Source organism: Kaistella chaponensis (genome assembly GCF_900156725.1).
GTDB classification, from domain to species: Bacteria; Bacteroidota; Bacteroidia; order Flavobacteriales; family Weeksellaceae; genus Kaistella; species Kaistella chaponensis.
The window spans coordinates 1-57671 of record NZ_FTOI01000017.1; the positions used below are offsets into that span (position 1 = coordinate 1).

The following is a 57671-nucleotide window of genomic DNA, read 5'->3' on the forward strand; positions in this document are numbered from 1 at the left end:
GCATTTTAAGCTGAAATCAGTCTTTGTTTTTGAAAAAATATTATTGGCTGCTTAATAATAAGGCGTCCTTAAAAGGCTTGTTTTACCTTGCAGCGTTGTAAAAATATGGCTTAAAGAGGGAGGATGTGAGTTTTTTCACAGCCTGACGTTTTGCGGCTTTGCGATGGTGCGGCTTAATATGCCAAATCTTTCTATTATTAACTAAACTTCAGAACATCTAAAATCTTTAAACTTGCGAAAATCCCGCACTATTGCAAAACCGCTGTTAGCAGAAGTTTTTTAATTCACGATAATTGACGTTGTTATTTGTGTATTTTTCTTTATGTCTATTTCTGGATGTGTTGTACTTATCCATACATAATTATTATTTTGTAATTTGAATGCTTCAAAATAATATTTTTGATTTATGTCACTTGAAATATAAGACGATAAGTCGAAATTTGCTAATCCATTTGCGTCGGAGATAACCTGTTTTTCAATTGTTGGTAAGTTACTCGAATTTGTCACTTTTGTTTTAAACATCATAACTATGATTCCTGGCTGCTTTTGGTTTTGTGAATTAACAACATTCATCTTTACACTTGTTTGTGTAGTTTGTGTAGTTGATGTTGTTGTTGAATCTGTAGAACTCTCGTCGGTTCTACTACAGTTAATTAAGGTCAATGCAAATAGTGCTAGTAGTAAAATTTTTTTCATTTTTATTATTTGTTAGTTTTTGTTACTTGATCAAATTTTAGTTCAATTTTTTTGTTTTTACCGTATTCAACGATTAGTATATTCGAATTAATTCCTATTATTTTTCCATCAGTAATTTCTCCTTTTCTCTTAAATACTACCGAATCTCCTATTTCTAGCTTAATATCTGCATTTGCTGAAGTGCTAACATTTACCATCGTATTTTGAATCCCCCAGACATCTCCAATAACTTTGATTTTTTTTCCATTGCTTTTCACAAAAATTTTACCATTTCTGATAAATTCGCCTTCATATTTTTTAGTAAGGTTATCAATTGCTTGTTCTAAAGCATCAGAATCAGAATCTGCAGTTTCTTCAACTTCTCTATTAAGTAAAACATACCTTTTACTGTCGTCGAGATTTCGATTGCTGATAGAAGTTAAATCGCCAATTCTTACCCAAGAACCGCAAGATGTTAATGTTACACATGTAAGTGCAATTAGAATTAATTTGTTGTTTTTCATTTATTTATATTAATTGTTTTGAATGTTTTATGTGCTTTTTTTAAATTTCTGCTAACTCTCAAATATACGCAAGTTTATCATTTCACAAAATTATTTCTTATCCTTGTTTATCAGCTTTTACCTACGTTCTTACATTGCCTCTTTAGAGAATATTCAAAATGCGCAACTTAAAATATCTAAAATACGCAACTTAAATTTTTAAAAAACATTCTCGTATTTGAAGTACAAACTTGGCGTGGTATTTCTAGCACAGATAAGCATTTAGTTCAAAATCACATCATTCTTGCAGTAAAGTTCTTATCTTATGCAGTAAAGTTCCGATCTCATGCAGTAAAGTTCCGATCTTATGCAAATTTCTTTAGCGCCGCATTCGAAGTGGAGATATTGAAGTACTAATGGCTCAAAACTCAGAAGATTTTGAGAACGCGTGCTTCTTTGGAAAAAAAATTCTAAATAATTGGCAAGAACAAACTGCCTGAAATAATAGCCCCGATCGTACTGGAAATCCTTTTTTGCCAGACTTCAGGCTGGTAAAAAAGATTGTAGGGAAGAGCGGGACGGGTCTTTGAAAAGAAAACGGGTGTTGAAGCTCCTTATAAAAAAAGCCACTTCAGTTGATGAAATGGCTTTTTGCTTTTGATATCTTTTTGAACTTAAATTCTTTCAATATCGGCTCCAATGGCTTTTAATCTGCCGTCGATGTTTTCGTAACCGCGGTCAATTTGCTCAATGTTGTGAATCGTAGAAGTGCCTTCCGCCGAAAGTGCGGCAATTAACAGTGCATTTCCGGCGCGGATATCTGGCGAAATCATGGTGGTTCCACGCAAAGGATATTCGTGATTCAGACCTACAACGGTGGCTCTATGCGGATCGCACAAAATAATCTGAGCACCCATATCGATGAGTTTATCCACGAAAAAGAGGCGCGATTCAAACATTTTCTGATGAATGAGTACCGTTCCTTTTGCCTGTGTTGCGACCACCAAAATAATGGAAAGAAGATCGGGTGTAAATCCTGGCCAAGGTGCATCGGAAACCGTCAGGATCGATCCGTCGATAAATTTCTGAATCTTATAATTGTCCTGCGCGGGAATATAAATATCGTCCCCTTTTTGCTCGAGTTGAATCCCTAGTTTTCTAAAGGTATTTGGGATTACGCCGAGTTGACTCCAGTTTACATTTTTGATGGTAATTTCAGATTTGGTCATGGCAGCAAGACCTATCCAAGAGCCGATTTCTACCATATCTGGAAGCATGGTATGTTCTGTACCGTGAAGGCTAGAAACTCCTTCAATCGTTAATAAATTAGAACCAATACCGGAAATATTGGCGCCCATTCTGTTGAGCATTTTGCATAATTGCTGCAAATAAGGTTCGCAAGCGGCGTTGTAAATACGGGTTTTTCCGTTTGCTAAAACTGCAGCCATGACGACATTTGCAGTTCCTGTTACCGACGCTTCTTCTAATAAAATGAATTTTCCGTGCAGTTCTTTGGCTTTTAAGGTGTAGAAAAATTCTTTTTCGTCGTAATGAAACTCGGCTCCCAATTCTACCAATCCTTGAAAGTGAGTATCTAACCTTCTTCTGCCGATTTTATCGCCTCCCGGAGTGGGCATGTACGCTTCGCCATATCTCGCGAGAATGGGTCCAAGCAGCATGATAGAACCGCGAAGTTTTGCCCCATCTTGTTTGAAATCTTCCGATTTCATGTAATCAAAATTTACAGCACCTGCCTTGAAGGAATAATCACCATTACTGTTTTTGGTAATCTTCACGCCAAAATCTCCCAAAATTTCGATGAGTCGATTGACGTCATGAATGTCGGGAATATTTTTCACACGCACTTCTTCATCGGTCAACAACACGGCACACAAAATTTGCAATGCTTCATTTTTTGCACCTTGTGGCGTAATTTCGCCTTGTAATTTTTTTCCGCCTTTAATTAGAAAAGATCCGCTCATTCTTAGTTTCGATTTTTATTGTTTTGAAAATTTCTTCTCTTGTTCTGGTTGTTTTGGTTTTGCTGATTTCTGCCGGTATTTTTATTATTGCGGTTGGTTGCGTAATAAATTTTACTTTTTTCGAGGGAATCGAGAACGGTTAAATCGAGGCGGTTTTGGGAAAGGTCTTTTAAATGGCGAAAAATCACTTCATCTTGTACATGTTCTTTGTTATAAACATTGTAAGATTTTTTCATATTGTTCGCAATCACCTGAATCAATGCATCTTTTTCGTCTCCTGGTTCAAGTTTAATCGCCATTTCGATGAGCTGTAAAATACTTTTGCCGTAAAATTTAAAATCACCTTGCAGTTTTGGGTAATCCATTTTTTTGGGTTTTTCCTGCAATTCTTCCATTGTAGGAAAGGGATACGGTGAATCCACATCTAAATCGTGACTTGCCAAAATATAAAGATGATCCCAAAGTTTGTGTTTATAATTTTCTTCATCGCGAAGTTGAGGGTTTCTTTGACCCATAAAATCCACAATCGCAATTGCCATTTCGTTTCGTTCTTCCTTAGTAGCGAGCTCTTTGCAACGTTCGACCAGTTGCTGTATAATTCTGCCATATTCTGGCATATTTAAATGTGTTCTTTCGGTATTGTATTCCATAATTGCAAATATAAGAATTTGTTTCAGGTTTAAAGTTCAGGATTTTTCTATTTTTTGGGGTGTGAAGCATCTCTTCGGCTGCCTTTTTTCGGTGCGTTTTTTCTTTTCACAGAAAGGGTTTCGAAGCTTTCGACAACAATCAATAAAACTTTCTCTGAATGATTCACTCCTGATTGCGACCGATTTTCTGCGGCGACTTTACGCCAATTTCGGTGTTGATGATGTGGTCATCTTCTAGCAAAAATGAGTTTCCTTACAAAAACAGATTGCTGTATACTTGTGAAGATTTCGGGCAAAATAAAGATGAAAACAAGCCAATTTCTATTCAATTTTCCTTTAAAAATAGTGTTCTTGAGCAGAAAATTATTGCACAAACTTTGCCCGTTCTTTTTCGTTTGGGAGAAAACATTTCTGTGAGGCGAGTTTGGTTCTGTTTTTAGCAATTTGATCGTAAACAAAATCGGACAGCAAGACCGGGAAAAAATTGAAGTTTCCAATGATTGCAAATTTACCGCCTAAAATTCGAGCAATTTTCAGCGCTGCCTGCAATTTTTTCAGATAAAACACATTCGGTTTCCATAGATATAAGGTGCTGAAAATTTTGTTTTCTAAACCTCTTTCATTAAGAAATTTTTGTCCGAATTCAGATTGTAAAGAGGCAAATAAAAATTGATCTTTTCCATCATTTTTCAAAATCCACTGAACCCAATGATTGCAAAAACCGCAGTCACCATCGTAAAAAACATAAAATTTGGTAGAATCAACCATTGTGTTTTGCGCTAAAATTCTTTAATTTAAAGGGGAAAAATTGGACCCTTTATTTTTAGATGTTCTATTTTTTCACTTCATCCGGAAGTTGATGTTCCCGACGAATATCACTTTCAACCAATTTAAGATATTGAATGACCTCTTGTTTTTGAGCTTCTGAAAATTTCGCTTCTGAATGGGCAATAATATAGGAATCTAAAGGCATTTCACCTTTCTCAATCTGTTCTATCGCTTCTGCCAATTTATGCGCTTGTCTTTTCGGTTCATAGGTTGCGAAAGTAGAAAAATTAAGTTCCTTTCTACCCTCTTCAATATGATCTTGCAAAAACCACGCAATAGGTTGCACATTCGAATACCACAAATATTTTGTTTCATTGCTGTGACAATCATAACACCCATTTCTAATTAAATTAGCCGTACTTTCTGGCGCATTTTTAATGGTCAAAAAATCCATTTGAGGAGTGGGTGCAGGATTATTTTTGTCGATCGGGAAAAACTGGATCAGAATAAAAGCAACCAAAAGAATAACACTAATTTTTTTCATGGAGCGTAATTTAATCAGGTGAATTTACTACTAATTTTTGACATATTCACGCTTCTCAATCCCTAGAAATCGGAGCGTCGGCTGAAAGTTAAAAAAACTTTTCCCCTTCCAATATAACAAAAGAGTCTATCAAATCTTTTTAAGTTATAGATTTTATAAATCATAAACCATTTTATAATTGATAAAAACAGCGTACTTTTGCACCATCAATTTTTAAACATTATAATATGTCACTAGTAGGAAAAAAATTCCCCAATATTCAAATCGACGCGATGAGCGAAATGGGAGATGATTTGAAAATCAACATTTTTGAAGAAGCCACTCAAAACGAACAGAAAGTACTTTTATTCTGGTATCCAAAGGATTTCACCTTTGTTTGTCCAACAGAACTTCATGCTTTTCAGGAAGCTTTAGGTGAATTCGAAAAAAGAAATACGAAAGTAATCGGCGCTTCTTGCGACACGAATGAGGTTCATTTTGCGTGGTTAAATACTCCAAAAGAAAATGGCGGAATCGAAGGTGTGACGTATCCAATTCTTGCAGATACTCACAGACAATTGGCAAATATCCTCGGAATTGTAGATCAAGATTTCGAGTATGATGACGAAGGAAATGAAATTTTCACCGGTTCTAATGTAACTTATAGAGCAACTTATTTAATTGACGAGACTGGAAAAATCTTCCACGAAGCCGTAAATGATATGCCTTTAGGAAGAAATGTAAAAGAATTCTTAAGATTGATCGATGCGTACACGCACGTTCAGAAACATGGTGAAGTTTGCCCGGCAAATTGGGAAGAAGGGAAAGATGCAATGAAAGCAGACCGAAAATCGACTGCCGAATATTTGGCAACTCATAATAATTAATTTAACAATGTAGCAATTTATCAATGTAAAAATGTAACAATTTTAAGTATTTTAAATACTAGATTGATTCATTGATAAATTGTTTCATTATTAATTTTTTAATTAAAAATTTAATTTATGTACACAGAATTAGCAGAAGATACTTTGCAGCAAATTGTTGCAGATCATGATAAAGTAGTGGTTCAATACGGTGCAACATGGTGCGGAAATTGTCGGATTATGAAGCCAAAATTCAAAAAGTTAGCGGCGGAGAATGACGAAATTCCTTTTCTATATGTTGATGCGGAAAAATTACCAGAAAGTAGAAAATTAGCGAAAGTGGATAATTTACCAACGTTTGCAATTTTCAAAAACGGCGAATTGGTGAATCAAGTTCAGTCGAATCAGGCTGAAAGTCTAATTAATTTATTTAATGAATTAAACTAATGAAATTACCCGTAATCAGACAATTTTATCAAACTCAAACGGTTGAAAATCTGGAAAAAACGTTGGAAGTTTTAGAAGCTTTTTCAGAATTCAGAGGAACCACCGAAGAAGACTTAAATGTAGCAGGTGAATTGATCACCAATATTTGTGGTGCGCTGGAAGTTCATGCAAATGTAGCGGCCGGAATGCCAGAAAAAGATGCCCTAAACACTTTTGCACAAAAAGTTTTAGGCTCCATCGACCGATAAGATCTACAATTAGATAAAAAAAGGCGGGAAAATTTTCCCGCCTTTTTTTGTTATTAATCATCATGACCATTTCGCCCTTCGTTTCTGGATTTAAATTTCTTTTTATTTCCCTTATCGTTTTTGCTTTCATCCTTGCGATCGTCGTCTTTTTTATAGTTTCTGGCTCCATCGTTGATTGATCGGTTCGCATTGTTTTCCCAATTGCTGTTTCGTTTTTTAACCTGTCCCGTTGCATAATCTTTAGCATTTCCGCCGTATATTTTTTTTGCTTGTCCCGGCGGAAGTCTTTTTTGATTGGAATTAGGATAATAAACCTGATTATTGTTGCCGTTTCTTCCTAAAATTCCGGGTTGTCCACTCACCTCGCCTGTTCTGATGATTCTACCATTTTGGTAAACGTTTCCGTTGCGGTCGCGGTAAATATCATTTTGACCATAAACCGTTCCGTCTGGAGTTCTATAAACACCATTATTGGAGGGGAAATTGTTTGGCGAGCTATTCCCGTAAACATCATTTGCTGTACCACATGAAGACAGTACAAAAGCAAAACCCGAAAGTGCAATTATTTTAAGTAAATTTTTCATTTTATTAAATTTTAAAGGTTATTGCCTATGTTTCCATTTTGATGCCAAACTCTAAAATAAAAAAAAAAGAACATTACAGAACTACCTATTCAATACCGATATTTTATTGATTTTTAGGCATCAACAAGTATTTTCCCGAATACAGTTACCATAGTTTTATCCAGAATACCAATATCAGTATATTTTATGATTTTGGTAATCATAATAGAATATTATTTAATGGTTCATGAAAATGTTGATAAAAGTTTACTTCAAACTTTCCGCTACTTTCAAAGCACATTTTTCACCATCGATGGCTGCAGAAATAATTCCACCTGCATAACCTGCACCTTCACCACAAGGATATAACCCTTTAATTTGAAGATGTTCCAAAGAAAAATCATCTCTCGGAATTCTCACTGGAGATGAAGTTCTACTTTCTGGTGCATGTAAAATTGCATCATTCGTCAGATAACCTTTCATTGATTTTTCAAACTGTAGAAAACCTTCGCGCATGATTTGCGTTAAAAATCCAGGGAAAACCTGCCCCATTTCAATCGAAGTTGTTCCGGGAACATAAGAGGTTTTTGGAATATTTGTGGAGATTTTATTTTGAGTAAAATCTACCATTCTTTGCGCCGGAACTTTCTGTGTTTCTCCAGCTAATTGCCAAGCTTTTTGCTCAATCGCTTTCTGAAACTCCATTCCAGCTAAAGGTCCGTATTGTTGGTAAGGTTTGAAATCTTCTAATTTTAATTCAACTACAATTCCAGAATTTGCGGTAGCTTGATCTCTTTTGGAAGGCGACCAACCATTCGTCACCACTTCACCCGGACTGGTTGCACATGGCGCAATAACTCCACCTGGACACATACAAAATGAATAAATTCCACGTCCGTTGACTTGTTTCACCATAGAATACGGTGCAGGTGGTAAAAACTCACCGCGATAATCGCACGAGTACTGAATTTTATCAATTAAAGATTGCGGATGTTCCGCGCGAACTCCTAAAGCAAAAGGTTTCGCTTCGATGAGAATATTTTTTTTATACAATAATTCGAAAATATCCCGTGCGGAATGTCCCGTTGCTAAAATCACTTTCTGCGCAGTTATAATAGTTCCATTTTGAAGAACCACGCCTTCAATTTGATTATTTTTAAGGACAAAATCAGTGACACGCGTTCCAAATAAAACGATGCCGCCACAAGCGATAATTTTTTCGCGGATATCCTGAATAATTTGGGGCAATTTATTGGTTCCAATGTGTGGATGCGCTTCAACCATAATATCTGGAGTGGCGCCAAAACCCACAAAAAGTTCTAAAATCCGGTCGATGTCGCCACGTTTTTTGGAACGCGTATATAATTTTCCGTCGGAATAAGTTCCTGCTCCACCTTCACCAAAACAATAATTAGAATCTTCGTTGACAATTCCATCAACATTGATGGCTTTCAAATCCCGACGACGACCACGAACTTCTTTTCCACGTTCTAAAACGATAGGTTTTAAACCCAATTCGATTAATTGCAATGCTGCAAATAATCCTGCAGGACCCGCTCCAACAACGATGACTTCTTGTTTGTTTTCAACATTGGGATAATCAGGCAGTTCAATTTTTGAATCGGTGTACTCTTCGCCAACTAAAAAAGCCTTCCCTTTAAGATTGATCTTAATGGATTTTTGTCGCGCATCAATGGAACGTTTTAAAACAACTACTTTCTGGATATCTGAAGCACCTATTTTACAAAACTGCGCAACTTTTTTAACGAGCAAATCTTCATTTGCAGCGGCTTCTGGCGATACTTGAAACTGAAATTCTTTTGGCATGGCGCAAAAATAAGGGAAATAATAGAAAAATTCTGTAAAGATTGTTCCGTTTTTAGGTTCAGGACTAAGATTTTCCCGGTTTTTAAGCAGAAATTCGTCGCTGAAGACCGGGATTTCGGGGTTCAAAACCGAGTACTTGCGGTTCAGAACCGGGAGTTTTCGGTTCAGAACCGGGAGTTCGGGGTTCAGGACCGGGAATTTGCGGTTCAGGACCGGGAGTTCGGGGTTCAGAACCGGGAATTTGTGGTTCAGGACCGGGAGTTCGGGGTTCAGAACCGGGAATTTGCGGTTCAGGACCGGGAACTTGCGGTTCAGGACCGGGAGTTCGTAGTTTTGCACCCCAATTTATAGGTTCGAAACGTCGTCAATGCAGCAATTAATGTCATCATCGCAATTTCAGATTTAATTAGCAGAAATTCCCACAATTTTGCTTCGTCTTTCCAACAAAATAATGTCCCGCCAAACTCCATTCATCTGTCCCAGTTTCTCCCGTCTCCCAACTTCCCGGAAACCTAATTTTTTGTGAATTATGATACTGGGTTCATTTTCCGGAAAAATACCGGATTGCAAGGTCCAGAATTGATGCTCTTCACTGTCTAAAACTAATTTTTTCAGAAGCATAGAACCGAAACCTTTTCCCTGTGCAGCATTTTTCATGTAGATGCTTATTTCTGCAACGCCTTTGAAACAATCCCGGTTACTGACAGGTTGCAACGCTGCCCAGCCAAGAATTTCATGATCCTCCGTTTCCAAAACAAACCGACAAACATTGAAAAATTTCTGGTCCCAAACTTCCCAACTTGGCGCACTTTGATCAAAGGTTGCATTTCCACCTGCGATTCCTTCTTCAAAAATTTCTATAACTTTTTCGCCGTCTTCCGGCTGCATTGGTCGAATTTGGTAATTCATTGGATTCTAATTAAATGCTTAATATTTATGGCTCTTTCGCGGATATTTTCTTTTGTGTCTGGAAAAATTTGTCCTGGACTTTTCTTTATCCATAGAGATCACACTGATGTTCCCATCAACTTCCAGAACTGCTAATCTCACTTCTTCTATTTTTTCTACGCCGTGTTCCCGAACGGCTTCTTCCAATTCATCGAAACTTACTTCCTGCTCTTTCATTTTAATATTATCCACGATGCCGTCTTTAATTAAGATCACCGGATCAGATTCTACTAATGATTTGATTTTTGGATTTTTAAAGATAATTTTTTTTACGATAAAATTTGCACCAAACAAAACCAATGCTGCAACCAAACCGCCTTCCAAACTCACATTAGATCCAACCATAGCATTTTGCACCGCATTTGAAATAAGCAAAAGCAGCACAATATCTCCTGCGTTAAGTTGTGATAATTGGTTTTTTCCAAAAACGCGAATCGCCGCAAACATGAAAAAATAAACTGCCAGACTGCGTAAAGCGACATCAAGAAAAGGATTCATTTCTTATTTTTTAATAGTCAAAATTAACCATTCTGCTCTATTTCTTTGTTTTTATTAGGAAGAATGTTTTTGGCTGAAATTTTAGAAACTACTTTTTTGCCTGTTTTTTCTTCTATTTCTTTTCGAGTATTTCCTGCGATAGTTCCGCCTTGTTTGGCAATGATTTTATTTTCCTGAAAATTTTTTGGTTTCTTTTCTTTACTAATTTCTGTGGTAGCAGCTTCTGCAAGCATATTGAGAACCAACTCAAGATTGGTCATATTATCTCGAAGATTTTCTTTCTTTAGATCTTTGAATTTTTTATAATCTTTCACCGAAAATCCGCTCCAAGCTTTGGAAATTTCATCAGTCAAAATAGCATATTCCTGTCCTTTTTTTACACCACGATTGTCCCATTCATCTGTAAGTTCTTTTCTTACTTCAATGCTTTTCAGACGTTGATTGATCCATTCATTGCTGTAACCTTTTTTCTGATATGTTTCCATTAAACGTTCTATACCAATTTCTGGATCTTCTATTTCGTCTATTCTTTCTCTGGCAACTTTGGCAATCCAAAGTTTAAAAGGTTCTGCTTTTGGAGACGGGATAGATTGAATTAATCGGAAAAGTTGTTCAGTATCTGCAACATCAGTTAATCTCATTTTTCCATCGGCTGCAAGCATTTTCAAACCGTGAAGATTTGTCACGGTTTCATTTCCTTCTTCTTTTAATCTTTGTTTAAATTTCCTCCAATAGGACTGTACATCAACACTTTCTGTGAGAATACCAATTACATCAACTACAGAAAAATACCACTTTTCTTCGGTATCATTCCAGGAAGTTCTTACTTTTTTGTCTTCAAAAACTTTTAATGCAACTTTTTCAGTCATGATGATGTTTTTTTGATTACCGTTTATTTTTAATACTCAAAATTAACCATTCTACTTCATTTTTGGTGCGCGTTTCTTTGCAGATCATTCCTGATTTTTCTAAAATTTTTTAGGAAACTTAAATATTAGAACCCTTAATTATTCTTTGTGTTTCTATTTCTTCAAGAATAAATTTGGTTTCTTCCTCTGAAATATATTTGTTTTCATAAAGCCATTGAATCCTAAATTTTTGCGTATCTAATGGTAATAAATCATCAATTTTATAATATTGTTTTACTAAAAAATTTTTCTTTGCTTCGTATATTTTTGAAATAAAATCATCAACATTTTTTTCATCTTTTTTTCGATAAAAAAATGATAATGGTTTATTTGCTGAAACAGTTTTTAGATTTTCTTTTTTAAATTCACTTCCATAAATACCTCCTATTATAAAAACTGGCACAAGTGCCACAAAAAAAAATATTATTCCAGTTTTGATAGATAAATTGTAAGTATCTCCTATTAGTGCAGTGATTAATATCGCATTGAAGACCATTGAAATCATTAAAAAAATTAACACAACATCTTTTTTACTTTTTGAAATTATTTCGTCATTACCAATATCAGAATAGGAAATTTTATATTCTTGAGTTTCATGGGCATTGGAATAATTAACTAAGATTCCATCATCAAGAATTTTAAATGTTTTTGCTCGTCTATTTATTTTTTGAACTAGTTCTGTCATTCCATCTCCTTTTTCAAATATTTCGCCGTCAAAGATTTTTTGGACTTAATGATTTCTTCCGGCGTTCCTTTGGCGATAATTTCACCGCCATGTTTCCCTCCTTCCGGACCAACATCAATAATATGATCTGCGAGTTTGATGACATCCATATTGTGTTCGATGATAATGAACGAATTTCCTAAATCGACAAGTCGAGTGATTGCGTCCATCAAAACTTTTACATCTTCAAAATGAAGTCCTGTTGTAGGCTCATCGAGAATATATAACGTGTTTCCGGTTTGTCTTTTTGCCAATTCAGTGGCGAGTTTGATTCTTTGTGCTTCACCGCCACTCAAGGTTGTCGATTGTTGACCCATCGTAATGTAACCTAAACCTACATCCTGCATGGTTTTTACCCTCGAATAAATTTTGGGAATCGGCTGGAAAAATTCTGTGGCTTCGTCAATGGTCATTTCTAAAACATCAGAAATTGATTTTCCTTTGTACCGAACTTCCAAGGTTTCGCGGTTAAATCTTTTTCCGTTGCAGGTTTCACAATGCACATAAACATCGGGTAAGAAATTCATTTCAATGACTTTCAAACCGCCTCCTTGACAAGTTTCGCATCTTCCGCCTTTTACATTAAAGGAAAAACGACCTGCTTTGTAACCCCGAATTTTAGATTCTGGAAGTTCGGCAAAAAGGTTTCTGATGTCGGTAAACATTCCAGTGTAGGTTGCCGGATTCGAACGTGGTGTTCTGCCAATTGGCGACTGATCCACATCTACAATTTTGTCAACATGGTCAATTCCCTCAATTTTTTTGTACGGCAACGGTTCCTGAACACTGCGATAAAAATGTCGGTTCAAAATGGGATACAAAGTTCCATTAATTAAAGAAGATTTTCCACTTCCCGAAATTCCTGTTACCACAACCAATTTCCCTAAAGGAATTTCGAGATTTACATTTTTAAGGTTATTTCCCGTCGCTCCTTTCAGAACAATTGATTTTCCATTGCCTTCTCTTCGGGTTTCAGGAATTTCTATTTTGCGTTTGCCGGTGATATAATCGGCGGTGATCGTGTCGGCTTTCAGTAAATCTTTCGGTTTTCCCTGCCACAAAATCTCACCTCCAAATTTTCCGGCTCTTGGACCAATATCTAAAACCTCATCGGCTTCCATAATCATGTCTTTGTCGTGTTCTACTACGATTACAGAATTGCCGATGTCTCTTAAATTTTTGAGTGAAGCAATCAGCCTTTCATTATCTCTTTGATGCAGACCAATGGAAGGTTCATCTAAAATATAAAGCACATTCACGAGTTGCGATCCAATCTGTGTGGCGAGACGAATCCGCTGCGATTCCCCACCGGAAAGCGTTCTGGAACTTCGGCTTAAACTCAGATACTCCAAACCAACATCGAGGAGAAACTGAAGCCTGGTTTTTATTTCCTTTAAAATTTCGTGGCCGATGATTTTATGTTTTGGCGTAAAAGTATCTTCTACTTCATTCAGCCAGATTTTCAGATCAGAAAGAGAAAGGGCATTGATTTCCGCAATGTTTTTCCCATCAATTTTAAAACTAAGACTCGAAGGTTGCAATCTTGTTCCTTTACATTCGGGACAGGTTTCTTCGTTGGTGAAATGCCTTTCCAACAAAATCGCGTCGTAGCTTTCTTTGTCCTCAATCATTTCAGTGATGATGGGAACCAAACCATCGAAATTGACTTTTATTTTTTTGGTAATTCCGGCGTATTTTAAATCCTTGTTAAATTCTTTGTGACAACCGTGATACATATATTCCAGCGCTTCTTTCGGGATGTCTTTGAAAGGCGTCGCTAAACTCAAACCGAAAATCTCTAAAATATTTTTGATCTGAGCCGAAATCCATTTGTTGGATTTCATATCTTCCAACGGCAACAATGCACCTTGATTGATGGAAAGTTTTGGATTTTCTACAAAATAATCGGTGTTGACTCTTTTCACTTCGCCCAAACCTTTGCAATACGGGCAACTTCCTTTCGGAGAATTGAAGGAAAAAGTGTTCGGTTCCGGTAAAGCCAGAGATTGCCCCGATTCATCATCCATCAAATTTCTGGAGAAATAATCAATATCAATGCTTCCTAATTTTTGTATTCCAATCACTCCTTCACCCATCTGCAAAGCAGTTTTCAGGGATTTTTCCATGCGATTTTCAGAGGCACTTTCCCCGATAATCCAGCGGTCGATCACGATGTCGATGTCGTGCGTTTTGTAGCGATCGAGTTTTAAATCGTATTCAATATCTTGTAAATCTCCATCAATTCTCGCTTGTCCGTATCCTTTTTTTGCCATCTGGATAAAAAGCTCGTGGTAATGTCCTTTTCTGGAACGCACAACCGGCGCCATTAACATTACTTTTTCGCCTTTGTAATTTTTGTTGATGGCTTCTAAGATCTGATCTTCCGTATAACTCACCAGTTTTTTTCCGGAATGTAAGGAGTACGCATCAGAAACTCTCGCAAAAAGCAAACGCAAATAATCGTACAATTCTGTTACGGTTCCGACCGTTGAGCGCGGATTTTTGTTCGTCGTTTTCTGTTCGATGGCGATAACTGGAGAAAGTCCATCGATTTTATCAACATCTGGACGTTCCAAACCACCGAGAAATTGTCTTGCATAAGCAGAAAAAGTTTCGATATATCTTCTTTGACCTTCTGCAAAAATGGTATCAAAAGCCAGAGAAGATTTTCCACTTCCGGAAAGTCCGGTGATCACAACGAGTTCGTTGCGGGGAATTTTGACGTCGATGTTTTTTAAATTGTGTTCACGGGCACCGTAAACTTCGATATATTCTTTCTGATCTTTCATTGTAGTGTTCCAAAATTTGAATTTTCGGAATTTAGCAAAAATACGGAAATTTTATAGCATTCTAAAGCCTGACTTTCTTTTTTATAAAAGAGTTAATGTTCTTAAAATGACCAATAACATCTTCTTAAATTTTATTTAAAAAACGATTTATCTTAAATTTGATTGAATTAAAACCACTTGCAAATGAGTTTTCCAACCGATTTAGAAATTGCAGAATCCGCGAACATTTTACCCATCAAAAAAATAGCCGAAAAGTTAGGAATTATTGAAGACGATTTGGAATATTACGGAAAATACAAAGCCAAAATCCCGCTGCAATATATCGACGAAGAAAAGAGTAAAAAAGCAAAATTAATTTTGGTCACTGCCATTAATCCAACTCCAGCCGGAGAAGGAAAAACGACGGTATCTGTAGGTTTGAATGATGGTTTAAAAAAAATTGGTAAAAAATCGATTGCTGTATTGCGGGAACCTTCACTCGGTCCGGTTTTCGGTGTAAAAGGAGGTGCTGCAGGAGGAGGTTATGCGCAGTTGATTCCGATGGTTGATATTAATTTGCATTTTACTGGAGATTTTTCAGCCATTGAAAAAGCCAATAATTTGCTTTCTGCGATGATTGATAATAATTTGCAAAACAAAAAATTCAGCTTAAATATTGATCCCAGAACGATTGTTTGGAAACGTGTGATGGATATGAATGACCGTTCGTTGCGAAATATCGTGATTGGTTTAGGCGGTTTAAATAACGGAATCACGCGAGAAGAAGGCTTCAATATTACGCCTGCAAGTGAAGTGATGGCGATTTTGTGTTTAAGCAAAGATTTTGAAGATTTAAAAAACCGGTTGGGAAATATTTTCGTCGGCTATACCTTCGATAAAAAACCCATTTTTGCGCGAGATTTAAAAGCAGAAAATGCGATGGCTATTTTATTAAAAGACGCCATCAAACCCAACTTAGTACAAACTTTAGAAGGAAATCCGGCGATTCTTCATGGTGGTCCATTTGCCAATATTGCACAAGGAACGAATACCATTATCGCCACAAAAATGGGACTTTCTCTGGCTGATTATGTAGTTACAGAGGCGGGATTTGGGGCAGATTTAGGGGCAGAAAAATTTTTACATATCAAATGTCATTACGGAAAAATGAAACCTGATGCATATGTAATTGTCGCTACGATTCGTGCATTAAGATATCAAGGAGGTGCAAAAAAAGGCGAATATGAAAATCCGAATTTACCTTTCCTTAAAAATGGTTTTGGAAACTTGGCGAAACACATTGAAAACGGTTTTAAATTCGGTTTTAAACCCATTGTTGCGATTAACCATTTTGCAACCGATTCTCTAGAAGAAATTAATTATATCATTGATGAATGTGAAAAACTGGGTGTGAAAGCGATTCTTGCAGATGAATTCACAAAAGGTGGCGCTGGAATGACAGAACTTGCAGAAGAAGTCGTTCGTTGCGCAGAATTTTATGGTAATGATTTCAAGCCTTTATACCAAGTTGAAGACTCTGTGGAACACAAAATTGACACGATTGCAAAAGAAGTTTATGGTGCAGAAAGTGTGGTATATTCGCAAAAAGCAAAAAATCAATTGAAGACAATTTACGATTTGGGCTTTGATAAAGTTCCGATTTGTATGGCGAAAACCCAAAAATCTTTAACCGATGATGAAACAAAACTCGGACGACCAACCAATTTCAAAATTACGGTTCGTGAATTTGAATTTGCCGCCGGAGCCGGATTTATTATTCCCATTTTGGGAGACATCATGAGAATGCCTGGTTTGCCAAATATTCCTGCTGCAGAAGGAATGTTCATCGATAAAGATGGAAAAATTACGGGATTAAGCTAGGATTATTTTTATAAAAAAAAGTTGCAGATTTTGCAACTTTTTTATTTGGTGGAGGATATCGCCCTACTTTTGTGGTATTTAATGAAATTTAACGAAATATAAAATAATTATATTGCTGATTATCAGTTTTTTAAAGAATCTGTATTTTTAACACTTTCATACTATTTCAATTAATTATACATTTACAAGACAAATTTTTACAACTTGTCTTGCGATGTCAACACTCCATTATAAATACAGATCTACAAAAAATAAAGGCTACTTAACCGCGCGGTTTCAGTATAGGATTGACTTTGGCGAAAAACCAAAAGATATCTACTTTGACGCACTTTTGGAAGATAAAAGATTTTTTGTTGACAAAGAGTACTTTTGCAAGACATATAAAGACCCAATTTTAAGAGAAAAGGAAAAAAACTCTAAAAATTTAGATAAAAGAAAGGTAGCTTCAGATTTAGATGCCGAAGAAAATACCATCAGAAACTTAGTGATAGATCAATTTAGAGCGATTGAGAACCCAGAAACTTTAACCAAAGAATGGTTTAAGGATATTATCAGCGAATATTTACATCCAGGCTTCAAAAAGAAGAAATATCAGGTAAAAATTGTAGAGAACGATCTGATTGCAGTTCTTGATCATTATAAAAATTACAAATCTAACTTGGCTCCGAATACCATAAAGAAAATGGGCGTTGTTAAAAGTAAATTGGAGCGATATGAGAGCGATCTCAACATCAAATTAAAACTCACGGATATCAATACCAATTTTCGAGACGAGTTTATAAAATGGTCCAACGAGAAACAATACGCTTCTGGGACAATATCAAGAGATCTTACTTTTTTAAGAACAATCTGTTACTACGCATCAAACGAACTTGATTTAGAGATTTATAACAAACTTGAACGTGTAAATGCTAAAATAGAAAAAATTAAAAATCCTTTCACAGACAATCGGGACAATCCTGAGGAAATTTTAGAGGCTTATCTAACGCCAAATGAAATAGAAGAGATTGAAAAGAAAAATGATTTACCAGAATATTTAGATAATGCCAGAGATCTATTCCTAATTGGTTACGAAACAGGTCAAAGAATTTCTGATTATTTGCGGTTCGATAAGGAAATGCTTAAAATCATTAAGGGTGTTACTCTTATCAATTTTATTCAAAAGAAAACGAAGAAACAAATGCTTTTACCTTTAAGTAGTAGAGTTCTGCGAATCCTCGAAAAAAGAAATGGTGAGTTTCCTCGAAGAATATCAGATCAAAAATTCAACGATTATATAAAACTTGTGTGCGAAGAAGCGAAAATTACTGAAACTGTTTTAGGAGTAAAGAGAGTAAAAGTATTAACAGATCCAAAAGATGAAGAAAGTGGAATTTGGAGAGGAGTTCCAGGTTACTATCCAAAGTTTGAATTAATTGCAGGACATACGGCTCGTAGAAGTTTTTGCACCAATCATTATGGAATTTGGCCAACGTCCGATATTATGTATTTCAGCGGACACAGCACCGAAGCAATGTTGCTACAATATATCAAAGCGAAACCTATAGAAAGAGCTATGCAAATATTTAAAAACCTTAAATAAATATGAATCCGTTTGAAGGTTTTAATGATGAAATCAAGGAGCTAATTACAACATTGAATAAAGCAGAAATTAATAGTATTAAAAGTTATTTATTTGACAGAAATCTGTCCGAAAAATATATTTCAACTTTAATAACTGAATGCAATAAGATGGCGCCTGCTGAAGCACTTTTCTATCTTTTAGAAATAACAGAAAATCAACTTTTCATTATTAAAAAAGTTAAAGGAATAATTGGATTAGCTACCCTTCTTAACGTAAGTGTAAAAACAGCACAGAAATTAAAAAACTCGGGAATTATTGATGAAGCAATTATTTATGAAAAATCGAAACTATATTTTGATGAAGCGGAAATTTTGAAAATTTGTTTGCCGAAAATCCTTTGTTGGAAATCTTTCAAATTGAGGGAAAGCGTAGATGAAGAATTTTTCAAATTGTGGGCGAATTTTTCAAAGTAATTTGTCAGTTTTGCACTGTGTTCTTTAATAATTTTAACTTTCACAAAACCATTTGAATTTATATTTACATCTAAAAAAGTACCTATCGGGTATAAAATTGCTAAATTGTATAATTTTATACCCTTTTGGGTACAATATCAAAAATTTTCTTATATTTATACCCGTAAAGGTATATTATGAAATCGCTTTTATAATTTTTGTACACAAATACTCATCAAGTTAAGCGATTGCATAAGACATTAAAAAATGAATAAATACTTATGAATAATTTAAGTGATTTTGTGAAACAGAAAAGAAAATCAACCGGACTTACACAGGAAGATTTATCCTTAAAAGCTGGAGTTGGTTTGCGATTTATTCGTGAACTAGAACAAGGCAAACCAACTTTGAGAATGGATAAAGTGAACCAGGTTTTGTCTTTGTTCGGACATGAGTTAACACCAACCAAAATAGTAAATAATGAAGAGCGGTAAAGTTTTTATGCACAATCAACTTGCAGGAATAATAACGGAAGACAGTGAAGGTTATCATTTTCAGTACGACTGTGATTATTTTAATTCTGAAAATCCGGAACCAATTAGTCTTACCCTTCCAATTCAGCAAGAAATATACACTGATCTTAACTTATTTCCATTTTTTGACGGCTTAATTCCCGAAGGTTGGTTGCTGGATATTGCACAAAAAAATTGGAAATTAAATCCACGTGATCGAATGGAAATCCTTTTAAAAACCTGCCAAGATTGTATCGGTGCGGTTTCAATTCAAGAAATAGCACGAGATGAAAAATAGATGTTTATACTGTTATAAAATCATTGACGAAACTGAACGGAAAACTCCTGCAGGAAAATCAGACTATCACCCGAAATGCAGCAGAAAGTTCTTTGGAACTTTAGAACCACCCATATTGGATCTTACCGATGACAAAATAAAAGAATTTGCAGAACAAATCATCAAAACACAGCGATCTGTAACAGGAGTACAGCCAAAACTTTCTCTTGAAATTAGTTTGGATGAAAACAATTCACGAAGATTTACCATTGTAGGTGTTTTGGGAGACTATATTTTAAAACCTCAAACTAAACAGTTCTCGAATCTTCCAGAAAACGAGGATTTAACGATGAATTTGGCTGAAATTTCAAAGATTAAAACGGTTGAACATTCTTTGATAAGATTAAAGTCTGGTCAATTAGCCTATATCACCAAAAGAGTTGACCGAAACAAAAACGAAAAACTACACATGGAAGACATGTGTCAGTTAACAGAACGGCTTACCGAGCAGAAATATAAAGGATCTTATGAACAAATTGCAAAAAAAATAAAGCAATATTCAGTAAATTATGGTCTTGATATTATTGATTTCTACGAACTGGTATTGTTCAGTTTTCTAACAGGAAACAACGATATGCACCTTAAAAATTTTTCACTTTTAAAAGTAAATAAGGAATATTCCCTTTGCCCTGCTTATGATCTTGTTTCCTCCCAATTGGCAAATGAAGATGATGATGAAGAACTCGCTTTAACGCTAAATGGAAAAAAGAAAAAAATTAGTAAAAAGGATTTTGAACTTTCAATGACCAAATCTGGAATAGAAACGAAAGTGATTGAAAATATATTTGAAAAATTTGAAAAATTGCTTCCAAAGTGGTTAAAATTTATCGAGCATAGTTTTTTGCCTGATGAAGAAAAAACAAAATATACTGATCTTGTGATAGCAAAATTTAGGGTTATTTATCATTAAAATTTTGATTGTCTTTAAATTGTTTGAAAAAATAGATTTAAGACTAATAGATTTTACTCAACATACCAGATAAACCATGACAGTTAAATTGTACAAAGTTAATTCGGAGGTATGTATTTTCTCAACTACAGAACCTTTTTAAATGATGTGTCGGAATTTCCGAAATGTTGCTTCTTGAACCAGCTCGTTTTCCGAAAACACATTTTGAAATATTCTGTATAAAAAAGCGAACCCCCTCTTCGCTTTTCTATTTTTTTTAGATGGTACAATTTTCTACTAAAGAATTATTTTTTAAGAAAACTTATCCCAGCCTAAGGAATTAATTTCCAATTTCAACTTTTCCAAAGTTTTAATAATTTCAGAAAAATCTGGACGATATTCACTATATAGCATTTCGGACTTCATTGTTTCATAATCACGTTCCCATTGTTTGATAATTTCATCTGGAGGAATGGGATTGATCGTTTTAGGGGTGTGAAGACTATAATCAACACCTGCTATTTTGGTGAACTCAATTCTATGCTGAACAATAGTTTGATAAAGCTCTTTATCTTGTAGTGCCTTATCTTTAAATTCCGAATGATATAATGAATAAATATCGTAGAGATGTCTGCTCAGTCGATTAACTCTTATTTTTTCAAAAGGTTTTTGAAACTCTTCATGAAGTAGAAAAATTTTCTCTAGAAATGTTCTTTCAGGATTAACTGATGGAACATTAAAAGCTAATTCAGAAAAATCCAAATTTTTATATTCCTCATCAATAAATGATGAAACTAAACAGTTTGAATATGGGTCTTTCAATGACCTACAACCAACTTCTATCTGGACTCTAGGATTCATGTATCCTATCGCAACTATTAAAGTTGGATAGTAAATATTAATGATTCTTGGATCTTGATCTGATGACTGTGCTTCTTCTAAAGTAAAACGAACATCCTCACCAATACCCTTTTCATTAAAGCGTTTTTGCAACTTTGGATAAAACTCTTCTGAAACGAATTTTCCGGACTTTTTTCGGAGATTAGTTTTTCTTTTTGGAATTTCAGAGAACCCTAAAAATTCTCGGTCTATTGCTAAATCTATATCCTCCGAAAACCGTTGAATTAAATTCCATGACTTACTTAATGAAGTCCCTCCCTTAAAAACTAAAAAAGGTGCTTCCTCCATTTCAAATATTATAGATAAACTTTGTGTAACCCACCAATCCTTTTCAACTGCAAATGGCGAAATTCCTTTTTTTTCAGCAATTTGGTTAAATGCATTGATTCTAGTTTGTTCTGGTAGGCTTAGAAATTTATTTTTCATTTGTCTCATTTAAAGCTTTACGCATAATAATTCTAATCCATTCAGGAGCCAATTTAATATCATGTTCTAAACGATAAGATTCCTCTTTTTCTAAATGATTTAATATCGTTTGAATTTCAATTTCTGTTACATTTTCTTTTCCAATTTCTTTCAATGCTTGAATAACAATTCCACTTATAGAACCAATTGCCGAAAGGTTTTTAGGACTTGCTTTTTTAAAAACTATTGTTCTGTTTCCGACTTTTATTGTTCTTGCTGACCCATCAGTTAAATAAACTAAATTCGTTGGAATTTGAGTTGATAACCCTAAAGCATTCAGCGCTAAAGTACCAGTAGGAATAATCCGGGCTTTATCTCTTTTCCTGATAGATTCAGCAATCTTTTCTGCAGTTGGAAACACTTCACCCAAATGAGGATCTTTCTCTAAAATAGCGAAAATACCACGAGAAACTCTAGAAAGTTGTTCCTCATTCACTAAACGTTCTAATGCTTTAGAAACGGCTTTATAGTTCCCAAAAGACAGAAAATCTTCGGTATAAAAAAGCGAACCCCTCTTCGCTTTTTTAATTTTTTCAAGTATTTTAATATCAATGCTTTCCACTACAATATTTAAATTATCCTGTCGCAAATTTAGGAAATATTTGCGACAAATTTTATAGATTCCTTTTCATGTTAAATGGAAACACTAAATTTGCATAAATTTAGTGTTTCCAGCATATTGTTGCAATCCGCTTTATTGATAAATTGATTCAAAGGTTTCACCCAGAAAAGTATTCATAATGAATTTTATGCTCATTTAGAAAATCTGCAAACAAATTAAAACCATTATTTTTATTATCCATCAAAACTTAAATGTGATCTCGAAGATAGAGATTCGCATTCATAGCTTTGCAAAGTCCAGAAGCATCATTAGCTGTCGCACTTCTTTCATACTCGAAATCTGGACCTAAATCTTGTAAATCCATTCTAATTTATTCTTGTTTGATGCTCAACCAAATGCATCGACCGAATTCTTCTTCGTAGGTTTTCATAGGGATTTTTACTTATTTCAGTTGTATTTTAATGTATGAAATATAACGAAATAAATAGTAATATTGATTCTAACGCGTTATTTATCATTCACAATTTCACCACTTCAGTTTCTTAAATCTTCTTGATATTCATAGTTGCACCATCATCTAAAGCAAAGATGATTAAACTGAAAAACCTTTTTCAAAATTATTAAAAATCTAATTTTCAAAAAAAAAATTATAACCCTAACCAATCGTTTTATTTAAATGAAAAATTCAGTTAAAATAAATTCTGATTCAATATTGTCAATGACTTTTAAAGGAATTTTCTGTTCTTCTGAATAATTACTGAATAATTTTGTGGTTTCCAAAACTTCAACGATAATTCCACATCCATAATAAAATATTAAAAAACAATAATTAGATTATTGTTTTAATTATTATTAATATAATTTCTCATCAAATCAGTGGATTCAATTAATTGTTCAAAAGTAAATCTAGGATTATGAAAATTCTCTGGATGATGAATTTGGTGCCTAATATATTGCGTTAAAATATGCTGCTCTGGGTTAACTGTACCGTTGGGCTTTAATCTATTATACAACATTGTTGGTTTTCCAGCTGTAAAATCCAGTAAATTACCTTCACCTTCAATAAATCCAAAAAGCTCATTGTGATATTCTTCTGTTAAATCATTAAAAGCAATGTAGTTTATTTCATTTAACGACGGATATGGTAATTGATTTGGTTCAACAGTTTTAACAGTTTTGCAGTCATTACCATCTAAACAAACAAATCTCAAATCACTGAAATTTAAACCTTTTACAACTACTGAACTATGAGTGGTAAGCAAAACTTGCGTTTTTGAAGAGAGTGCTAATTCTTTAAATGCTTTGATTAAAATTTTTTGATGATCTGTATGTTGAGATGTTTCAGGTTCTTCAATTGCATAGATAATTGATTGTTGATTCCCTGAACGAAGTCTTCTTTCTGCTTCTGCGCGGAAAAAATTTAAGAGTATTAATCTTTTCACTCCACTACCTCTTTTATTTATTGGAATACTATCATCTCCTGTTATGGAAACACTTTTGAATACATCTGCCCACTTTAACGAAGAAGAATTTGGTATTATAGGATTAAGTGATGAAGCAATATCTGGATTCATTTCTCTCAATTTCTCTAAAGTATTATTTGAAACTTCTGCCAACCGAGTTGAAACCTTTTGAGATATTGTTTCAAACATTGCCGTTATATCTTCATCCGCCAAAATTTCTTTTACTGCTTCTTTTAAGGGATCTTGAACTTCGCTGTCATTATCACTATTTTTTCTGTCTGATTGAAATAAAGAATATTGAGGAAGATAATTTTGAATTTTTTCCCAGATATTTTTAGCATCTTCTTTAGAAGTATCAATGGTTATTTCTTGCAACTGTAAATCATCAGAAAAAAATTGCCAAATTGATTTCCTCATTGTAGCATTTAGATTTTGGTTTTCACATTCTATATTATGTTGTTGAATTATTTTCCTGTAGTCTGTATTTTTCTTAATTAATAAATCTGCACAATTAGAATTTAAGGGATGGTATGCATTAATAAAAACTTTCGATGAACCTCCATTCGGATATTTTTTAATTATTTCAAGAAAGCCATCTGAATTTAATAAATATTCGTCTTGAAAAGTAGTTTCATTTGTTGAATCTATAATAATTCTTGCAGGTAAATCATCAAAAATGACCGAAATAAAAATATCATTATCTCCCTCTAACAATGCACTTTTATTAACATCATCTTTATCTATTTTGATTGTTCCTTTTCCATCATTAAAAAATATGTCTAATGCTTCTAAAACTGTTGATTTTCCAATATCATTTTTACCTACAAAAACAGTTAAATCCTCAATATCTATTGACAATTCATCTTTATAACTTCTAAAGTTTTTTAATTTAATTGATTTTAATTTCATTATGCTGTTTTTTTTAATTATTCTGATGTATTAATACTCTTTCAGCAAATAACTTTTCAATATTTTTTACCTTAAAATATTTAAAAAATAATTTCTTCACAATACTTTATTGCTTCTGGACAATTTAAAACTATACCGTCTTCAATATTCTCATCAGTTAACCAAAGAAAACGATGCTCTTGTTGATGTTCATATTTTTTATATTTCATAAACATTTCCAAACCTCTTGAAAGTAAAGCAACTTGCTCTTGAATATTTTGGGTGTTTGTAAAATCAATGTTTTGAAAAAGTAAGTTTTCTTTAGATTCATCTTTCAACAATTGTAGTTTTGAATCTCCATAGATGCAATCACCTTCTAATCCATAAGTAACATTACTTAATTTTTTTGCTATTTCGATTCCAAACATTTCAGAATTTTTAATTTTTATTGCACCTTCCCCAGAAAAATCATTTTTAACTTTTGGTGTTATTACATTGGTGCCACATAGCACATAAGCATTCATCCCTGTTTCAAAAAATATATGATTAGTTCCGCCCTCTTTATTAAATCCTCCAATTAAGGATTGACCTTCACTAATGTCGCCTTGCATTTCGTCCTTATTTAATTTGAATTTATTAAAGCAAGAGAGATAAATATTACCATTTACAAAAAAATCCTCTATTTGCTCTCTTTTACGCAAAATGCGATATATTGGATTTAATTTTCTTGTCCAAATTACCGGAGGGTATCCTGAAAAATTTTCTGCAAATTCTAACATAATTTCACTTTTTTATAATTTTTTTCAGATTTTGAGTTACTTCCTTTTAAACTATGGCAAAGTTTTTCACTCCTCCCCATCATATTCCTCCCACCTTCTGCATCTACGGTTTTGTAACAATCAGCAACCACAGTATATTTAGGGGTAAAGAAGAAAGTTCGCTGATCATATAAAATTTCAAAAGTGATGAATTAAACTACAATCTGATTTATCAGTCATATCTGTTTTCATATTAAACCCCAAACTTTTTTAAAATTAGTCAATATCTCTGTCAGGGAATTATCACCAAAACTTTTTGCAAGTATTAACCTATCATCTATTGTTCTGAAACATTTGCCATTCATTTTTCGGAAATTCCTTTCAACAAAATCCCTATGCTCATCTTCCGGCAAAGTACATTCATAAAATTCAAAGGAGCATTGATTCTTGTCATTGAAAAATGCAAGAAAATTCTGTCTGAATCTTACTTTAATCTGTGTTCTGAATTTTTCAATCTCTGCATTGTTAAAAGCTGTATAAGACTTCAAGACATAGAGAAAATTTATTTTATACTGGTGAACAAAAAGGGTGTCGCGGTCGAAAAGTCTGTCGGGGAAGTGAAATGATGAAACTGGATTGCCTCTTCGTTCTACCTTATCATTATCATAATCAGAAATATCATCGATATATCCATAAATGAAGAAGTTTGGTGAAATATTATATCCTTCTGTCAATTTATCTCTATAACGCAAAGGTGTCAACTTCTGCTCTCCATCTCTGTTCAATAAATCAATATTAAACTGTATCACATTTTTTGCATAGGTAAACTGTTTATATTTCGAAACTTTACCTGCTTCGCTATTGGATTTATAATATTTGGAATCTCCAATGTAGAAAATATCACTGGTGTCAATAAGCGATTGGTAATCGTAAATGTGATCTATTATCTTACCATCATCATTATGTTTCAGCTTATCAATTGTAATGCCTTCTACTTCGTAGGTTTTAAGTTCATCTGAGAATAATTTATCCACCATATCTTCAAATACAAGATTGTAATTGGAGATTGCCATGAAATCTTCTCTTTTTCTTTTAATGCTGCTAGTATCAAACTGTGAAAAATACATTTCGCATAAACCATACATCCTTTTTAACACATCACTGAAATAGCGGTATTTTATTTTTCTAAGACGTGATAATCCATTTGTACAAAGTAATTCAAAAGTTTTACCGGTTATAATACGGTAAGATTTATCTATTTTAAGATTCAGGTGATGTTCTGTGTTCAGGTGATTCAAAATACTGAAGAAATAAGTAAGTAACTCCTCTTCTGTATTAATCACTTTTTTCCTATTTGAAATTTCGATATAAACCGGTGAATTACCGTTTACAATGATGGGCAGGGATTTCCTTACGGTTTTTTCCCATTTTGGTTTTCTTGCCTGACTTGAAACAAACTGAATGTGTTTAAATAATATTTGCTGTTTATTCTTCTTATAAAAGTTGACGAAACTCAAGAAAATATCCAAATAAGAATAGTCTTTCGTACCGATGTTGGTATTAAGTTCAAAGGTCTCAGATTTGTGGATTATGGAAGTGTTCGAACATCTTTTTCTGTATTCTAAAAGACTGTTATAGAAATAGACAGACAATTGCCGCACCCAGTTATATTCTGTTCTGTGCTTTACCGATTCTGCTTTTATTAAATCTATTAATTCATCTTTAGTTGTTCCCAACACCGTCTGTTCCCCATCCATCATAAAAACTTTTGGCAACATAAATACCAATCTGTTTTTTTCAAAAGAATGATAATAACCTACGGACGTAAGCGTAGCTTCCAAGCCGTTTACTTTGTAAAACTTGGGATCATCAAACAAACTCTGCAGTACTTCTTCCTGGTAATTTTCACCTTCTATAAGGATATGCATCGCTTAGTTTTCAACGGTTTGATTTTCTTCTGCAACCTGCCCCAATTGATATTCTTCATCTCTTTCAGCATACACAGAAATCGGAGACAGCTCAATTCTCTCAAATAATTCTTTCACTTTAGTAACTCCTGCAGAAGCTATTGGAAAGAAATCTTCATAGGATCCGTTTGATTCAAATACTTTATTGTCCTCATCCTTAAAAACATCATTCCACAAATAAAAGATTACTTTGCTGATAAATGGTTTTAGTGAAATAAAATTACCGCTATCAGGCTTTATAAAATAATTACCAATACATTTATCCATTCCTAAGGACGGATTATTTTTAATGTGGTTATTATTTATTTTAGAAATGAAATCGATCCACCTATATTTTGTGCCGTCGGGTAATTCTATCTCGTAACCGAATGACAGGTTGTCTCTATCTTCCTCAGTTTTCGGATCGTAGCAAATCAGTACATACTCCCACTCCCATCTCCTTTTAAAGGCAGAATCCATTGGAAACAAAGACTGGTCCGAAGTATTCATCGTGGCCAATATATGAAGGTTAGAAGGTAGTTTTAGTCCTTTTCTGATTCCTTCATGTTCAGGATTGTCAGAAAAATCTTTTAGAAGATGTTCCCGAAGTTCCCTTGAAGGCGTTACTGTATATTCTGAATTTCTGTCTAACAACTGAAATATTTCACCGAAAATTTCCGCACAGTTCCCCCTGTTTATCTCTTCGATCACCAAATAATACTGATGGGTTGGATCCTGCCATGCGCGGCTGTATATTGTTGAAAAAGCCTGTGGAACAAATCTATATCCTATTTCTTCATCTCCCTTCTCATTCTTCTGTGATACCGGTTTATAACCACCAACAAAAGAAGCGTTGTCGTAGTCCGGATGGAAGGTTACCCGTTCAAAATACTTTGGATCTAAATCTTTTATGATCTGATCGACTCTGTAAGATTTGCCTGTTCCTGGGGCACCATAGTAAATGGTGTTTTTCGGCTGAAAATTATGATTTCTTTTATATTTAAATTCTTTTAAAAATGCCTGATAGTTATCTTTATTAAGAATTGCTCTTGGCTGATGATTGGAAGCTGCTTCACTATATCTCCAAAAATCGGTTGATTGATCCCAAATGTTGGTATTTATTTTTTCAATAAAATTATCAAGATCATCAAAGTCGACATCAAAAATATCTTTACTATATATCTCTGAATATTTTTCTTGTAATTTGGTAAGGAAAGAAACAGTTTTTATATAATCGTTATCAAAATAATTATTCTTTGGTTTGGCATTTAACCACTTTGCAAACGAGGAAATTATTTGACTTGTTGATATATTTTCAGTATTATCTTCAGGTGATATTGTAGAAAATTTTAATAAAAGCTCAACAAGTAGATTACTATAATCTATTTCAGTTAATTCAAGTATTGAAGTACCGCTGTCAAAATTTATAAATTTTTCTTTAAACAGTTCAAGATTTTTAACTGCTGATAAATTATAACCTTCAGTTCCTGTGATTTCAAGAATACAAAAAGTACCAGGGTTACTATAAGCAACGATTATATCACCAATTTGAATTTGTATCTGAGGTGAAAAATTTTCCGCCGAAAACCTAAATTCATTACCTGCTGGAAAATTAGAAAATGTGTTTACTCCGGAATAAACTTTGTATAAATATTTTTTTGACATCTTATCTTTCAAATTTGTTAAACTCCCATGATTTTTCAACACTTATATAAAATTTTGATCCTCTTTTAAGAATTTCAACAAATGAATCTCTGTCAATCTCTGTTAAAAGTTCATCAGGAACATTTAAAATTTCATAAAAATCAGTATCAGTTGGAGAATCTTCCCTTTTCTTTCTTCTTTGTGTAAAAATAATTTTACTGTCAAAGTCATTACCATTATAATTTATAACGACATCTTTGTCTAATAATGTAATATTGTTTCCTTCTAACAAATTTAAGATTTCAAAACTACTTGATTTTTTATGAAACTTCATGGAAAGTTTATTCAATTTCTTCATTGAAACTTCGTAATGAAAATGTGAACCATCTGTTATTTTTTCGATAACTACAAAATCACCTGGATAGGGATTATACGCTTCATAGATTTCAGTCATACTGACAATCCTATACTCTTTATTAGAAGGATAATATTGAAACCGTAACCATTTATCTGCAGAAATTTCTTTATTAGTTCCTTTATTAATAACAGAAACCTGCTTTGAGTCTAAAAATTTAAAAAAATCGGCTGGTACGAAGTCCTGAATTTCTTTAGATAGACGAATATATGAATCGTTAGTACTTTGTGAGTTTAATTCGGTGTTGTTCAGCTTTCTGATGAACTGTTCAATTACAATAGACATAGTTTTTCAAGAATTTTGTGTTTAATTAAAATAAAAAAGTTAATTTACTTATAATCTCCGATATTTTGTAGTAAATCCCTAAATTTCTATAAATATTTTATAATGTTTTCAGCGATTACCTTCGCCATTAATGGAGGTACAGCATTACCAATTTGCATATATGTTTTTAAATAGGCACCAAGAAAAACATAATCATCAGGAAATGACTGTATACGAGCTGCTTCTCTGGGAGTAATGCTACGCACCTGAAAAGGATGAATGTGAGAATGGCAATCCATACGCAAGTGTGCTGTGATAGTTCTACTAGGCCGATCTGCAATTAATTTATAATATTTGTCCTTAAAAACATTGTTTCTATGAGCATAAGGCATCAAATGAACAATTTTTTCATTTGTAGCATCGTCACCTTGATTTAGAAGTCTATATATATCAAAATTCAAATCACTCACAAATCTAGCCTTATGATTGAATATAATGGGCATTGTTCTATTTTCATTTATTGATAATAAATAACTATTTTCCGTGCCAGTATACGAATTAACCTCAACCTTTTTACCTGAAACTTCAGAATCTAATTCGTTTGTATTTTTTTTCCGATTAGCTTCAAGTTCTTTTATGAAATTAAGAGCATCAGAAAGATGAAACTGTTCATTATTATCTTTAGTTGATACAATATTATTCAGAATGTCCGAAGGACTAACATTAAATTGTAAACCAATGTCTTTTCGTATTGCAATAAAAATTAATCTGTGCCTTTTTTGAGCAACACCATAATCATTAGAAGTCAATACTCTACAATCAATTTCATAAGTATAATTCTTATTATCTTTAAATGATTTTATATTTTGATAATCTTCTTTTATTTGATTCGCATAGGGAAGCATTCCTCGAACATTCTCCATCACCACAAACTTCGGAGAAAGTTTTTCTACTGCTTTAATGAAATACTTATATAATTCATTCCGAGGGTCATCAATAATTCGTTGCTGGTTAGCTGAACTAAATCCTTGGCAAGGAGGACCGCCAACAACAATGTCAGCGTCTTTATTAATAAAATCTTCTAAATTATTGACTATATCTTTAATATCACCATTTACTATAGATGTATTTTTGACTTCAGGGTGGTTATAAGAATAGGTATCGATACAGACGTCTTCGTGATCATTTGCAAAAATAACTTTATATCCTGCTTTGACGAATCCCAAACTTAAGCCTCCCGCACCACAAAAAAAATCTACAACTGTTGGCTTACTAGTACGCGCTTCCTTTTTTTGATATTCTAATCTTATTTTATTGTTAAGTTTATCCAAATGGGAACCTATCAATTTTGGATACAAAAGTGAGAAATTTACACTTTTAATAAAATCAATGAATAAGGGATTAATTAATTTTTGTAAAACAATAATATCGTCTTCATTTGAAATGATACCTATATCCTTAATTTTCGAAATAGTGTTTAATTTAACATCTGACGAAACTTTATCGAAAACAATTTTATGAATTTCAGAAAGACATTGAACAATTCGAATATGTAACTGAATTTTTTCTATCAGTTTACTTTTGTCTTTCTTATCAGTTATTTGATCTATATTTTTAAATACCATATTTATCTAAAACTTTTTTACAACCCTTTGCGATTGCTTGTGCAAATAAAACAGGAACTGCATTACCAATTTGTTTATAAATTTCCGTCCGTGATCCTTCAAATATAAAGTCATCTGGAAACGATTGTAGTCGGGCTGCTTCCCTTGGGGTGATTGATCGACCTTGTTTAAAATCTGGATGGATAAACTGATTACCATCTTTATACAAATGTGCAATAATAGTACGTGCTGGTTTATCCCAGAATTGAACACAATAGCTATTATTAAAAACTCGTTGTTTTGGATGTTGTAAGTCTGGTCGATTCATCAAAAGTTCAGTAAACGTCCAATGATTTTTACTCATTTCCGAATATCTTTCGACATCTAAACTGTTAAGATTACGTGAAATATGATGTCTTAAGACGTTAGATTTCTTGTTAATTATTCCATCTAGAAAACTATTGTTCCCTTTTGACTTAAATTCAGTCACATCAGCCCCTTCTCCAGATTTTAAAAATGGCAGATCAGCAATTGCTTCTTTTACAGTTACATATTTCTCTACATTATCTTCTGACGATTTTAAATCACTGTGTGTTTTTATTATTGATGAGTAAATTTCATTTGCATTAAAAGGAAGATCTTTGCGAACTCCAACAATAATTATTCGTTTTCTAATCTGTGGAACACCGTAATCTGCGGAGTTCAAAACCATGTCTTTAGGATTATCTATAAGAGTATATTTTTCTCCAAGTTTCTCCAAAATTGTATTAACTATTTTATGACCATTTATTTTTGCAGAAAGTAAACCGGTCACATTTTCAAATACAAAAATCTTAGGATTTAAATGATGTAAAACATGGATATAACTTTCAAATAAATAGTTTCTGGGATCATCCTTCATTGCATTGTCATCCTGGGCACGGCCAAGAGAAGAATAAGCTTGGCAAGGCGGACCGCCAACTATCAAATCAACTTCACGTCCTTTAACTGCATTATCAATTAAATCATTTATTTTTGAATATGTTATATCAACATTCAAAACTTCATCATCAAAATTAGAATAACCATAAAACTTCATTCTTGACTTGAGTGTATCACATGCAGTTTTATTAATTTCAACATGAGCCAATGCCTTAAAATTTTCTCTGTAAAAACCTTCGCTCAATCCACCACAACCAGCAAATAGATCAACAAAATTATACATTATAGCTTTCCATTAATTTATTTAACGTTTTCTGAGTAAATGAACTTGATTCTTTAGAAAAAATATTCAAGATTTTTTCAGAATAAAAACATATTTTTAAATCATCATAATTAACCTCCATAAAAGCAGCAATTTTCTCTAACTTATCTAAACTGATTTTCTTTTCATTTTTTTCAACTTTACACAAAAAAGAATAATCTACTTCGATTTGAGTTGCCAAATCTTTCTGCGAAATTCCTTTTTCTATTCTATACTGTCTTAAAATATCACCGAGTAACTTCATATTATTTTTAGTTTGACCAAAAGAGGTCAAAAATAATTAAAAATACCGTAAGTTTCAATAAGAAAAGATTAAATAAATTTACTATTTTAAATACTTAAACAATGAGTGACCGTCACACGCATGAACAGAGGAGATATAATATGCAGCAGATAAAAGGGAAAGACACCAAACCAGAGATTTCGCTCAGAAAATTACTTTTTGGAGATGGTTTCAGATATAGAATCAACGACCGTAAGTTGCCTGGAAAACCAGATATAGTTCTGAAAAAATACAATACGGTAATTTTTGTAAACGGATGTTTTTGGCATGGCCATCAGAATTGTCGGTATTTTGTAGTTCCTAAAACCAGAACGGAATTCTGGACTGATAAAATTAAGGGGAACAAGGAACGAGACCACCGCAATATTTTACTGTTAAAAGAAGCAGGATGGAATGTGGTAACGGTATGGGAGTGTGAACTCAAAAAAATTATGATCGATGATACTTTGAATAAAGTAAAAGAAAAAATAAAAGAATCTATTGACCTTCCTTCAAAATAATTTCAAAATTCAGAAAATCTGCAAAGCGCGAAAGATAATCAATACTGAAATTAAACTTGCCACTTTCTATTTTGGAAATTGTAGAACGGCTTATACTCATTCGTTCAGCCAGCTGTTCTTGAGTTAATCCTCTGCCTTCACGTATCTGTTTGATAGACAACCCTATTTCTAAGCGAAAAACATGGGGATTATTTTCAGTTGAGCTATCAGATAACTGAATATTAGTTTTACTCATTCCTTAACCCTGAATGATCTGCTTGGTAATAATCTCAATCGCTAATTCTTTACTGACCGTATTTCCAAACTCCTGCAAGGAATCTTCGTCTCGGTACACACCATTTCTGTCATTCCAACAGAGCCATTCTATTAAATCAAGTCTTGACCAGGAATTTAATTCATTTTCCAAATCAGCACCTTGCAATTCCATGAGTTTATAGTATGGATGTTTGAGTTTTTCTTCTTCGTTTAAATAGATATTCATGATGATTTATTTTAAGATTACAGGTAGATGAATTACTAGGGAGTAACATATAATGTCCCCATATGCTCGTTCCCTTTATCATCAAGAATAGTAAGCCACACATTGGTTTCTACGCCATGTATCCCTTTTGAAAGATCAAGATTTATTTTCTGTTCGCTCACCTTTATAACCTTTCCCACAACCTGAGAGAAGTCTGATTTATTAATGGTTACTATATGTCCGGTCAAATCAGAAGTATCTACTTCAATGACTTCCAAATCTGAAAGCAATACTGTATTAACAGGAGGGAAAGATAAGCCAGTGTTTAAAGCCTTAATGTCAACACGCGATCTTTCGCCATCCTCTTTTATCTCTAAAACAACATATTGCTGATCTGGATTTTCATCTGCGAGTGGAGAATGAAATTTTACAATCTGTCCTTCCTTTGTGGGTACCATAATTTAGATTTTTTAATAAAGTAAAGTTAGTCAATTTTTACGAGTGTGCAATATAATGAACAAATATTTATCAACCTATCTATAAAAATAATCATAGGTAAAAACATAATATTTTTAAAATTGTTAAAATTATGTCCAATATAGCACTGGTTATCAGTGAAGAATTAAAAAACAAACATAAGTAAAATGTCCAGTTTATTATTTAAAAAACTGGACATCAATATATAATTATTAATCAATTTAGCAATCAAAACTGTATACGGAACGATCATTTTACTTCAACCTTCGCCTCATACCCATCTTTAAATCGCAGAAAATCTTCTGCTTTTTTAGGATTATTCTTAATCCATAATTGCATCAATTTAGTATTTTCACTCAAAGCTTTCACCTCATTTTCATTATATATTTTTTTCCCTTCATCAGCAATTTCATTTAAAATATCTGCTCTAATTTCACTTTTTGATCGAATACTTTCTTTATACCAATTCGTAGTAAAGTTGATAGTAATAACTAATATTAAAATTCCTAAAATCATCGTTCCTATTCCGCACCATGTTAAGCTTTTCATTTCTTTTATTTTTGAATCTATCTTTTCCAAATGTTCCACCGTTTCTGGCGCAAGAAATGCTTCGATTTTGGTCGGAATATTTTTTAAGAATTCAGTTCTTTTTACAGATTCTAATTCATGAAATTTCATTGCATCTTCATATGTCTCGCCAACCGCTTCAAAATCTAATTGAGTCTGACCCATGATAGTTAAGTGATCTTCCAATGCAAATGCTAATTTTGAATAAATTTCAATTCTATTATTATTTGATTTTATATTGTCTTCGTTCGACCTGATCACCTTTTCTAAAAGTTCAAATCCATCAGATTTTGATTCTTCAATTTGATCATCGTTTTCCATTTTATATTTTTTTATCGTTTAAATTTTTTCTTCTTTTTCCACCATTCATCTTCCGCTTGTGAAACGTAATTTGGCTTTAGGAGTTCTTCAACTGTTTCCAAAGCAATTTCTAATACATTTTCATTCTTGCTACTGGCAGGAAAAACTGATGATTGTGCGGTAGCATTTATTAATTTTTCAATGTTTTGAAAATTACCATCAATTGCAGAAAGAGAAAATCCCTCGTATTTCTTGTAAAAGAAACCATCTTTCTGCTGATTGGAAGTTGTGGTCGCAACTCTTTTGATCCAGATATCATGAACTTGATTAATTTGATTGGGTCGGAATCCGTTTTTATACTGAACTTTCATCGCCCATCCTTGCCGATGCAGATTTTCCCGAAATTCTTTTAAACTGGGTTGAGTTTTTAATTCCTGAATTAATAAATTTTTTAACTCAAATATATTCTTGATCTCCGCTATTTTGAGATTTGATGTTATCTCCGAAAGTTTATAACCCGGCTTGTATTGTCGTTCGGTTTGATGATTGATGTCGCTTTCCAGAATAATTCGCATTCCCGAAATTCCAATCTTTTCATTTTTAGAAAGTTCAGTTAAAAAGCCTCTTTTCCTCATTTCTGAAATTAATTCATCAAAATTATTGGAGCACTTCAAACTCTGAATTAGATTTTTTAGCATTTCTGCTTTCTTTTCAATTCCAATTTCTACATCGGTTTTCAGATTTCGTTCCTGACAAATTTGGCGGACTGCTTCACCGAATCTTTCACCAATTTTACGCGATTTTACCGTACATTTTCCATGAATATTCATTCTATTGACCACAAAATGAATGTGTTTTTGTTTAGTGCTGTTGTGGATATCCAAGCGGTATTGATTTCTATCTGTAACTCCAATCTTCTGCAATGCTTCAATTGAAATTTCAGTTAATTCTTCATCTGATAATTGCTTTGTGTTTTCAGTAGGTGGGGAAATATATCCAGTTAAAGCCCACTTTTTCACTTTTGAATTTCTGTCTGCTACCGTTTTCATTTCCTGGTATTGTTGTTCCGGATTGCTGCTCAAAAGAAAATTAGATGCAGCAGCGATTGCCGTTCCTTTATCGTTCCCATTATATTCCAGCGCAATTTTAGAGATCATTCTAGTTGTTGCTGAATTATTCATCCGCTATTTTTTGCTTGTTTTTAGAATATAAATACTGACGAATGAGTTCGATTATTTCTTCGATTTCAACAATAATTTTCTTTTTATTTGAGAAAATATTCCATTCTCTATGGCGCAATAAATTTTTAATCCTTTTAAAATTATTTCCGTACTCCAACAAAATTTCATCAGTTTTAAATTCATCAATTTTCAGCACTTTTCCCTGGTAAACCATTCGGGCAAAAGTTGATAATTTCAACTTTACTTTCTCGGCTTTTTCAAACTCAACCTGATATTCACTTTCAGTCATCCTAAAGGAAATTATTCTCGTTAATTGTGGATCAGATTTCTTTTTCAAACCACCTCTTCTACCTAAATCTTTGAAGTGATTTTTTCTTTTTTCAGCAGTTAATTTTTGCTCATTTTCCTCGGTTGCCCTTTGCACAAATTTTTTAAAAAAATCTTCTTTCATGTTTTAATTTTTATTTTATTATTTACAGTAAATTGTATTTCTGACGATAGGAAGAAATCAAAAATCCCAGTTTTATAAAAAGCGTGAAACGCTTATTGTAAACAATGGGTACTTTTTGCACTACCATCTAACCATATTCTACCTGAATCTATTTTACACAGGTTGGTTTAGGTTGCACCTGCGTAAAAAGAACACAGGCTGAAATCTTCCATAATTTTTATATCTCATTTTACCTGTGTTCATTTTCCTCACCTTCTTTTGTATTTCAACTGTCTTTCATTTGATGGATTTTCTTGAATCAACCAATCATTTAAGTCCTTAAAATCGGAATACAAAATCCGACAATCTTCGGCATTTTCGTTTTCACTTTTTATCATTTCAACGGCTCGATTTCCAGCTTCGTCATTATCGAAATAGAGTTCTAATTTTTCATAATTTTTAATTGTATTTTTAATTTTAGCAATCATAGAAACTGAATTCAAAATGAGGTAATCCGAAGCTTCTTTTTCCAGATAATTCTCAACATTCTTAAAGGAAAGAAAATCAAAAAAGCCCTCGAAAATCCTGATAGAATTTGAGTCAATATTTATGATTGAAATATCTTTTTTACCCAAACAAATTTTAGAATATGCATTTCGAATTTCATAACCATCAGAATCATTTTTAAAACCTATTCCGAAATAATTTTTACCATTCATTTGATAATGGATTTCTTTAATATATTCAGTTTGATTTTCTACTTTTCGACTATTCAAATATTCTAACAAAGCATGATGCCCAATTTCTTTTACTTCAGTTATTTCGTATGTTTTTAATGGGTTTTCAAATTTTCTGTTCGGAGTTTTTTGATTTTGAAAAGAAGAAAAATTTTGATTTTCTGCCCAATTTAAAACCTCGCTTATCGAAGTATTTAAATATCTCTTCATAAAATCGATATTGTTTCCGCCAATTCCTTCTGAAAATAAATACCATATATTGAGGCGTTTATTGAGTTTAAAAGATGCGTGGTTTTCTGTTGCAAATGGATTAAGATACCAAGCTTCTTTTTCATTTTGTTTTGTTGGAAGGTGTCCGATAGCAAGTAGGACTTCTTCCAATGGGATTGTATTAAATTGGTTGCAATTCATTGTTGTATATTTTCCGGGGTTTCGGTGAGAGATTTTTTGTTGAATTGTTGAGGAAACCGTGTAACTTATTGATTATATTATATTTACTCCCTCAACAAACACTCAACAATTCAACAAACTTGAGTATTATTGCTCAACAAACCCTCAACAAAATTGAGGATATAAAAGTTTGTTGAGAACTTTGTTGAGACTTAACTATTTGATTTTCTTTTCATTATCAATCAATTCAACAATTCAACATATTTATTAAGGATAAAATCCTTTTTTATGGTGAAATAGCGACCAACTGAATTAGTTTGATAGAATATTCCTGCAAAATCGATGTCGTATCTGATGTAGGTTAAGCCATTTTTTTGCGGCTCCAGTTTCCAGGTTTCTTTTAGTAGATTTCGAATATCGCTTCTCGTCCAATAAGTTGGGCGAAACATTTTGTTCATCATGTTGAGTAAGTCTTGCGGAACTACACTAATTTCTTCATCCTCATTACTTTCAAAGAACTCGTATAGTAATTCTAAGGTTTTCGATTCTAATTTGTTATTGTTCTTGAAAACCAACTTCTGTAGTGCTTTTGTTCTTATTTCATCCGCAGAAAACCACATTCTTGTTTTCTTTTCAGTTGAGAATTTTCTTTCAATTAAAAACTGAAGAAAATCTGGAATTTCTGAAATGAGATTCTTTAGAAATTCTGTGTTTTCAGTCTTGATTGTATTGATCTTTAAAATCCAAAACCGGATTTCATTTTCATCGATTTGAATAAAATTTTCTTCATTATTGGAACACAAAATAAACTTGGCGAAAAAATCGACTTCTTCTCGGTCTTTTCCTTTGGCTTCTAGTTTATCTTTGTTGGTTGTCGATAGATATTTTAATCGTTCTGTAATTTCTTTTTTATCAAAGAATACTTCGTCAATTGCTACAACCAACATTGCTGCCCAATCGGAATTGAATTGGCTGCCGAAAGAATCTCCTTTGATATAAGTCATATTCAAGCCAAAAATTTCTTTTAACCACTTAATAAAAGTTGTTTTTCCAGTAACTCTTTCTTTAGAGACCAAGCATAAAATCGGTAGAATTTGTGTTGGAAATTGCAGTAGAATCTTTAAATAATCCAATCCCATTTCCAGTTGTTCACCGAAAATATGCTCCACAAAATTCATTGAAAATGGAATGCTATCTATAAAATTTTCCTTGCCAGATGAAGGTAAAAATGGAATTTCATTGTAAATATTATAGAAACCTTGAACGATTTGCGTGTATTCTAAATGCTCTGGAATACAGCAAAATCCATCATATTTCGGTACTTTAGAAACGTAGGTTTTTCCGTGATCGCTAATTATAGTTTCTCGATTCCATCGAACTAATATGGAAATTTTATCACCAGAAATCAATGGTTTTTCTATGGTTTTGTAGTAGGTCGTTCCTACTCGTAAATAGGGAGTTTTATTGCTCATTTTTCGGGAGTTTTAATGGTAATACGGAATCGTTAAAAGAAACTTTAAACATTTGATGAAATTTCACATCATCAATTTCTTTTTAATGGATGGGCAGATTTATTTACGCTTCAGACTTTCTAATTCTTCCACGTTGTAAAAATGTTTGCCACCAAAACCGTATGTGGTAATTCGTCCTTCATTTTTCAGTTGGGCAAAACGTGCTTCAGATAATCTTTTTCCATGCGTTCCGAGAATTCTTCGTGCTTCTAATCTATCAACAACTTTCCCTTCGTTGTCTTTAGAATTATTTTTATCAATATCCGTTTTTAAACTTCTTACCTCTTTGATGAGGATTTCAATTGCCATTGGTAATGTTTCGAAAGTAATTTGCATAATAGTATAATTTTGTATTTTGTGATTAATTGAAAAGTTGAAAATTCAACTATTTATTCGATTTGAACACGACAAAATTAGACTGGAAACTCCAGAATTTCATGCTTTGGAATTCATTCTGCAACCACTTTAACTATTCCATTGTACTTGTGGATTAAATACTATTAAAAAAGAGTTAGCTGGTTTCAAGGAAGTGTTAAAGGATGTTAAGAAAATACAATCCTATAAAATGGATAAATATTTAAAAAAATAATTATTTAAATTTGAGGCAGTAAATAAAGAATTTGAAATCGAAAATTGCTAATTTGAAAGCTGTTTGATTTTACTAATTGTTAGTAAAATCTAAAATGGAAATTTGTGGAATTTTTAGGAGAATTTATCTTTTGCAAGACAAATACAAGACAAATAATTTTTACAAAAACAAAAAACCACTGAAAATCAGTGGTTTAAAAATGTAAAAAGTGGAGGATATCGGGATCGAACCGACCACCTCAACACTGCCAGTGTTGCGCTCTAGCCAGATGAGCTAATCCCCCTTTTTCTTCAATTTAGATTGTATGGTCTGAATTTTAGATTTGCAATGATACAAATTTTTGTGATTTAAAAGCAATTTTCGACCTGCTTTATTTTTTTTCTGCGACGAGAGAAAAAACAAGAGGTATTTTATTTCCAAATTTTGAAATTTGAAATTTGCCTTTCTCTGTTTCCTCAATGTGTTGAAAACAAGGATATGGCGACCAATTGTATTCCCGAAAAGACTGTAGCTGCAGGTTTTCTTGGAGTAAACTGGTCAAAACATCTGAGGTGGGATGATTCCAGCTGACTTCCTGATCCGCGAGATTTGCCGTTCTGTCTGCATAAGTGCCTTCATTAGTTTCGACAATCACCTCTTCGTTAAAATAATTGTATTTCACGAAAGTGAAGTCATTATCGAATATCCAAACGATTGGATGAAATTCTACGAAGATTAATTTTCCGCCAGGTTTTAAAAAATGTGAGACAACTTTTGCCCACTTTTCTAAATCGGGAAGCCAACCAATGGTGCCATAAGTTGTGTAAACGATGTCGAATTTCTGATCTAAAACATGGGGCAATCCATAGACATCAGAAATGATGAATTGGGTATCTGTTCCACATTTTTGCGCCAGATCTTTTGCCGCTTCGATGGCTTTATCTGATAAATCCACTCCCGTAACTTTTGCGCCCATTCGGGAGAGCGAAATAGAATCCTGACCAAAGTGACATTGCAAATGCAGGATTTCTTTGCCTTTGATTTCTTTTAAAAGTTCCAATTCGATTGAATTTAAAGAAGTTCGTCCTTTTATAAATTCATCGACGAAATAAAAATCAGATTTCAAATGTGAATCTACTTTCGCATTCCATAATTTTCGATTGATGTCTAGATAATTTTCCATTATTTCGAGATTACAAATAAAGTTCTTGTTATAAATAAACTGTCACTAATTGCTGTTTTATAGTTTAATTTTTCACTGCTCGTTCTTCTTCAAATTTAGCAACAATTCTCCCAAATGAAACAACCCAAAGTCTTATCTCCTCAAAAGCCCCTTGTAAATCTCCAGTTCCTTTTCTAGGTTGGCCATTTTTTCATTGGTTTTTACCGGGAAATCCGGCGGATAGGTGCTGATAAGATCCGACAGAAAATCATAATTCAGCACAATCGACAATTTTTCCAGATGATCCCAAACTGCAGCGAAGGTTGTTTGTAATAAGCCCGTACCGTACTGGAATTCACCCCAATTCTTCTTGCTGCTTCAGACGACGAAACGTGTAACTCACGAAGTTTTTTCTGAATCAACTGCCCAATATGCGGATAAGGTTGGGTACCAGGTTTCAAATAAGTATGTGTTTTAACCATTATTTAACGATTTTATGAGATTAAAATTAATAAATATAAATCTAATACCACCAAATTAAGGTCTAAAACATCTTCGTCATTATCTTAAACTACAATTACAATGTTTAATACATCAATTTCAATGTTTAACACTTCAATTTTAATGCCTAATACATCAATTGTAATGTTTTAGACCTCTTTTTAGTAGTCTTAAACGTAAATTATAGTCAAAAAAGGTATTTTTACTTTTGGGGTTTATCCCTTTAGTTGGATGAAGGAATAATCTGCGCTTACTTCGAGATTAAAAATAAAGTTCCAGCTATAATTAAAACGGTTCCCATTGAGGTTTTCCAGGTTAATGTTTCGCCTAAAAATAATATTGCCAAATCGCGCCGTTCCGAAGTGGTTTTTGCTAAATGCAAGAAATCAGCATTAAGCTCAGAAAACACATATCCTGATTTTTCCCTTTCATCATTAACCTCGACAATAAAACCGGATCGGTAAGCAGTTGGCAAAGGTAGATTTCTTGATAGAGACCAACCTTTCAGCCATTTTCCGACGAGATCATTAGAAATTTCTTTTTCCACTTCTAAGCGTTCAGAAATTCTTCTAAGGTAACGGTGGCTTGTTCTCCAGTTTTAATATTTTTAAAAGTAATCGTGTTGTTTTTCAATTCTTCTTCCCCTAAAAAAACCAGATTTAAAATTCCCTTTTTCTCGGCGTAGGTAAACTGCTTTTTCAGTTTTGCTGATTCGGGGTAAAGTTCTGCTGAAATTCCTTTTTCACGCAGTAAAGCGATCACTTTCATCGCTCCTAGAGATTCATTTTCGCCATAATTCGCAAAAAGATACTGCACGGTTTTCATAGAATCTTCAGGGAATAAACCGAGTTCTTCCATCACCAAATAAATTCGATCGAGACCAAAAGAAATTCCAATTCCGGGGATATTTTTCAAGCCGAAAACTTCGGTTAAATTATCATATCTTCCGCCACCGCCGATAGAACCCATGGCTACGTTGTTGGCTTTCACTTCAAAAATGGCACCGGTATAATAGTCGAGTCCTCTCGCTAAAGTGATGTCGAATTTTATATTTTCTTCAGAAACACCCAATTCCAGACAGGTTTTCAAAACAAATTCTAATTCTTCTACTCCATTTGTTCCTGCTTCATTTCCTTGGAATTTTTCTTTCAGCTGCAACACATTTTCAAGCGCATTATTGCTTTGAGAAAAAAGAAAATCTAGTTTTTCAATGGATTCCAACGGGATGTTTTTTTCTATCAATTCCTTCACAACACCCTCTTTACCGATTTTATCGAGTTTGTCTAAAGCTACGGTGAAATCGATTAGTTGCTCAGAAATTCCCGCAAAATCTGCTAAACCAGAAAGTATTTTGCGATTATTCAAATGAATAGTCACCGGGATTTTTAATTCTGAAAAAGATTTTAAATACAGTTGCACCAACTCTACTTCCTGCCATAAACTTTCGCTCCCCACAACATCTGCATCACACTGATAAAATTCACGGAAACGCCCTTTTTGTGGACGGTCGGCTCGCCAAACTGGTTGAATTTGATAGCGTTTAAAAGGAAAAGTAATTTTTCCGTGATTCATGGCGACAAATCTTGCGAAAGGAACGGTTAGATCATAACGCAAAGCTTTTTCTGAGATTTGAGCAATCAGTTTCTGAGAATTTTTGGAATTCCAATCTTCGTCTTTTGTTTTTGAGGCGTAATCACCAGAATTCAAAATTTTGAAAATTAAGCGATCACCTTCTTCACCGTATTTTCCGGTTAAAGTAGAAAGGTTTTCAAAACTTGGTGTTTCTAAAGGTTGAAACCCAAACAATTCGAAATTTTTCTGTAAAACATTGGTAATAAATCTTCTTCCTGCAATTTCTGGAGCGGAAAAATCTCGGGTTCCTTTGGCTAAACTGGGCTTCATAGATATTGGTAATGAATAATAAGTAATGGTAATTTTGCTGTCAAAATGCTTGTAGCAGTCCGCAAAAATACAAAATTATTCATCTAAAATTACTAAAGATGCTTGATCATCCAAAGGTTGCAACCACAATGTCCGGAATTTCCCAGTGGTTTTTCCAAATAAGTAAATCCCTGTTTTTCATAAATAGAAACTGCGGTAGAAAATTCGGGTAAACTTTCGATATAAATTGATTTGAACCCCTGATTTTTTGCAAATGCAATACTTTCTTCCATTAACATTTTCCCCAAACCTTTCCCTCGAGAATCTTTAGCGATATAAAATTTAACGAGTTCTGCACAATGTTCCGGTAAACCATCTGTGGGGAAAATTCCGCAACAACCGCACAATTCACCATCTACTTCTGATACAAAAAGCACTGCATTTTCTGCCTCAAATAATTCGCATAAATGATCTGTTGTGGGATCTTCATAAACTGTTCCTTTTGTAGAAACATTAAAATCGTGGAAGCAGCTGCGAATGATTTTCGCTAAGAATTGATTATCTGATTTTTGGATTTTTCTAATGATCGTTTTCATTTTATAAATTTAAAAAAACTAATCCGTTAAAAACCTAAAAATAACTCCGATCGCTTACCTTTCAAATCAGAAAAGAGTGAAGAAAATTACTTTGCTTCTTTAAAATATAGAATTCTGAGCTTTAAACTGTTTCTAAAATCTGAATAATTTCCCCGCCATAATTTTCAATTTTAAATTTACCGAAACCTTTGATATCCAGAAGTTCTTCTTTTTTAATAGGTTTGTATTTTGCGATTGAGAGTAGTTCTTTGTTGGTGGCAATGAAATAAACGGGCAGACTTTTTTCTTTCGCTTTCTCGCTGCGCCACAATTTAAGGGAATCGAGAATTTTAATTTCATCGGAATTCAGCTGTTCCTGTTCTGCCCTGTATTTTTCGTTTTTTGGTTCGTTGAACTGCACTTTCAATTCTTCATAATACAAAATAACCGACCAATAATTCTCTTCCTCTTTCACGAAAGCGGTTTCATATTTCAAGATATTATTTTCTTGTAAAAAATGATCGAGTCTTTTTTGATCATCGTAAATAAACTCTTCAGAGAGGCGTATTTTAAAAATTTTTGTTTTCATGATTTTGTGTTTTCTTTAAAAAATGTAAAAAAGAGAAGCAAGCCGAATTCGATGGGAAAAACAAATCCGGCTTTGCTGCTCCAAACCCACTTATTTCCCTCCTAGAAGCACAAGTTCCTCCACACGGATTTCTGTGATATAGCGTTTCACTCCATCTTTATCATCATACGTTCTGTAAATAACTTTACCTTCCACGGCGATTTCTTTGCCTTTTTCCACATATTTCTCCATAATGTCTGCTAATTTTCCACCGGCAGATAAACTGTGCCATTGTGTTTCCTCTACTTTTTCTCCCAAAGCATTGGTGTAATGATCGGTGGTTGCTAAACTGACTTTCGCCAATTTTCCGTTTTCGAATTTTACGATTTCTACGTCTTTTCCTGTTCTACCGATTAAGGTAACTTTGTTTCTTAGTGACATGGCTTTAAATTTTATAATTAAACATTAGAAACGAGTCTCACTGATTTTCCTCGAATCTCTGTTGCAAAGGTTCATCGGTTGTGAAAAAATAGTCGGTAGAGAATTGCTTATTGTCGTTTGTAGTCGTTTGCACAGAATATATATCTGATTTTCAGTAATTTAAAATTCCATTTTTTTGGTGAAAAATGATTTTATATTCTATTCAAAGATTGAAAAAAGCGTCGAAAATCTAAAATATCATTTGATCATTGATCGCAAATTTTCACTATTTTAGCGATGCAATATTATATGGTGATTGCGAAATTAACACAACCAACTTTGGCTGGTTAATATGATTTTGTGATACATATATAAGTTAGCAGAAAGTTTAAACAAAAAGCTCGCATAAAATGAAATTTGTGTTTTTTATAATAATTTTTGCGTTAATTCTACTTTTAATTAGTTTTGCGTTGGCAAAGATTTTAGGTTTTATTTTTTCAAAATTATGTAATGAAAAACCTAAAAAATTGAGAGTTTTAAATGCAACATCAACAATTATTATTTTCCTCTCTTTTATTTTCTACATCTTTTTTTATAATCCTGCTAAAAATTATAAAACTGCATTTATTGAAAAAAATAATAATCAATATGTAATAACAACGATAGGCAGGAGAAATTTAATGCTTCACGACCCAATTTCTGCAATTAAAAAAGGAACCTACATTGACAGTGCTAAATTCACAGTTTTAAAATCAAATGGAATTATCAAAGGAAAAGAACTACCAACTGATCTTGGATCTTATCCAACCATTAATAACGACGCTATTATCATAAAAGGGAATTCACTTAAAATTAATTTAATCTATTATAATTTTGACGACAAAGTAAACAAACCAAATGTATGGAACGGAAAATATAAATTAGTGAAAAGAAATTTCTAAAAAACCTCCTGCTAACATCTTATTGGAAATAGTGCGAAAGAATCGCAAGTTTAACCATTTTAGATCATCCGAAGTTTAATTATTACAAGACGGTTTCCAAATTTAATACGCACCATCGCCAATACCCGATAAGTTTGTGGCAACACTACCTCACTGCGGACAAAAAGACTAAATGACATGAAAATCAATCAGAAAATAAAGCAAATACAATTATAACCTATTAACAAACTCTAATATGAAAAGTACTTTATTAATCTTATTAACTACATTTTTATCAACAATTTCTTCATATGGTCAATCATTCGAAGGGAAAATTATTTATTCAAATACGTACAAAAGCAAAATGCCAAATGTTGCCGACGAACAATTTACTGCAATGATGGGTTCGATACAAGAATATTACATCAAAAATGGTGACTATAAATCTGTTGCGAATGGTTCTCTTTTGCAGTCGCAGAACTACGTAAATAAAGAAAATAAACTTTATACAAAAATGGCTAATTCAGAAGCTTTTTTGTGGGATGATTGCGCAACAAACCCAGACGAAGTTTTAAAAGCTGAACTCAACAAAGAGGTTACTGTAATACTTGGTTACAAATGTGACGAGTTAATACTGACTTGTAAAAGTGGAATTCAAAAATATTATTTCAATTCCAAATTTTCAGTAGACCCAAAACTTTTTGAAAATCACAAATTTGGTAATTGGTATGACTTTGTTTCAAAAGCCAATGCTTTACCTTTGAAATCGTTGATAGAAAATGCACAATTTAGTTTGGAAAGCAATGCAACAAACATAACAGAAATGAAACTTGATAATTCGTTTTTTGCATTACCTCCGAATTCAAAATCTATGAAAAGTCCGTACTAATAAAAAAAGTCCAACCTCTAATAGCCGTATCTCGCAATAGCGAAATTTAAACTAAATGTACGTTCCGCAAGAAATTTTTTCTTTAGCAGAAAATAACTCGTTCCGACATTCGCAACTTTCGAGAAGCGGCAAAACGTTTATTAATCTTTCCTAAATGAAGCGATTCTACATCCTTTTTATTATACTTTCAATATTTTCAACTTGTTTTTCACAAAGCAAGGAACTCCTTGGAAAATGGGTTTTGGTGCGATCAACCTTGGTTGGAAATATCAATTTAGACCTCAATAATCCTGATTATTCAACCAAACTTATTTATTTTATTACTCCAAAAGCATTGCAGTTTTCTAGGTATAAACTTCCTGCAACCTTTACGGATACACAAATAAAAACAGAATTTCGAACGATTAATTATGTTTTAAAAGACAAATATTTAATCCTTCAAGATCAATATGACAACAAAATTAGTTACTTTCTTAAAGCAGATGATTTTGTTAGAAAAAATTCAGAATTTGCGTTGAAACCTCTCGTGAGAAATACAGATTCGTTGTATGTCGCAAATAATTTGAACGATTATGAACTTTCGGACAACCAAGATTATGAAGAATTAATTAGTTTAAATAGTAAAGAAGCGGGAAGATCATCAAAAACATTTACTGATTTATATTTTCAAATAGAATTTGTTTTAACAAAAAACAATAAGATTGAAAATATAAAAATTCTCCATTCAATTGACGAAAATTATGACCAAGATTATATTCGAGCTTTAAAAAAATCAGAAAAATTTCTCAAGAATATCTCCGGAAAAAACCTTTTGATTACAAAAGAAGTCAATCATTTAAAATGGGCAAATGATTTAAAAGATAAAAATGAGCGGCAACTTTATGATCTTCTCGACAAAGGTTTTAAAAATTACACCGAAAATAATTTCGAAAAAGCAATTGAAGCTTATTCCCAAATTGAAAATTTACCTATTGCAAATAATCGTTTTAATTCTTTAATAAAAGACTCTCAAGTAAAATTGGGCGTTTCATATTTAGTAACTGGAATGAGAGAAGAAGCATGCAAAACATTCAATAAAATAGGAGATAAAACAGATTTTGACATCCGAAATTATCTCCTCGATTTTTGCACTCGATAAAACTTACCTTTATTTTAAAGAAATAATAAATACCATAACCATTGGAAATCAGGACAATTTTCTATTGAATTACCCCGTAAAATTTATGGAAGCACCAACGAAAGAATAAAGATCAACTTTTCAATTCGCTTATTACGCAGAAGTTCATTTTACCCTTTCAACACCTTAATATAAAAAAACGTAAGCAATTTCTGCCACAAAAACATGCAGAACATCTCGCTAAAAACAGCTGTGGAAATAAATAAAATGAAGCGATTACAATTGAAACCGCTTCATTTTTTATAGGGAATTTGAAAATCTATTTATTGTTCTCCGCCAAATAATTCGACAACACTTTATCTACCAATTCCTCTTTCGTCAAATGATGAAAAATGGTTTTTACCTGTTGTTTCACTTCTTCCGGAATCTCGCGATTGGGTTTTGTTTTGAAAACTTTTTTCGCCCAAACCAAAGTATTATTCCATTCAATAGCTTCTGCATTGGCTTTTTTGATGGGTTTAAAATGAATACCCAATTCTTTTTCAAAATCCGCAATTTCCTTCACTTCTTCCTGTTGAATAATCGTCATCGAAAGTCCTTTTGCTCCCGCTCTTCCTGTTCTACCACTGCGGTGAACGTAAGCTTCGTGCGTATCTGGTAAATGATAATTCACCACATAAGCCAATTCTTTTACATCGATTCCTCTTGCTACCAAATCAGTCGCAACGAGAATATCAATATAACCTTCCCGAAATTGCTCCATAATCCGATCCCGAATTCCTTGTGTTAAACTTCCGTGCAATGCACCCGAGGAAATTTTTCGAATCGCCAGATTTTTTGCCAGTTTATTGACGGCAGCTTTGGTTTTACAAAAAATAATTCCGCGACCACCTTCCTGGGAATTTAAAAAATGCAAAAGCACATCTAATTTTTCAATCGGATCTACGACAATATATTGATGATCAATGCTTTCATTTCCAATAACTTCCATGTCAGAATGAAGGGAAACTGCACTTTTCGACATATAATTATGTACGATATCTTTCAGTTCTCCCGGCATTGTCGCGCTGAACAAATACGTGCGGCGATTTTTCGGCAAAGATTTCAGAATTGGCATTAAATCTTCTTTCAATGCTTGAAACATTTCATCGGCTTCGTCTAAAACTAAATTTTTCAGAGATTTGATTTCCAGCGCCCCTTTCTCCATTAAATCTAAAAAACGACCCGGAGTTGCGACAACAATATGCGTCGGAGATTTTAATTCTTCGATTTGGGATTTCACAGAATTGCCGCCCGAAAGCAAAACAATAGAAACTTCTGGCAAATATTTCCCAAACTCTTTCAGATTATTATAAATCTGTTGACTCAATTCGCGCGTTGGTGATAAAATTAAAGTCTGAATATTTGAATTTTCAACATCGACCAATTGCAAAAGCGGCAAACCAAAAGCGGCAGTTTTACCCGTTCCTGTTTTCGCCAATGCGACCAAATCTTCCGTTTCATCGAGAATAATGGGAATTACTTGTTCCTGAATATCGGTCGCTACCGAAATTTCTAAATCGGTTAAAGCATTCTGAAGTTTTTTAATAATTCCTAAATCGGAGATCAGTCTGGACATTGTAAATTGTTTTTGCAAAGATAACCACAGTTTTCGTGAATCACCTGTTCAATGAATTTAAATAGAAATTTTTTAAACATTTTTATTGATGTACTTATTTTAAAACTTTTTTTAGAAAATAATCCCCTTCTATTTTTTAAATTTACAAAAAATCGCAACAGGAGATTTTAATTTTTTTCCAATTTAAAATAGAACTTCAATAAAAAAATGTCCGATATCAATATGCAAGATCAGATTTTCGATAAGATAGACTGTACTCAAAATCCTTTAGCAAAAGGGGAATACGAAAACTGCAACTTCAAAAATTGTAATTTTAGCGAAAACAATCTTTCCGATTTCAAATTTATAGATTGCGAATTTATTGCATGTAATTTAAGTTTAGCCCAACTTAATGGAACAGCTTTCCGCAATGTTTCCTTTAAAGATTGCAAAATGCTCGGACTTGAATTTGACCATTGCAATCCTTTTGGACTCGCATTTTCTTTTGAAAATTGTCAACTCAATCATTCTACATTTTTTCAACTTCACCTTCGAAAAACGGTTTTCAAAGAGTGTCAGTTACGGGAAATTGATTTTTCGGAAGCCGATTTAAGCAACGCAAACTTTTTCGATTGTGACTTATCTCAAGCAATATTTCAAAATACGAATCTGGAAAAAGCAGATTTTCTAAGTTCTTTTAATTATGGAATTGATCCAGAAAATAACCGTTTGAAAGGAGCGCGATTTTCTGCTGCAGGAATAAGTGGACTTTTAGAGAAATATCAAATTATAATTGAGCAGTAAAAAGCAGAAACTACAAAAAAATAAAGGCTATCATTAAAAAAAACGACAGCCTTTACAGTGAAAATATAAGGTTAGAATTATTAAAAATTCTTAAAACCTACAAAAAAAGTTTCCCTTTTGAGTAAAAAAGAATCAAAAATTATTTTTTAGATTCTTCGATCGAAACTTTTCTAAACTCTTTTAATAATTTTTCTAGTTCCAAAGTTGCTTTTCTTGCTCTTGCTCCTGCAGCTTTTACTCCTTTTTCTGCTAATGAAGTTGATTCAGTAGTGAATGTTTCAAATTCTGCGTTGATCTTTCCGATAAGGTCTTTCATAATAGTTTGTTATAAATTAGGTTTCAAAATTACAATTTTATACGGATATACAAAGGTTTGGCGAAATAATTATCAAAATAATTGAGCGTCGGAAAAGCATGAGGATTTCTCCCATTCATTTATTTCCCAATTTTTAAATGCATTTTTTAGAAAATCACCATCAGCAAATCATTAATTTTATAAATATATTTGTTGAAAATTTAAAGAATGCAACTGGTAAAAGTGGGACTTTGTGCCTTTGGAATGAGTGGAAAAGTTTTCCACGCGCCGTTTTTAAAAGAACATCCGGGATTTTTTATGTTGGCTGTTGTAGAAAGATCGAAAGATGAATCCCAATTAAAATATCCCGAAACCACCATTTACAGATCGGTTGAAGAAATGCTTGCAAACGCAGATATCGAATTAGTGGTTGTCAATACTCCGGTTCAAACCCATTTTGAATATGTGAAAAAAGCTTTGGAAGCCGGGAAAAATGTCATTGTCGAAAAACCTTTTACCGTCGATATTTCCGAAGCCGAAGAACTGGTAAAACTGGCAAAAGAAAAAAAACTTTTCCTCAGTGTTTATCAAAACCGCAGATTTGACCGCGATTATCATCAGGTTCAAAAAATTTTAGAAGAAGGAAAATTAGGAACTTTAAAGGAAGTTGAAATCCGTTTCGACCGTTTCCGAACCGAACCCAGCCAAAAAGAACACAAAGAAAATCCTGAACTTCCAGGTTCGGGTGCGCTTCATGATTTGGGTTCTCATTTGATCGATCAAGCAACGCAACTTTTTGGTTTCCCTGAAAAACTCTTCGCTGATGTTTTTTCGATGAAAGGACCAGAATTCGCAAATGATTATTTTGAAATTTTATGCTTTTATAAAAATGATTTTCGCGTTCGGTTGAAATCTTCCGTTTTCAGCAAAGAAGCACATTGCGCCTATATTTTGCACGGCGAAAAAGGGAGCTTTTTGCAGGAAAGAACCGATGCTCAGGAAAGCGAATTGGTTTCCGGCGCCGTTCCAACTTACCATGAAGACTGGACAAAACCTTTAACAAAACCCGATGGAATAATTAACTATTTAAAAGAAAATTCCGAGACCGAAAGAATTCTCACTTCCAGCGAACCCGGAAATTACATGGATTATTATCAGCAAATTTATGAGCATATCTTTTTCGGCGCCGAGTTACCTTCACCTGGAGCAGAAATTATTCAAAACATGGAAATCATTGAAGCCGCTTTGAAAAGTTCGACAGAGGGAAAGGTGATATTTTTTAAATAAAAAACATGAAGGATTCGTAGTAAACCCATTGATCATCAAGATGATGCACCGCAATTACCTAAAGGATATCCCAAAATTCTGATCTTAGCACTTTTCCTACCCACTTGGTTTTACGTGATGAACCGTAAAGTGAAAAATTTAGGAAAAAATTCCGCTTAATTTTTGGCAAGGAGTATTCTTTAAAATGATATCTTTAGTGCGAAAAAGTTGAATAATCCATCTACAATACCTATTTTTCATTTATGCTCTCTGTTTATTATATCTTATCGGCTTTCTGTATTGCAGGAAGCATTTTACCTTTGATTCCTCATCCACACTGGACTTTTCGAGTTTGGGAATTCGGGCGAATTCAAATTATGACCATTCAACTCGCGGTTCTTCTTTTAGGATTCATTTTTATTGAAGAAAAAAGCTTGGTTTTTTGGAGCATTTCGGGTATCAATTTGGTGCTTATTATCAATCATGCCATCATTTTAGCTCCTTATACCGTGATCTACCGCAGAAATCCTTCAAACAAAATCGATAAAGATTCTGCTTCTATTTCTGTTGTATCTGTTAATGTTTATCAATTTAATAATGAGTATGAAAAATTGATAACCTTAATTAATGAGGTGCAACCTGATATTTTATTGACCTTGGAAACTAACCAAGCTTGGGAAAACGCCTTAACCAAGATTGAATCCGACTATCCTAATTTTAAAAAAGTACCCTTAGAAAACACGTATGGAATTCATTTTTATACAAAATTAAAAGTAAAATCCATTAAAGTGAATTATCACATTGCAGACGATTTACCCAGTATACAAGCCGCTTTGTTTACAAAAGAGGGAATTCCGTTTACATTTTTCGGCGTTCATCCACCTCCACCAAGTCCTACTGAAGAAGATAACGCAAAAGAAAGAGATGGCGAATTATTGGCAGTGGGGAAAAAAATTAAGGAAACAAAAGGTTCTGTGATCGTTGCGGGCGATTTTAATAACGTAGCTTGGGCACGATCATCCCTCCTTTTTAGAAAAACTTCTGAATTAATTGATCCCAGGATCGGACGTGGATTTGTTTCCACTTTTCACGCAAAATATAGATTGCTTCGGTTCCCAATTGATCTTTTTTTTCATTCTCCAGATATTTTTGTAGAAGATTTTAAAACTTTAAGACCTATTGGAAGTGACCATTTACCTTTGTTCTGTAGTTTTTTCATCAATAAGGAAGAAGAAATTCAAGAAGAGGAAACAGAATCTTTAAAGGAAGAAGAAAAAAAGGAAGTAGATAAAATCATCCAAGATGGCATTAATGAAGAAGGGAATCAGGATGCAATTGCCACCGAGTAGTCTTCAACTCTAAAAACAACCAATTCACAAATTAGTTCTAATTGTTGATGTTGACCTAAAAAAAGAGGCGGTAAAATAGACTTTACCTATGATTGAATTTGTGCAATAAATTTGGTCATAAAAAGCCGTTTGGGTACCTTTCAGCAAAGAATTGACGCAAAAAAAACGCCCTGAAATGAATGAAAAGAATGTTTAAAAACTTCTTTTTTTGAATTCAGTTTTATAGAACCTCATCAATTTTAGTGGTATGATTTTCCATGGAATGGTCGGAGGTAAAACTCGCGCACCGATAATTTTGTAGGAATATTAATTAAGTTCAATGACTACAAATTTTCGCAGGAAAATTAGTTTAGGATTTTAAAAAAAGCTCTAATTTTTGAGCGAAACAATTCATTAAAAAACAGAAATCGTACGGATGAACAGAAAAGAAAGACAGACCAATTTCAACAAAGGTTTTACCTTCACCAAACATACTCCCGAAGAAATTTCCCATTTCGACCGGGTTTTTGATGTTTTTAAAGATCTTTTGACCCACACTTCCGGAGACATCGAAGAAGCCTTCGAATGGCTGGAAATGCTCGATAAAGAATACAACATTTTTACCGATGAATACTCGCTTCAGGATTTTGAAGACGATCTAAAAAAACGCGGGTACATCAAAGAAGAAATCGACGAAAAAGACGGAAATACCGGAACAGGAAAAGGCAAAAATATTTTAACGGCAAAACTGGAAGCAGCTTTGCGCGAATTTGCCTTAGATCAGATTTTTGGAAAACTCAAAAAAAGCGGAATCGGAAATCACAACACGAAAAAAGTGGGTGTTGGTGATGAAAGAGACGGCGAAAACCGCGCTTTTCAATACGGTGATGATTTGTCTACGATGAACATGACCGAAAGTTTAAAAAATGCGCAAATCAACAACGGAATATCGGATCTGCGTTTGACAGAAGACGACCTCATCGTAGAAGAAACCAAGCACAAAGCGCAAATGAGCACGGTTTTGATGATTGATATTTCGCACTCCATGATTCTTTACGGAGAAGATCGAATCACCCCTGCAAAAAAAGTGGCGATGGCTTTAGTGGAATTAATCAACCGAAAATATCCCAAAGATTCCATCGATATTATCGTTTTTGGAAATGAAGCTTGGCCCATAAAAGTAAAAGATTTACCCTATTTAAAAGTTGGTCCTTATCACACGAATACCGTTGCAGGATTGGAATTAGCCATGGATATTCTTCGCAGAAAAAGAAATACCAACAAACAGATTTTCATGATCACAGACGGAAAACCAAGCTGTATTCAACTTCCAACCGGAGAGTTTTATATGAACAGCAATGGTTTAGATGAAATGATTGTGGGGCAATGTCTGAACAAAGCTGCTCAAGCCAGAAAACTAAAAATTCCAATAACAACATTTATGATTGCTCAAGATCCTTACTTAAGAAAATTCGTGGAAGCATTTACAGCTCAGAATAAAGGAAAAGCGTTCTTAACAGGACTTTCCGGCTTAGGCGAAATGATCTTCGAAGATTACGAGAAAAATAGAATAAAAAGAATTTAGGAGTGTACAAAGTATAATGTATAATGTATAATGCATCAGGTAATTTTTACATTGTACATAGTACATAGTACAAAAAATAAAAAATAAAAAATATGAAAAACGATATTACATTTAAAGAATTAAAAGATTCCGGTTACCTTCATAAAACCATAAACCAGGAAATTCAGCAGAATTTAATTGCGAAAATTAAAGCCAAAGAACCCGTGTTCGAAGGACTTTGGGGTTATGAAGACACCGTAGTTCCGCAATTGAAAAAAGCAATTTTGGCAGGACATCACATTAATTTATTAGGACTTCGTGGACAAGCAAAAACCAAGATCGCAAGAAGCATGGTGAATCTTTTGGATGAATTGATGCCGATTGTAAAAGGTTCCGAAATTAACGACAGTCCTTTCGAACCCATTTCAAAATACGCCCGAGATTTAATCGCAGAAAACGGCGACGAAACCATAATTTCTTGGGTGCATCGTTCCGATCGGTTCTTCGAAAAACTTGCAACTCCAGATGTGAATGTGGCCGATTTAATTGGAGATATTGATCCTATAAAAGCCGCGACTTTAAAACTCCCCTATTCCGATGAACGCGTTCTGCATTACGGAATGATTCCCCGCGCAAACCGCTGTATTTTTGTCTTGAATGAATTGCCCGATTTACAGGCGAGAATTCAGGTTTCCTTGTTTAATATTTTGCAAGAAGGCGATATTCAAATCCGCGGATTTCAGTTGAGAATGCCTTTGGATATTCAGTTTGTCTTCACCGCGAATCCCGAAGATTACACCAATCGTGGAAGTATTGTGACGCCTTTGAAAGACAGAATTGGATCCCAGATTTTTACACATTATCCAAAAACCATCGCTCTTGCAAGACAAATCACCGAACAGGAAGCCTTGATTTCAGACGAAGACAAAGCCCAAATTCAGATTCCAAGTTTAGCAAAAGATTTATTAGAAGAAGTTGCTTTCGCAGCACGCGACAGCGAATATGTAGATGCAAAAAGTGGCGTAAGTGCTCGATTAACAATCAGCGCCATGGAAAATTTAATCGCAGCGGCAAAACTGCGTTTGATCGAATCTGATTCAGATAAAACCACGGTTCGTTTGTTGGATTTCATGTCGATTATTCCCTCGATTACCGGGAAAATTGAATTGGTTTATGAAGGGGAACAAGAAGGTGCAGATCATGTGGCGAAAATCCTCATCGACAACGCAGTGATGACTCAGTTTGAAATGATTTTCCCACGAATTCCGAAACTCGAAAAAGACGGCATCAAAACGCCATATACCGACATTACTGCGTGGTTCAATAAAAATTCTTTAGAACTCAATTACGATGATTCCGACCAAGAATTCTACACCAAACTCAACCGTGTAAAACCACTTTCGGACATGATCGAGGAATATACCGCTGAACTCAATCCAGAAGATCAAAACTTTTGCAAAGAACTCGTTTTATGGGCTTTAACGATCAACAATAAATTAGACAAGTCAGAAAACGAAAAGGCATTTACTTTCGATTCTACCGGTATTGGAAAATATTACAGCAATTAAAATTGAAGTGAAAACCACCTTCTAAACCCACAAAAGTCTCATTTAAACTCGATTTTAAATGAGACTTTTTGCAACAATAAATCAATTTATTTGGGCGCCATTCCCGATCCCGAAAGCTTTCGGGATTATCGGGACCGCCCTCCACTCCCACTTTTTTTATGGGCAACTTCGGCTGTGCTCAGTTGCCCATAAAAAAGAGTTCCGTTCAGGTCGGGGCGCAGATTTTTGTGTAAAATAAGGGTTCGTCTTATTTAAGACCAATTATTTTTTAACCAAATAATTCTCATTCCGTATATTTGACGGCATAAGAAAATGGAAAAAGAAAAATTCAATTTTACGGCTTGTCCGGAATGTAAAGGTAGCGGCAAACAAAAACGCAGAATCAAAAAAAAAATCCAGCTTCACTATCAAGCTCAATTAGCAGCTTTCGAAGCATCTAATTTCGAGGGAACGGCACCGATTCGTCCGGAGGGAACTTTTATGATTTGCCCGGATTGTTCAGGTTCCGGCATCATTCCTGCCGAAAACTTTCCAGTTCCCGATGAAAATTTTCCGCACGTTGCGATCATTGGAGCCGGAATTGGAGGCATCGCTTTAGCGATTGGCTGTTTGCATCGTGGCATTCCTTTTACCATTTTTGAAAAAGACGGCAGTTTTAATGAGCGTTCACAAGGTTATGGTTTAACCTTACAACAAGCCAGAAAAACCTTAGAAAATTTCGGAATTTTTCATTTAGAAAACGGCATTATCTCCAATCATCACGTGGTTCATGCGCCGGATGGAAAAATTGTGGGACAATGGGGAATGCGAAAATGGCTGGGAAAAGTTGATAAATTCACCACCCAAAACAATATTCAAAAAAGCAATATCCATATTGCCCGCCAAAATCTGCGTCTGCAATTGCTGCAACAATTGGGCGGAGAAAATAAAGTACAGTGGAATCATCAATTCACCGGGTACGAAAAAGATTCTGACGGCAAATTGCAGCTTCATTTTTTAGAAAATAAAGTGAGTAAAATGTATCCTGCAAATCTTTTGATTGGTGCAGATGGAATCCGAAGTGCTGTTCGAAAAGCGATCATTCCCGAGGAAAAATCTCCTTTGCGGTATTTGGGTTGCATGGTGAT

At 33.6% G+C, this 57671-nt stretch carries 61 protein-coding genes and 1 tRNA gene (1 of these 62 running past the window's edge); 20 read left to right on the forward strand and 42 right to left on the reverse strand.

Annotation, left to right across the window (positions count from 1 at the left end):
* Positions 1–279 precede the first annotated feature (279 nt).
* The 6 genes from BW932_RS13235 to BW932_RS13260 form a co-directional block, all read right to left on the reverse strand.
* Positions 280–696 (reverse strand): hypothetical protein, encoded by a 417-nt coding sequence (locus BW932_RS13235; protein ID WP_076388381.1) that lies wholly within the window; start codon positions 694–696, stop codon positions 280–282.
* A gap of 5 nt (positions 697–701) precedes the next feature.
* The gene (locus tag BW932_RS13240) at positions 702–1199 is read right to left on the reverse strand and encodes a hypothetical protein (RefSeq protein WP_076388383.1); all 498 of its coding nucleotides are present in this window, start codon (positions 1197–1199) and stop codon (positions 702–704) included.
* A gap of 653 nt (positions 1200–1852) precedes the next feature.
* Positions 1853–3160: a UDP-N-acetylglucosamine 1-carboxyvinyltransferase gene (gene murA, locus BW932_RS13245; protein ID WP_076388385.1), complete on the reverse strand. Its 1308-nt coding sequence runs from the start codon at positions 3158–3160 to the stop codon at positions 1853–1855.
* 2 nt (positions 3161–3162) lie between these two features.
* Entirely contained in the window at positions 3163–3810 is a 648-nt protein-coding gene (locus tag BW932_RS13250; protein WP_076388387.1) for a DUF4290 domain-containing protein, read from the reverse strand.
* 363 nt (positions 3811–4173) lie between these two features.
* Positions 4174–4578 (reverse strand): thiol-disulfide oxidoreductase DCC family protein, encoded by a 405-nt coding sequence (locus BW932_RS13255; protein ID WP_076388389.1) that lies wholly within the window; start codon positions 4576–4578, stop codon positions 4174–4176.
* 64 nt (positions 4579–4642) lie between these two features.
* Complete coding sequence (locus tag BW932_RS13260) at positions 4643–5122, reverse strand: heme-binding domain-containing protein (RefSeq protein WP_076388391.1); 480 nt, start codon at positions 5120–5122, stop codon at positions 4643–4645.
* Between the two features lie 227 nt (positions 5123–5349).
* Between BW932_RS13260 and BW932_RS13265 the strand changes: the two genes are divergently transcribed.
* The 3 genes from BW932_RS13265 to BW932_RS13275 all read left to right on the forward strand — a co-directional run bounded on the left by BW932_RS13265 (position 5350) and on the right by BW932_RS13275 (position 6662).
* Entirely contained in the window at positions 5350–5988 is a 639-nt protein-coding gene (locus BW932_RS13265) for a peroxiredoxin (RefSeq protein WP_076388393.1), read from the forward strand.
* Between the two features lie 117 nt (positions 5989–6105).
* The gene (locus tag BW932_RS13270; RefSeq protein ID WP_076388395.1) at positions 6106–6414 is read left to right on the forward strand and encodes a thioredoxin family protein; all 309 of its coding nucleotides are present in this window, start codon (positions 6106–6108) and stop codon (positions 6412–6414) included.
* Positions 6414–6662, forward strand: a complete 249-nt coding sequence (locus tag BW932_RS13275; RefSeq protein WP_076388396.1) for a DUF6952 family protein — start codon at positions 6414–6416, stop codon at positions 6660–6662. Before BW932_RS13270 ends, BW932_RS13275 begins: the two co-directional genes overlap by 1 nt.
* A gap of 53 nt (positions 6663–6715) precedes the next feature.
* Here BW932_RS13275 and BW932_RS14430 read toward each other — a convergent pair whose 3' ends face one another.
* Positions 6716–7246: a hypothetical protein gene (locus BW932_RS14430; RefSeq protein ID WP_076388398.1), complete on the reverse strand. Its 531-nt coding sequence runs from the start codon at positions 7244–7246 to the stop codon at positions 6716–6718.
* Between the two features lie 246 nt (positions 7247–7492).
* Positions 7493–9052: an NAD(P)/FAD-dependent oxidoreductase gene (locus tag BW932_RS13285; protein WP_076388498.1), complete on the reverse strand. Its 1560-nt coding sequence runs from the start codon at positions 9050–9052 to the stop codon at positions 7493–7495.
* Here BW932_RS13285 and BW932_RS14270 point away from each other — a divergent pair.
* Positions 9029–9403 (forward strand): hypothetical protein, encoded by a 375-nt coding sequence (locus BW932_RS14270; RefSeq protein ID WP_143745569.1) that lies wholly within the window; start codon positions 9029–9031, stop codon positions 9401–9403. The genes BW932_RS13285 and BW932_RS14270 overlap by 24 nt on opposite strands.
* A 51-nt stretch (positions 9404–9454) precedes the next feature.
* Here the strand turns inward: BW932_RS14270 and BW932_RS13295 are convergent, their stop codons facing one another.
* From BW932_RS13295 to uvrA, 5 genes are all read right to left on the reverse strand, one after another.
* Positions 9455–9961, reverse strand: a complete 507-nt coding sequence (locus BW932_RS13295; RefSeq protein WP_076388400.1) for a GNAT family N-acetyltransferase — start codon at positions 9959–9961, stop codon at positions 9455–9457.
* Positions 9962–9979: 18 nt separating this feature from the next.
* The gene (locus tag BW932_RS13300) at positions 9980–10498 is read right to left on the reverse strand and encodes a DUF421 domain-containing protein (protein WP_076388402.1); all 519 of its coding nucleotides are present in this window, start codon (positions 10496–10498) and stop codon (positions 9980–9982) included.
* Positions 10499–10521: 23 nt separating this feature from the next.
* On the reverse strand, positions 10522–11367 hold the full coding sequence (locus tag BW932_RS13305) for a BRO-N domain-containing protein (RefSeq protein ID WP_076388404.1): 846 nt from the start codon (positions 11365–11367) through the stop codon (positions 10522–10524).
* Positions 11368–11485: 118 nt separating this feature from the next.
* A complete protein-coding gene (locus BW932_RS13310) occupies positions 11486–12091 on the reverse strand; it encodes a hypothetical protein (RefSeq protein ID WP_076388406.1) in 606 nt (201 codons plus the stop codon).
* Complete coding sequence (gene uvrA, locus BW932_RS13315; protein ID WP_076388408.1) at positions 12088–14919, reverse strand: excinuclease ABC subunit UvrA; 2832 nt, start codon at positions 14917–14919, stop codon at positions 12088–12090. The genes BW932_RS13310 and uvrA overlap by 4 nt, the downstream gene beginning before the upstream one ends.
* A gap of 183 nt (positions 14920–15102) precedes the next feature.
* On the opposite strand from uvrA, the gene BW932_RS13320 reads away from it, so the two are divergent.
* The 6 genes from BW932_RS13320 to BW932_RS13345 all read left to right on the forward strand — a co-directional run bounded on the left by BW932_RS13320 (position 15103) and on the right by BW932_RS13345 (position 20554).
* On the forward strand, positions 15103–16779 hold the full coding sequence (locus BW932_RS13320; protein WP_076388410.1) for a formate--tetrahydrofolate ligase: 1677 nt from the start codon (positions 15103–15105) through the stop codon (positions 16777–16779).
* Between the two features lie 214 nt (positions 16780–16993).
* Positions 16994–18361: a tyrosine-type recombinase/integrase gene (locus BW932_RS13325; protein WP_076388412.1), complete on the forward strand. Its 1368-nt coding sequence runs from the start codon at positions 16994–16996 to the stop codon at positions 18359–18361.
* 2 nt (positions 18362–18363) lie between these two features.
* Positions 18364–18816, forward strand: a complete 453-nt coding sequence (locus tag BW932_RS13330; protein ID WP_076388414.1) for a DUF3853 family protein — start codon at positions 18364–18366, stop codon at positions 18814–18816.
* Between the two features lie 260 nt (positions 18817–19076).
* Entirely contained in the window at positions 19077–19289 is a 213-nt protein-coding gene (locus tag BW932_RS13335; RefSeq protein ID WP_076388416.1) for a helix-turn-helix transcriptional regulator, read from the forward strand.
* Positions 19276–19605 (forward strand): HipA N-terminal domain-containing protein, encoded by a 330-nt coding sequence (locus BW932_RS13340; RefSeq protein ID WP_076388418.1) that lies wholly within the window; start codon positions 19276–19278, stop codon positions 19603–19605. Before BW932_RS13335 ends, BW932_RS13340 begins: the two co-directional genes overlap by 14 nt.
* Entirely contained in the window at positions 19595–20554 is a 960-nt protein-coding gene (locus BW932_RS13345; protein WP_076388420.1) for a HipA domain-containing protein, read from the forward strand. The genes BW932_RS13340 and BW932_RS13345 overlap by 11 nt, the downstream gene beginning before the upstream one ends.
* A 291-nt stretch (positions 20555–20845) precedes the next feature.
* Here BW932_RS13345 and BW932_RS13350 read toward each other — a convergent pair whose 3' ends face one another.
* The 10 genes from BW932_RS13350 to BW932_RS13395 form a co-directional block, all read right to left on the reverse strand.
* The gene (locus BW932_RS13350; protein WP_076388422.1) at positions 20846–21859 is read right to left on the reverse strand and encodes a nucleotidyl transferase AbiEii/AbiGii toxin family protein; all 1014 of its coding nucleotides are present in this window, start codon (positions 21857–21859) and stop codon (positions 20846–20848) included.
* A complete protein-coding gene (locus BW932_RS13355; protein WP_076388502.1) occupies positions 21849–22460 on the reverse strand; it encodes a DUF6088 family protein in 612 nt (203 codons plus the stop codon). Before BW932_RS13355 ends, BW932_RS13350 begins: the two co-directional genes overlap by 11 nt.
* An 842-nt stretch (positions 22461–23302) precedes the next feature.
* Positions 23303–24832: an ATP-binding protein gene (locus BW932_RS13360; protein WP_076388424.1), complete on the reverse strand. Its 1530-nt coding sequence runs from the start codon at positions 24830–24832 to the stop codon at positions 23303–23305.
* 80 nt (positions 24833–24912) lie between these two features.
* A complete protein-coding gene (locus tag BW932_RS13365) occupies positions 24913–25590 on the reverse strand; it encodes a hypothetical protein (protein ID WP_076388426.1) in 678 nt (225 codons plus the stop codon).
* A gap of 227 nt (positions 25591–25817) precedes the next feature.
* On the reverse strand, positions 25818–27497 hold the full coding sequence (locus tag BW932_RS13370; protein ID WP_076388428.1) for a hypothetical protein: 1680 nt from the start codon (positions 27495–27497) through the stop codon (positions 25818–25820).
* 3 nt (positions 27498–27500) lie between these two features.
* Positions 27501–29180 (reverse strand): McrB family protein, encoded by a 1680-nt coding sequence (locus BW932_RS13375; RefSeq protein WP_076388430.1) that lies wholly within the window; start codon positions 29178–29180, stop codon positions 27501–27503.
* Position 29181: 1 nt separating this feature from the next.
* A complete protein-coding gene (locus BW932_RS13380) occupies positions 29182–29859 on the reverse strand; it encodes a hypothetical protein (RefSeq protein ID WP_076388432.1) in 678 nt (225 codons plus the stop codon).
* An 86-nt stretch (positions 29860–29945) separates the two neighbouring features.
* Positions 29946–31463 carry a DNA cytosine methyltransferase gene (locus tag BW932_RS13385; RefSeq protein WP_076388434.1) on the reverse strand — a complete coding sequence of 506 codons (1518 nt, stop codon included), beginning with the start codon at positions 31461–31463 and terminating at the stop codon, positions 29946–29948.
* Entirely contained in the window at positions 31453–32646 is a 1194-nt protein-coding gene (locus BW932_RS13390) for a DNA cytosine methyltransferase (protein ID WP_076388436.1), read from the reverse strand. Before BW932_RS13390 ends, BW932_RS13385 begins: the two co-directional genes overlap by 11 nt.
* Positions 32639–32929 carry a helix-turn-helix domain-containing protein gene (locus tag BW932_RS13395; protein ID WP_076388438.1) on the reverse strand — a complete coding sequence of 97 codons (291 nt, stop codon included), beginning with the start codon at positions 32927–32929 and terminating at the stop codon, positions 32639–32641. Before BW932_RS13395 ends, BW932_RS13390 begins: the two co-directional genes overlap by 8 nt.
* A 101-nt stretch (positions 32930–33030) precedes the next feature.
* Between BW932_RS13395 and BW932_RS13400 the strand changes: the two genes are divergently transcribed.
* Entirely contained in the window at positions 33031–33468 is a 438-nt protein-coding gene (locus tag BW932_RS13400) for a very short patch repair endonuclease (protein WP_076388440.1), read from the forward strand.
* On the opposite strand, the gene BW932_RS13405 is transcribed toward BW932_RS13400, so the two are convergent.
* The 17 genes from BW932_RS13405 to BW932_RS13485 all read right to left on the reverse strand — a co-directional run bounded on the left by BW932_RS13405 (position 33446) and on the right by BW932_RS13485 (position 45217).
* Positions 33446–33703, reverse strand: coding sequence for a helix-turn-helix domain-containing protein (locus BW932_RS13405; RefSeq protein WP_076388442.1), 258 nt, complete (start codon positions 33701–33703; stop codon positions 33446–33448). The two genes, BW932_RS13400 and BW932_RS13405, sit on opposite strands and share 23 nt — an antisense overlap.
* A gap of 3 nt (positions 33704–33706) precedes the next feature.
* A complete protein-coding gene (locus tag BW932_RS13410) occupies positions 33707–33949 on the reverse strand; it encodes a hypothetical protein (protein ID WP_076388444.1) in 243 nt (80 codons plus the stop codon).
* 35 nt (positions 33950–33984) lie between these two features.
* Positions 33985–34386: a hypothetical protein gene (locus BW932_RS13415; protein ID WP_076388446.1), complete on the reverse strand. Its 402-nt coding sequence runs from the start codon at positions 34384–34386 to the stop codon at positions 33985–33987.
* Between the two features lie 268 nt (positions 34387–34654).
* Positions 34655–35293, reverse strand: coding sequence for a hypothetical protein (locus BW932_RS13420; protein ID WP_076388448.1), 639 nt, complete (start codon positions 35291–35293; stop codon positions 34655–34657).
* Between the two features lie 11 nt (positions 35294–35304).
* Complete coding sequence (locus BW932_RS13425; RefSeq protein WP_076388450.1) at positions 35305–36453, reverse strand: relaxase/mobilization nuclease domain-containing protein; 1149 nt, start codon at positions 36451–36453, stop codon at positions 35305–35307.
* Complete coding sequence (locus tag BW932_RS13430; protein WP_076388452.1) at positions 36446–36904, reverse strand: plasmid mobilization protein; 459 nt, start codon at positions 36902–36904, stop codon at positions 36446–36448. The genes BW932_RS13425 and BW932_RS13430 overlap by 8 nt, the downstream gene beginning before the upstream one ends.
* A gap of 248 nt (positions 36905–37152) precedes the next feature.
* Positions 37153–38031, reverse strand: a complete 879-nt coding sequence (locus tag BW932_RS13435) for a toprim domain-containing protein (RefSeq protein ID WP_076388454.1) — start codon at positions 38029–38031, stop codon at positions 37153–37155.
* A gap of 221 nt (positions 38032–38252) precedes the next feature.
* Positions 38253–39482, reverse strand: coding sequence for a primase-helicase family protein (locus BW932_RS13440; protein WP_076388456.1), 1230 nt, complete (start codon positions 39480–39482; stop codon positions 38253–38255).
* 99 nt (positions 39483–39581) lie between these two features.
* Entirely contained in the window at positions 39582–39857 is a 276-nt protein-coding gene (locus BW932_RS13445; RefSeq protein ID WP_034716917.1) for a hypothetical protein, read from the reverse strand.
* A 462-nt stretch (positions 39858–40319) separates the two neighbouring features.
* A tRNA-Ala gene (locus tag BW932_RS13450) sits at positions 40320–40393 on the reverse strand.
* A gap of 87 nt (positions 40394–40480) precedes the next feature.
* Positions 40481–41272 (reverse strand): class I SAM-dependent methyltransferase, encoded by a 792-nt coding sequence (locus BW932_RS13455; RefSeq protein ID WP_076388458.1) that lies wholly within the window; start codon positions 41270–41272, stop codon positions 40481–40483.
* A 254-nt stretch (positions 41273–41526) separates the two neighbouring features.
* Positions 41527–41733: a helix-turn-helix domain-containing protein gene (locus BW932_RS13460; RefSeq protein ID WP_076388460.1), complete on the reverse strand. Its 207-nt coding sequence runs from the start codon at positions 41731–41733 to the stop codon at positions 41527–41529.
* A 269-nt stretch (positions 41734–42002) separates the two neighbouring features.
* Positions 42003–42299 carry a hypothetical protein gene (locus BW932_RS13465; protein WP_076388462.1) on the reverse strand — a complete coding sequence of 99 codons (297 nt, stop codon included), beginning with the start codon at positions 42297–42299 and terminating at the stop codon, positions 42003–42005.
* A 2-nt stretch (positions 42300–42301) separates the two neighbouring features.
* On the reverse strand, positions 42302–43654 hold the full coding sequence (gene hisS, locus BW932_RS13470) for a histidine--tRNA ligase (protein ID WP_076388464.1): 1353 nt from the start codon (positions 43652–43654) through the stop codon (positions 42302–42304).
* A 92-nt stretch (positions 43655–43746) separates the two neighbouring features.
* Complete coding sequence (locus BW932_RS13475) at positions 43747–44229, reverse strand: GNAT family N-acetyltransferase (protein WP_076388466.1); 483 nt, start codon at positions 44227–44229, stop codon at positions 43747–43749.
* A 121-nt stretch (positions 44230–44350) separates the two neighbouring features.
* A complete protein-coding gene (locus BW932_RS13480; RefSeq protein ID WP_076388468.1) occupies positions 44351–44797 on the reverse strand; it encodes an HRDC domain-containing protein in 447 nt (148 codons plus the stop codon).
* A 90-nt stretch (positions 44798–44887) separates the two neighbouring features.
* Positions 44888–45217, reverse strand: a complete 330-nt coding sequence (locus tag BW932_RS13485; protein ID WP_076388470.1) for a single-stranded DNA-binding protein — start codon at positions 45215–45217, stop codon at positions 44888–44890.
* Positions 45218–45723: 506 nt separating this feature from the next.
* On the opposite strand from BW932_RS13485, the gene BW932_RS13490 reads away from it, so the two are divergent.
* The 3 genes from BW932_RS13490 (at position 45724) to BW932_RS13500 (ending at position 48143) form a co-directional block, all read left to right on the forward strand.
* Positions 45724–46137: a hypothetical protein gene (locus BW932_RS13490; RefSeq protein ID WP_143745570.1), complete on the forward strand. Its 414-nt coding sequence runs from the start codon at positions 45724–45726 to the stop codon at positions 46135–46137.
* 235 nt (positions 46138–46372) lie between these two features.
* Positions 46373–47005 (forward strand): hypothetical protein, encoded by a 633-nt coding sequence (locus tag BW932_RS13495; RefSeq protein WP_076388474.1) that lies wholly within the window; start codon positions 46373–46375, stop codon positions 47003–47005.
* A 154-nt stretch (positions 47006–47159) separates the two neighbouring features.
* A complete protein-coding gene (locus BW932_RS13500; protein ID WP_076388476.1) occupies positions 47160–48143 on the forward strand; it encodes a tetratricopeptide repeat protein in 984 nt (327 codons plus the stop codon).
* 298 nt (positions 48144–48441) lie between these two features.
* On the opposite strand, the gene BW932_RS13505 is transcribed toward BW932_RS13500, so the two are convergent.
* Positions 48442–49740, reverse strand: a complete 1299-nt coding sequence (locus BW932_RS13505; RefSeq protein WP_076388478.1) for a DEAD/DEAH box helicase — start codon at positions 49738–49740, stop codon at positions 48442–48444.
* Between the two features lie 207 nt (positions 49741–49947).
* On the opposite strand from BW932_RS13505, the gene BW932_RS13510 reads away from it, so the two are divergent.
* A complete protein-coding gene (locus tag BW932_RS13510) occupies positions 49948–50523 on the forward strand; it encodes a pentapeptide repeat-containing protein (RefSeq protein ID WP_076388480.1) in 576 nt (191 codons plus the stop codon).
* A gap of 139 nt (positions 50524–50662) precedes the next feature.
* Here the strand turns inward: BW932_RS13510 and BW932_RS13515 are convergent, their stop codons facing one another.
* Positions 50663–50839, reverse strand: coding sequence for a histone H1 (locus BW932_RS13515; protein ID WP_076388482.1), 177 nt, complete (start codon positions 50837–50839; stop codon positions 50663–50665).
* A 207-nt stretch (positions 50840–51046) separates the two neighbouring features.
* On the opposite strand from BW932_RS13515, the gene BW932_RS13520 reads away from it, so the two are divergent.
* The 5 genes from BW932_RS13520 to BW932_RS13540 all read left to right on the forward strand — a co-directional run.
* Positions 51047–52105 (forward strand): Gfo/Idh/MocA family oxidoreductase, encoded by a 1059-nt coding sequence (locus BW932_RS13520; protein ID WP_076388484.1) that lies wholly within the window; start codon positions 51047–51049, stop codon positions 52103–52105.
* Positions 52106–52347: 242 nt separating this feature from the next.
* Positions 52348–53433, forward strand: coding sequence for an endonuclease/exonuclease/phosphatase family protein (locus BW932_RS13525; RefSeq protein WP_076388486.1), 1086 nt, complete (start codon positions 52348–52350; stop codon positions 53431–53433).
* A 415-nt stretch (positions 53434–53848) separates the two neighbouring features.
* Positions 53849–54997 (forward strand): vWA domain-containing protein, encoded by a 1149-nt coding sequence (locus BW932_RS13530; protein WP_076388488.1) that lies wholly within the window; start codon positions 53849–53851, stop codon positions 54995–54997.
* Positions 54998–55089: 92 nt separating this feature from the next.
* Positions 55090–56544, forward strand: a complete 1455-nt coding sequence (locus BW932_RS13535) for a sigma 54-interacting transcriptional regulator (RefSeq protein WP_076388490.1) — start codon at positions 55090–55092, stop codon at positions 56542–56544.
* A gap of 312 nt (positions 56545–56856) precedes the next feature.
* Positions 56857–57671 carry the 5' portion of an FAD-dependent monooxygenase gene (locus BW932_RS13540; protein WP_076388492.1) on the forward strand. The gene runs 643 nt beyond the window's last position, so 815 of the gene's 1458 nt are visible here — the first part of the coding sequence; the start codon lies at positions 56857–56859; its stop codon lies beyond the right edge, outside the window.

Coding starts and splice junctions, on each gene's coding strand:
- BW932_RS13270 (WP_076388395.1), top strand. CDS start 6,106: ATGTACACAGAATTAGCAGAAGATACTTTGCAGCAAATTGTTGCAGAT.
- BW932_RS13445 (WP_034716917.1), bottom strand. CDS start 39,857: ATGCAAATTACTTTCGAAACATTACCAATGGCAATTGAAATCCTCATC.
- BW932_RS13460 (WP_076388460.1), bottom strand. CDS start 41,733: ATGGTTAAAACACATACTTATTTGAAACCTGGTACCCAACCTTATCCG.
- BW932_RS13340 (WP_076388418.1), top strand. CDS start 19,276: ATGAAGAGCGGTAAAGTTTTTATGCACAATCAACTTGCAGGAATAATA.
- BW932_RS13515 (WP_076388482.1), bottom strand. CDS start 50,839: ATGAAAGACCTTATCGGAAAGATCAACGCAGAATTTGAAACATTCACT.
- BW932_RS13265 (WP_076388393.1), top strand. CDS start 5,350: ATGTCACTAGTAGGAAAAAAATTCCCCAATATTCAAATCGACGCGATG.
- BW932_RS13505 (WP_076388478.1), bottom strand. CDS start 49,740: ATGTCCAGACTGATCTCCGATTTAGGAATTATTAAAAAACTTCAGAAT.
- BW932_RS13295 (WP_076388400.1), bottom strand. CDS start 9,961: ATGAATTACCAAATTCGACCAATGCAGCCGGAAGACGGCGAAAAAGTT.
- BW932_RS13420 (WP_076388448.1), bottom strand. CDS start 35,293: ATGGAAAACGATGATCAAATTGAAGAATCAAAATCTGATGGATTTGAA.
- BW932_RS13360 (WP_076388424.1), bottom strand. CDS start 24,832: ATGAAATTAAAATCAATTAAATTAAAAAACTTTAGAAGTTATAAAGAT.
- BW932_RS13250 (WP_076388387.1), bottom strand. CDS start 3,810: ATGGAATACAATACCGAAAGAACACATTTAAATATGCCAGAATATGGC.
- BW932_RS13375 (WP_076388430.1), bottom strand. CDS start 29,180: ATGTCAAAAAAATATTTATACAAAGTTTATTCCGGAGTAAACACATTT.
- BW932_RS13425 (WP_076388450.1), bottom strand. CDS start 36,453: ATGAATAATTCAGCAACAACTAGAATGATCTCTAAAATTGCGCTGGAA.
- BW932_RS13330 (WP_076388414.1), top strand. CDS start 18,364: ATGAATCCGTTTGAAGGTTTTAATGATGAAATCAAGGAGCTAATTACA.
- BW932_RS13310 (WP_076388406.1), bottom strand. CDS start 12,091: ATGACAGAACTAGTTCAAAAAATAAATAGACGAGCAAAAACATTTAAA.
- BW932_RS13435 (WP_076388454.1), bottom strand. CDS start 38,031: ATGAATTGCAACCAATTTAATACAATCCCATTGGAAGAAGTCCTACTT.
- BW932_RS13325 (WP_076388412.1), top strand. CDS start 16,994: ATGTCAACACTCCATTATAAATACAGATCTACAAAAAATAAAGGCTAC.
- BW932_RS14430 (WP_076388398.1), bottom strand. CDS start 7,246: ATGAAAAATTTACTTAAAATAATTGCACTTTCGGGTTTTGCTTTTGTA.
- BW932_RS13510 (WP_076388480.1), top strand. CDS start 49,948: ATGTCCGATATCAATATGCAAGATCAGATTTTCGATAAGATAGACTGT.
- BW932_RS13335 (WP_076388416.1), top strand. CDS start 19,077: ATGAATAATTTAAGTGATTTTGTGAAACAGAAAAGAAAATCAACCGGA.
- BW932_RS13350 (WP_076388422.1), bottom strand. CDS start 21,859: ATGAAAAATAAATTTCTAAGCCTACCAGAACAAACTAGAATCAATGCA.
- BW932_RS13410 (WP_076388444.1), bottom strand. CDS start 33,949: ATGAATATCTATTTAAACGAAGAAGAAAAACTCAAACATCCATACTAT.
- BW932_RS13365 (WP_076388426.1), bottom strand. CDS start 25,590: ATGTTAGAATTTGCAGAAAATTTTTCAGGATACCCTCCGGTAATTTGG.
- BW932_RS13345 (WP_076388420.1), top strand. CDS start 19,595: ATGAAAAATAGATGTTTATACTGTTATAAAATCATTGACGAAACTGAA.
- BW932_RS13455 (WP_076388458.1), bottom strand. CDS start 41,272: ATGGAAAATTATCTAGACATCAATCGAAAATTATGGAATGCGAAAGTA.
- BW932_RS13240 (WP_076388383.1), bottom strand. CDS start 1,199: ATGAAAAACAACAAATTAATTCTAATTGCACTTACATGTGTAACATTA.
- BW932_RS13520 (WP_076388484.1), top strand. CDS start 51,047: ATGCAACTGGTAAAAGTGGGACTTTGTGCCTTTGGAATGAGTGGAAAA.
- BW932_RS13255 (WP_076388389.1), bottom strand. CDS start 4,578: ATGGTTGATTCTACCAAATTTTATGTTTTTTACGATGGTGACTGCGGT.
- BW932_RS13400 (WP_076388440.1), top strand. CDS start 33,031: ATGAGTGACCGTCACACGCATGAACAGAGGAGATATAATATGCAGCAG.
- BW932_RS13500 (WP_076388476.1), top strand. CDS start 47,160: ATGAAGCGATTCTACATCCTTTTTATTATACTTTCAATATTTTCAACT.
- BW932_RS13495 (WP_076388474.1), top strand. CDS start 46,373: ATGAAAAGTACTTTATTAATCTTATTAACTACATTTTTATCAACAATT.
- BW932_RS13405 (WP_076388442.1), bottom strand. CDS start 33,703: ATGAGTAAAACTAATATTCAGTTATCTGATAGCTCAACTGAAAATAAT.
- BW932_RS13390 (WP_076388436.1), bottom strand. CDS start 32,646: ATGTATAATTTTGTTGATCTATTTGCTGGTTGTGGTGGATTGAGCGAA.
- BW932_RS13395 (WP_076388438.1), bottom strand. CDS start 32,929: ATGAAGTTACTCGGTGATATTTTAAGACAGTATAGAATAGAAAAAGGA.
- BW932_RS13380 (WP_076388432.1), bottom strand. CDS start 29,859: ATGTCTATTGTAATTGAACAGTTCATCAGAAAGCTGAACAACACCGAA.
- BW932_RS13525 (WP_076388486.1), top strand. CDS start 52,348: ATGCTCTCTGTTTATTATATCTTATCGGCTTTCTGTATTGCAGGAAGC.
- BW932_RS13415 (WP_076388446.1), bottom strand. CDS start 34,386: ATGGTACCCACAAAGGAAGGACAGATTGTAAAATTTCATTCTCCACTC.
- murA (WP_076388385.1), bottom strand. CDS start 3,160: ATGAGCGGATCTTTTCTAATTAAAGGCGGAAAAAAATTACAAGGCGAA.
- BW932_RS13430 (WP_076388452.1), bottom strand. CDS start 36,904: ATGAAAGAAGATTTTTTTAAAAAATTTGTGCAAAGGGCAACCGAGGAA.
- BW932_RS13440 (WP_076388456.1), bottom strand. CDS start 39,482: ATGAGCAATAAAACTCCCTATTTACGAGTAGGAACGACCTACTACAAA.
- BW932_RS13530 (WP_076388488.1), top strand. CDS start 53,849: ATGAACAGAAAAGAAAGACAGACCAATTTCAACAAAGGTTTTACCTTC.
- hisS (WP_076388464.1), bottom strand. CDS start 43,654: ATGAAGCCCAGTTTAGCCAAAGGAACCCGAGATTTTTCCGCTCCAGAA.
- BW932_RS13535 (WP_076388490.1), top strand. CDS start 55,090: ATGAAAAACGATATTACATTTAAAGAATTAAAAGATTCCGGTTACCTT.
- BW932_RS13385 (WP_076388434.1), bottom strand. CDS start 31,463: ATGGTATTTAAAAATATAGATCAAATAACTGATAAGAAAGACAAAAGT.
- BW932_RS13300 (WP_076388402.1), bottom strand. CDS start 10,498: ATGAATCCTTTTCTTGATGTCGCTTTACGCAGTCTGGCAGTTTATTTT.
- BW932_RS13275 (WP_076388396.1), top strand. CDS start 6,414: ATGAAATTACCCGTAATCAGACAATTTTATCAAACTCAAACGGTTGAA.
- BW932_RS13305 (WP_076388404.1), bottom strand. CDS start 11,367: ATGACTGAAAAAGTTGCATTAAAAGTTTTTGAAGACAAAAAAGTAAGA.
- BW932_RS13260 (WP_076388391.1), bottom strand. CDS start 5,122: ATGAAAAAAATTAGTGTTATTCTTTTGGTTGCTTTTATTCTGATCCAG.
- BW932_RS13480 (WP_076388468.1), bottom strand. CDS start 44,797: ATGAAAACAAAAATTTTTAAAATACGCCTCTCTGAAGAGTTTATTTAC.
- BW932_RS13485 (WP_076388470.1), bottom strand. CDS start 45,217: ATGTCACTAAGAAACAAAGTTACCTTAATCGGTAGAACAGGAAAAGAC.
- BW932_RS13370 (WP_076388428.1), bottom strand. CDS start 27,497: ATGCATATCCTTATAGAAGGTGAAAATTACCAGGAAGAAGTACTGCAG.
- BW932_RS13285 (WP_076388498.1), bottom strand. CDS start 9,052: ATGCCAAAAGAATTTCAGTTTCAAGTATCGCCAGAAGCCGCTGCAAAT.
- uvrA (WP_076388408.1), bottom strand. CDS start 14,919: ATGAAAGATCAGAAAGAATATATCGAAGTTTACGGTGCCCGTGAACAC.
- BW932_RS13475 (WP_076388466.1), bottom strand. CDS start 44,229: ATGAAAACGATCATTAGAAAAATCCAAAAATCAGATAATCAATTCTTA.
- BW932_RS13235 (WP_076388381.1), bottom strand. CDS start 696: ATGAAAAAAATTTTACTACTAGCACTATTTGCATTGACCTTAATTAAC.
- BW932_RS13320 (WP_076388410.1), top strand. CDS start 15,103: ATGAGTTTTCCAACCGATTTAGAAATTGCAGAATCCGCGAACATTTTA.